At 53.6% G+C, this 57,671-nt stretch carries 56 protein-coding genes and 2 tRNA genes (1 of these 58 cut by a window edge); 26 read left to right on the forward strand and 32 right to left on the reverse strand.

The features are described 5' to 3' along the window. Positions 1 to 5: 5 nt before the first annotated feature. The 5 genes from VB016_06495 to gyrB form a co-directional block, all read right to left on the reverse strand. Positions 6 to 161, reverse strand: coding sequence for a hypothetical protein (locus VB016_06495; GenBank protein ID MEA4978173.1), 156 nt, complete (start codon positions 159 to 161; stop codon positions 6 to 8). A 40-nt stretch (positions 162 to 201) separates the two neighbouring features. Beyond that, positions 202 to 277, reverse strand: a tRNA-Phe gene (locus VB016_06500). A gap of 34 nt (positions 278 to 311) precedes the next feature. After that, entirely contained in the window at positions 312 to 641 is a 330-nt protein-coding gene (locus VB016_06505; protein ID MEA4978174.1) for a hypothetical protein, read from the reverse strand. Between the two features lie 4 nt (positions 642 to 645). Beyond that, the gene (gyrA, locus tag VB016_06510; GenBank protein MEA4978175.1) at positions 646 to 3,204 is read right to left on the reverse strand and encodes a DNA gyrase subunit A; all 2,559 of its coding nucleotides are present in this window, start codon (positions 3,202 to 3,204) and stop codon (positions 646 to 648) included. Between the two features lie 5 nt (positions 3,205 to 3,209). Beyond that, positions 3,210 to 5,105, reverse strand: a complete 1,896-nt coding sequence (gene gyrB / locus VB016_06515; protein MEA4978176.1) for a DNA topoisomerase (ATP-hydrolyzing) subunit B — start codon at positions 5,103 to 5,105, stop codon at positions 3,210 to 3,212. 187 nt (positions 5,106 to 5,292) lie between these two features. On the opposite strand from gyrB, the gene thiC reads away from it, so the two are divergent. Both thiC and VB016_06525 read left to right on the forward strand, forming a co-directional pair. Further along, complete coding sequence (thiC, locus tag VB016_06520; protein ID MEA4978177.1) at positions 5,293 to 6,588, forward strand: phosphomethylpyrimidine synthase ThiC; 1,296 nt, start codon at positions 5,293 to 5,295, stop codon at positions 6,586 to 6,588. Then, entirely contained in the window at positions 6,588 to 7,373 is a 786-nt protein-coding gene (locus tag VB016_06525; protein ID MEA4978178.1) for a class I SAM-dependent methyltransferase, read from the forward strand. The genes thiC and VB016_06525 overlap by 1 nt, the downstream gene beginning before the upstream one ends. Positions 7,374 to 7,377: 4 nt before the next feature. Here VB016_06525 and VB016_06530 read toward each other — a convergent pair. Then, a tRNA-Thr gene (locus VB016_06530) sits at positions 7,378 to 7,452 on the reverse strand. 46 nt (positions 7,453 to 7,498) lie between these two features. Further along, a complete protein-coding gene (locus tag VB016_06535) occupies positions 7,499 to 8,308 on the reverse strand; it encodes a TIM barrel protein (protein ID MEA4978179.1) in 810 nt (269 codons plus the stop codon). A 178-nt stretch (positions 8,309 to 8,486) separates the two neighbouring features. Between VB016_06535 and VB016_06540 the strand changes: the two genes are divergently transcribed. Beyond that, positions 8,487 to 9,284, forward strand: coding sequence for a DNA glycosylase (locus VB016_06540; GenBank protein MEA4978180.1), 798 nt, complete (start codon positions 8,487 to 8,489; stop codon positions 9,282 to 9,284). Here the strand turns inward: VB016_06540 and VB016_06545 are convergent. Further along, the gene (locus VB016_06545; GenBank protein MEA4978181.1) at positions 9,260 to 9,661 is read right to left on the reverse strand and encodes a transcriptional regulator; all 402 of its coding nucleotides are present in this window, start codon (positions 9,659 to 9,661) and stop codon (positions 9,260 to 9,262) included. The genes VB016_06540 and VB016_06545 overlap by 25 nt on opposite strands. Positions 9,662 to 9,689: 28 nt before the next feature. Further along, positions 9,690 to 15,068 (reverse strand): ATP-dependent helicase, encoded by a 5,379-nt coding sequence (locus tag VB016_06550; protein ID MEA4978182.1) that lies wholly within the window; start codon positions 15,066 to 15,068, stop codon positions 9,690 to 9,692. Positions 15,069 to 15,166: 98 nt separating this feature from the next. Here VB016_06550 and VB016_06555 point away from each other — a divergent pair, with 98 nt between their 5' ends. Beyond that, a complete protein-coding gene (locus tag VB016_06555; protein ID MEA4978183.1) occupies positions 15,167 to 15,985 on the forward strand; it encodes a carboxypeptidase-like regulatory domain-containing protein in 819 nt (272 codons plus the stop codon). Here the strand turns inward: VB016_06555 and VB016_06560 are convergent, their stop codons facing one another. From VB016_06560 to VB016_06590, 7 genes are all read right to left on the reverse strand, one after another. After that, positions 15,986 to 16,543, reverse strand: coding sequence for a FumA C-terminus/TtdB family hydratase beta subunit (locus tag VB016_06560; protein ID MEA4978184.1), 558 nt, complete (start codon positions 16,541 to 16,543; stop codon positions 15,986 to 15,988). Continuing rightward, positions 16,540 to 17,409 (reverse strand): fumarate hydratase, encoded by an 870-nt coding sequence (locus tag VB016_06565; protein ID MEA4978185.1) that lies wholly within the window; start codon positions 17,407 to 17,409, stop codon positions 16,540 to 16,542. Before VB016_06565 ends, VB016_06560 begins: the two co-directional genes overlap by 4 nt. A gap of 31 nt (positions 17,410 to 17,440) precedes the next feature. Then, positions 17,441 to 18,469 (reverse strand): NMD3-related protein, encoded by a 1,029-nt coding sequence (locus VB016_06570; protein ID MEA4978186.1) that lies wholly within the window; start codon positions 18,467 to 18,469, stop codon positions 17,441 to 17,443. After that, positions 18,466 to 18,759 carry a DUF424 family protein gene (locus VB016_06575; protein ID MEA4978187.1) on the reverse strand — a complete coding sequence of 98 codons (294 nt, stop codon included), beginning with the start codon at positions 18,757 to 18,759 and terminating at the stop codon, positions 18,466 to 18,468. Before VB016_06575 ends, VB016_06570 begins: the two co-directional genes overlap by 4 nt. Positions 18,760 to 18,761: 2 nt before the next feature. Then, positions 18,762 to 20,864, reverse strand: coding sequence for a minichromosome maintenance protein MCM (locus VB016_06580; protein ID MEA4978188.1), 2,103 nt, complete (start codon positions 20,862 to 20,864; stop codon positions 18,762 to 18,764). Continuing rightward, complete coding sequence (locus VB016_06585; GenBank protein MEA4978189.1) at positions 20,857 to 21,105, reverse strand: hypothetical protein; 249 nt, start codon at positions 21,103 to 21,105, stop codon at positions 20,857 to 20,859. The genes VB016_06580 and VB016_06585 overlap by 8 nt, the downstream gene beginning before the upstream one ends. An 80-nt stretch (positions 21,106 to 21,185) precedes the next feature. Next, positions 21,186 to 21,689 (reverse strand): hypothetical protein, encoded by a 504-nt coding sequence (locus VB016_06590; GenBank protein MEA4978190.1) that lies wholly within the window; start codon positions 21,687 to 21,689, stop codon positions 21,186 to 21,188. Positions 21,690 to 21,864: 175 nt separating this feature from the next. Here VB016_06590 and hxlA point away from each other — a divergent pair, with 175 nt between their 5' ends. Beyond that, positions 21,865 to 23,157: a 3-hexulose-6-phosphate synthase gene (hxlA, locus tag VB016_06595; GenBank protein MEA4978191.1), complete on the forward strand. Its 1,293-nt coding sequence runs from the start codon at positions 21,865 to 21,867 to the stop codon at positions 23,155 to 23,157. Between the two features lies 1 nt (position 23,158). Here hxlA and VB016_06600 read toward each other — a convergent pair whose 3' ends face one another. The 3 genes from VB016_06600 to VB016_06610 are packed head-to-tail and all read right to left on the reverse strand — an operon-like array spanning position 23,159 to position 25,757. After that, positions 23,159 to 24,106 carry a M48 family metalloprotease gene (locus VB016_06600; GenBank protein ID MEA4978192.1) on the reverse strand — a complete coding sequence of 316 codons (948 nt, stop codon included), beginning with the start codon at positions 24,104 to 24,106 and terminating at the stop codon, positions 23,159 to 23,161. 13 nt (positions 24,107 to 24,119) lie between these two features. After that, positions 24,120 to 24,884: an MBL fold metallo-hydrolase gene (locus VB016_06605; protein ID MEA4978193.1), complete on the reverse strand. Its 765-nt coding sequence runs from the start codon at positions 24,882 to 24,884 to the stop codon at positions 24,120 to 24,122. 33 nt (positions 24,885 to 24,917) lie between these two features. Beyond that, complete coding sequence (locus tag VB016_06610) at positions 24,918 to 25,757, reverse strand: TatD family hydrolase (GenBank protein ID MEA4978194.1); 840 nt, start codon at positions 25,755 to 25,757, stop codon at positions 24,918 to 24,920. A 52-nt stretch (positions 25,758 to 25,809) separates the two neighbouring features. Here VB016_06610 and priS point away from each other — a divergent pair, with 52 nt between their 5' ends. Then, entirely contained in the window at positions 25,810 to 27,033 is a 1,224-nt protein-coding gene (gene priS, locus VB016_06615) for a DNA primase catalytic subunit PriS (GenBank protein ID MEA4978195.1), read from the forward strand. Here the strand turns inward: priS and VB016_06620 are convergent. Beyond that, a complete protein-coding gene (locus tag VB016_06620) occupies positions 27,025 to 27,858 on the reverse strand; it encodes a radical SAM protein (protein MEA4978196.1) in 834 nt (277 codons plus the stop codon). The genes priS and VB016_06620 overlap by 9 nt on opposite strands. A 54-nt stretch (positions 27,859 to 27,912) precedes the next feature. Between VB016_06620 and rpl18a the strand changes: the two genes are divergently transcribed. The 3 genes from rpl18a to ftsY are packed head-to-tail and all read left to right on the forward strand — an operon-like array spanning position 27,913 to position 29,674. After that, positions 27,913 to 28,140 carry a 50S ribosomal protein L18Ae gene (gene rpl18a / locus VB016_06625; protein MEA4978197.1) on the forward strand — a complete coding sequence of 76 codons (228 nt, stop codon included), beginning with the start codon at positions 27,913 to 27,915 and terminating at the stop codon, positions 28,138 to 28,140. 1 nt (position 28,141) lies between these two features. Continuing rightward, entirely contained in the window at positions 28,142 to 28,561 is a 420-nt protein-coding gene (pfdA, locus tag VB016_06630; GenBank protein ID MEA4978198.1) for a prefoldin subunit alpha, read from the forward strand. Positions 28,562 to 28,570: 9 nt separating this feature from the next. Next, positions 28,571 to 29,674 carry a signal recognition particle-docking protein FtsY gene (gene ftsY / locus VB016_06635; GenBank protein ID MEA4978199.1) on the forward strand — a complete coding sequence of 368 codons (1,104 nt, stop codon included), beginning with the start codon at positions 28,571 to 28,573 and terminating at the stop codon, positions 29,672 to 29,674. Here ftsY and VB016_06640 read toward each other — a convergent pair. From VB016_06640 to VB016_06650, 3 genes are all read right to left on the reverse strand, one after another. After that, the gene (locus VB016_06640) at positions 29,671 to 30,891 is read right to left on the reverse strand and encodes a M20 family metallo-hydrolase (protein MEA4978200.1); all 1,221 of its coding nucleotides are present in this window, start codon (positions 30,889 to 30,891) and stop codon (positions 29,671 to 29,673) included. The genes ftsY and VB016_06640 overlap by 4 nt on opposite strands. An 89-nt stretch (positions 30,892 to 30,980) precedes the next feature. Next, positions 30,981 to 32,159 (reverse strand): acetyl-CoA C-acetyltransferase, encoded by a 1,179-nt coding sequence (locus VB016_06645; GenBank protein ID MEA4978201.1) that lies wholly within the window; start codon positions 32,157 to 32,159, stop codon positions 30,981 to 30,983. A 60-nt stretch (positions 32,160 to 32,219) separates the two neighbouring features. Further along, positions 32,220 to 33,539 carry a tRNA(Ile)(2)-agmatinylcytidine synthase gene (locus tag VB016_06650; protein ID MEA4978202.1) on the reverse strand — a complete coding sequence of 440 codons (1,320 nt, stop codon included), beginning with the start codon at positions 33,537 to 33,539 and terminating at the stop codon, positions 32,220 to 32,222. 698 nt (positions 33,540 to 34,237) lie between these two features. Between VB016_06650 and VB016_06655 the strand changes: the two genes are divergently transcribed. Then, complete coding sequence (locus tag VB016_06655) at positions 34,238 to 35,473, forward strand: ORC1-type DNA replication protein (protein MEA4978203.1); 1,236 nt, start codon at positions 34,238 to 34,240, stop codon at positions 35,471 to 35,473. A 47-nt stretch (positions 35,474 to 35,520) separates the two neighbouring features. Here the strand turns inward: VB016_06655 and VB016_06660 are convergent, their stop codons facing one another. Further along, complete coding sequence (locus VB016_06660; GenBank protein ID MEA4978204.1) at positions 35,521 to 36,360, reverse strand: hypothetical protein; 840 nt, start codon at positions 36,358 to 36,360, stop codon at positions 35,521 to 35,523. Positions 36,361 to 36,431: 71 nt separating this feature from the next. On the opposite strand from VB016_06660, the gene VB016_06665 reads away from it, so the two are divergent. The 11 genes from VB016_06665 (at position 36,432) to VB016_06715 (ending at position 45,485) form a co-directional block, all read left to right on the forward strand. Beyond that, entirely contained in the window at positions 36,432 to 36,878 is a 447-nt protein-coding gene (locus VB016_06665) for a cytidine/deoxycytidylate deaminase family protein (protein ID MEA4978205.1), read from the forward strand. Positions 36,879 to 36,974: 96 nt separating this feature from the next. After that, positions 36,975 to 37,307: a hypothetical protein gene (locus VB016_06670; GenBank protein ID MEA4978206.1), complete on the forward strand. Its 333-nt coding sequence runs from the start codon at positions 36,975 to 36,977 to the stop codon at positions 37,305 to 37,307. Further along, positions 37,294 to 39,390 carry a V-type ATP synthase subunit I gene (locus VB016_06675; protein MEA4978207.1) on the forward strand — a complete coding sequence of 699 codons (2,097 nt, stop codon included), beginning with the start codon at positions 37,294 to 37,296 and terminating at the stop codon, positions 39,388 to 39,390. Before VB016_06670 ends, VB016_06675 begins: the two co-directional genes overlap by 14 nt. A 2-nt stretch (positions 39,391 to 39,392) precedes the next feature. Then, entirely contained in the window at positions 39,393 to 39,626 is a 234-nt protein-coding gene (locus VB016_06680) for an ATPase (GenBank protein ID MEA4978208.1), read from the forward strand. A gap of 17 nt (positions 39,627 to 39,643) precedes the next feature. Then, complete coding sequence (locus VB016_06685) at positions 39,644 to 40,201, forward strand: V-type ATP synthase subunit E family protein (protein ID MEA4978209.1); 558 nt, start codon at positions 39,644 to 39,646, stop codon at positions 40,199 to 40,201. A gap of 4 nt (positions 40,202 to 40,205) precedes the next feature. Beyond that, the gene (gene ahaC, locus VB016_06690) at positions 40,206 to 41,267 is read left to right on the forward strand and encodes an ATP synthase A1 subunit C (GenBank protein ID MEA4978210.1); all 1,062 of its coding nucleotides are present in this window, start codon (positions 40,206 to 40,208) and stop codon (positions 41,265 to 41,267) included. Beyond that, on the forward strand, positions 41,267 to 41,572 hold the full coding sequence (locus VB016_06695; protein ID MEA4978211.1) for a V-type ATP synthase subunit F: 306 nt from the start codon (positions 41,267 to 41,269) through the stop codon (positions 41,570 to 41,572). Before ahaC ends, VB016_06695 begins: the two co-directional genes overlap by 1 nt. Further along, positions 41,573 to 43,309, forward strand: coding sequence for a V-type ATP synthase subunit A (locus VB016_06700; GenBank protein ID MEA4978212.1), 1,737 nt, complete (start codon positions 41,573 to 41,575; stop codon positions 43,307 to 43,309). Between the two features lie 4 nt (positions 43,310 to 43,313). After that, complete coding sequence (locus VB016_06705) at positions 43,314 to 44,693, forward strand: V-type ATP synthase subunit B (protein ID MEA4978213.1); 1,380 nt, start codon at positions 43,314 to 43,316, stop codon at positions 44,691 to 44,693. A 4-nt stretch (positions 44,694 to 44,697) separates the two neighbouring features. Beyond that, positions 44,698 to 45,336 carry a V-type ATP synthase subunit D gene (locus tag VB016_06710; GenBank protein ID MEA4978214.1) on the forward strand — a complete coding sequence of 213 codons (639 nt, stop codon included), beginning with the start codon at positions 44,698 to 44,700 and terminating at the stop codon, positions 45,334 to 45,336. Further along, entirely contained in the window at positions 45,333 to 45,485 is a 153-nt protein-coding gene (locus tag VB016_06715) for a hypothetical protein (protein ID MEA4978215.1), read from the forward strand. The genes VB016_06710 and VB016_06715 overlap by 4 nt, the downstream gene beginning before the upstream one ends. 38 nt (positions 45,486 to 45,523) lie before the next feature. On the opposite strand, the gene VB016_06720 is transcribed toward VB016_06715, so the two are convergent. From VB016_06720 to VB016_06730, 3 genes are read right to left on the reverse strand one after another with little or no spacing between them, the layout of a single operon-like run. Beyond that, positions 45,524 to 45,898 carry a multidrug efflux SMR transporter gene (locus VB016_06720; GenBank protein MEA4978216.1) on the reverse strand — a complete coding sequence of 125 codons (375 nt, stop codon included), beginning with the start codon at positions 45,896 to 45,898 and terminating at the stop codon, positions 45,524 to 45,526. Continuing rightward, on the reverse strand, positions 45,899 to 46,228 hold the full coding sequence (locus VB016_06725) for a multidrug efflux SMR transporter (GenBank protein MEA4978217.1): 330 nt from the start codon (positions 46,226 to 46,228) through the stop codon (positions 45,899 to 45,901). A gap of 4 nt (positions 46,229 to 46,232) precedes the next feature. Then, positions 46,233 to 47,666: a DNA-directed DNA polymerase II small subunit gene (locus VB016_06730; protein MEA4978218.1), complete on the reverse strand. Its 1,434-nt coding sequence runs from the start codon at positions 47,664 to 47,666 to the stop codon at positions 46,233 to 46,235. 82 nt (positions 47,667 to 47,748) lie between these two features. Here VB016_06730 and VB016_06735 point away from each other — a divergent pair, with 82 nt between their 5' ends. Beyond that, positions 47,749 to 48,141 (forward strand): RNA-binding domain-containing protein, encoded by a 393-nt coding sequence (locus tag VB016_06735; protein MEA4978219.1) that lies wholly within the window; start codon positions 47,749 to 47,751, stop codon positions 48,139 to 48,141. Beyond that, a complete protein-coding gene (locus VB016_06740) occupies positions 48,138 to 48,896 on the forward strand; it encodes a sugar phosphate isomerase/epimerase family protein (protein ID MEA4978220.1) in 759 nt (252 codons plus the stop codon). Before VB016_06735 ends, VB016_06740 begins: the two co-directional genes overlap by 4 nt. On the opposite strand, the gene VB016_06745 is transcribed toward VB016_06740, so the two are convergent. The 5 genes from VB016_06745 to VB016_06765 all read right to left on the reverse strand — a co-directional run bounded on the left by VB016_06745 (position 48,879) and on the right by VB016_06765 (position 54,355). After that, positions 48,879 to 49,979 carry a CPBP family glutamic-type intramembrane protease gene (locus VB016_06745; protein MEA4978221.1) on the reverse strand — a complete coding sequence of 367 codons (1,101 nt, stop codon included), beginning with the start codon at positions 49,977 to 49,979 and terminating at the stop codon, positions 48,879 to 48,881. The two genes, VB016_06740 and VB016_06745, sit on opposite strands and share 18 nt — an antisense overlap. Then, a complete protein-coding gene (locus VB016_06750; protein MEA4978222.1) occupies positions 49,979 to 50,590 on the reverse strand; it encodes a hypothetical protein in 612 nt (203 codons plus the stop codon). The genes VB016_06745 and VB016_06750 overlap by 1 nt, the downstream gene beginning before the upstream one ends. Beyond that, positions 50,587 to 51,534 carry a transcriptional regulator gene (locus VB016_06755; protein ID MEA4978223.1) on the reverse strand — a complete coding sequence of 316 codons (948 nt, stop codon included), beginning with the start codon at positions 51,532 to 51,534 and terminating at the stop codon, positions 50,587 to 50,589. Before VB016_06755 ends, VB016_06750 begins: the two co-directional genes overlap by 4 nt. Before the next feature lie 126 nt (positions 51,535 to 51,660). Beyond that, positions 51,661 to 52,146: an archaeal heat shock protein Hsp20 gene (gene hsp20 / locus VB016_06760; protein MEA4978224.1), complete on the reverse strand. Its 486-nt coding sequence runs from the start codon at positions 52,144 to 52,146 to the stop codon at positions 51,661 to 51,663. A 40-nt stretch (positions 52,147 to 52,186) separates the two neighbouring features. Further along, positions 52,187 to 54,355, reverse strand: coding sequence for a CDC48 family AAA ATPase (locus VB016_06765; protein ID MEA4978225.1), 2,169 nt, complete (start codon positions 54,353 to 54,355; stop codon positions 52,187 to 52,189). 287 nt (positions 54,356 to 54,642) lie between these two features. Between VB016_06765 and VB016_06770 the strand changes: the two genes are divergently transcribed. The 3 genes from VB016_06770 to VB016_06780 all read left to right on the forward strand — a co-directional run. After that, positions 54,643 to 55,908: an ATP-binding protein gene (locus tag VB016_06770; GenBank protein ID MEA4978226.1), complete on the forward strand. Its 1,266-nt coding sequence runs from the start codon at positions 54,643 to 54,645 to the stop codon at positions 55,906 to 55,908. Positions 55,909 to 55,973: 65 nt separating this feature from the next. After that, on the forward strand, positions 55,974 to 56,513 hold the full coding sequence (locus VB016_06775) for an RloB family protein (GenBank protein MEA4978227.1): 540 nt from the start codon (positions 55,974 to 55,976) through the stop codon (positions 56,511 to 56,513). 176 nt (positions 56,514 to 56,689) lie between these two features. Beyond that, positions 56,690 to 57,671, forward strand: partial view of a TrpB-like pyridoxal phosphate-dependent enzyme gene (locus VB016_06780; protein ID MEA4978228.1) — the 5' portion only. 341 nt of this gene lie beyond the right edge of the window; only the first 982 of its 1,323 coding nucleotides appear in the window; its start codon is at positions 56,690 to 56,692; its stop codon lies off the right edge, out of view.

A 57,671-nucleotide genomic window follows, 5' to 3' on the forward strand; every position in this document is an offset into this window, starting at 1 on the left:
ATACCTCATTGCTTCCTACGGCCTACTATCGCATGAGCGTCGCCGTCCAAAAAAATTTCATAATCCGGATATTCCTGTTGGATGCGACGGATCTCAGCCATGGTCTCCGCAACCGTCAGGCGGCTCGTCCTGACGTCGATAAAAACCTTATCATCCTCCAAACAGGTCCCTCCTCGGCCCAATGGTCCGGGTTGATAAATGTGGTGCCGCGAGCCGGGCTCGAACCAGCGACTTCATGATCTTCAGTCATGCACTCTCCCAACTGAGTTACCGCGGCGCAATTCCCCCAATGTGGGGACGTCTTATAAAGTTTACTGGGTCCTGTCCGGGGGATTTTTACCTTCGGGACGACTTTCAGGGCCCCTCTGCGCCCCTTTAGACCCGACCTGGTAGCAATCCACGGCCTCTGAACGGTATATCGACCTGCCGGCCTCCATGATATTGACGAGTGCCGCTGCGAAGCAGACAGACGAAACTACCGCAACGGCGATCCATATCAGAAGTGCCAGATGTTCGGGGCTGTTGAAATCCCCCGGAATTGTCGAAATGGCCTGTATAGACAGCATGGCTGCCGCCAATGACGAGATGTGCGCCGCGGCGGATGTTGCCACGGCGCCGGTCGCAAGCGACCTGTGTCCCAACTTATCACTCGTCCTTCTCCGTCCACTGACTGGGCTCTTCTTCGACTTCGGCATTGTCGAATTCGGGTTGCTCGTACACCCTTTCCGGCGCTTTTTCGACCGCCTCGACGATGTCCTTCTCTTCGACTATCGGCTCTACGGCAGTGACCTTGTCTTCGTCGCGGACGTCCATTATCCTGACGCCCTGGGTATTCCGACTGGTCTCTCTTATTTCATCGACCAGGATACGGATGACCTTGCCGTCGGTGCTGGTAAGCATGAGCTCGTCTCCGTCGGAAACTTTCCTGACGCATACGACCCCGCCGTTCCTCTCGTTGGTCTTGATGGTTATGACGCCTTTTCCGCCCCTCTTGACGAGGCGGTAGTCATCTACGTCCGATATCTTGCCGTAGCCATTCTCTGTAACGGTGAGAAGCTTGTCCCCGGGGCGCACTACGGCCATCGAAACGGCCGTGTCGCCTTCGTTGAGCGTTATCCCCTTGACGCCCATAGTGTCCCTTCCGGCAGGACGAACGTCGTCCTGATAGAACCTCACTGCCTGTCCTTCGCGGGAGGCGATGATTATCTGGTCTCCTTCGGTACATATCGACGTTTCGATCAGCTTTCCGTTGTCCTGGAACTTTATGGCCTTGATACCTTTCTTTCTGACGTTGCCGTAGGCGCTGAGCCTGGTCTTCTTGACCGTTCCGTCGTTGGTGCAGAACGTCAGGTATTTGTCATCGGAGAACTCGCTGACACATATTGTGTTGACCGTGAACTCTCCCTCCTCCAGGTCCGAAAGCAGGTTGACGATCGGCTTGCCTTTGGACTGCCTGCTGCCCTCCGGGATCCTGTACGCTTTAAGCCAGTGAAGCCGTCCGTGGTTTGTGATGAACATCACATAATCATGAGAGCATGTGATGAACATCGTCGCCACGTTGTCCTCTTCCTTGGTCTGCATCCCCATGAGCCCGACTCCGCCCCGGCCCTGCTGCTTGTATGTGGACAGCGGGATACGTTTGATGTAACTGCCCTTGGTTATCGTGATCACGACGTCCTCTCTGGGAATCAGATCCTCCTCATCGGTATCGATTGCGGACATGTTGATCTCGGTGCGGCGCTCGTCCCCGTAATCGGCCTTCATCTGCAGCAGCTCATCTTTGATTATGGCCCTGATGCGCTCGTCCTTTGCGAGTATGTCCCTCAGATCCGCCATCAGCTTGATCAGGTCCTCATACTCTTCTCTGAGCGATTCGATCTCCAGGCCCGTCAGCTTCTGCAGGCGCATATCCAATATGGCCTTGGCCTGCTCCTGGTCGATCTGAAGCAGAGACTGAAGGCCGTTGTTGGCCTCCTCCGCGTCATCCGATGCCCGTATCAGCGCAAGAGTCTCGTCGAGCATCTCGAGTGCTTTGATCAGTCCTTCGATGACATGATATCTCTTCTCGGCGGCGGACAGCTCATACTGTGTCCTGCGTCTGACCACCTCGTCCCTATGATTGACATAATGGAAGATCATGTCGCGTAGAGAGAGGAGGGTCGGCTTGTTATCCACAAGTGCCAGATTGATAACTCCGAAGGTCGTCTGCATGTTCGTCTTCTTGAACAGATTCTCCAGGACCACATTGACAATGGCGTCCCTGTGCAGTTCGATCACTATGCGCATTCCGTTCCTGTCGGACTCGTCGCGCAGATCGGTTATTCCTTCGATATCCTTGTTCTTGACGCGTTCGGCGATGTTCTCCACGAGAACGGCCTTGTTGACCTGGTAAGGAAGCTCGTCGACTATGATGCGGGACTTGCCGTTGGCCATCTCCTCGATATGCGTCTTGGCGCGGACCCTGATCCTTCCGCGGCCTGTCCTGTAGGCGGACTGTATCCCGGAGAGCCCGTAGATTATGCCGCCGGTGGGGAAGTCCGGACCTTTTACGAACTCCATCAGCTCATCGCTCACGGCGTCCGGCCTGTCCAGGTAGTAAATGATCGCATCACATACCTCGTTGAGATTGTGTGGCGGCATCTTGGTCGCCATTCCGACTGCGATACCGTCTGACCCGTTGACCAGCAGATTGGGCATCTTCGATGGCAGCACGGAGGGTTCCTGAAGGGACCCGTCGTAATTGTCTACGAAGTCCACGGTCCCCTTGTCGAGGTCGACCAGCATCTCGTTGGCCGTCTTGGCCAAACGCGCTTCGGTGTAACGCATTGCCGCGGCCGGATCTCCGTCCACGGAACCGAAGTTGCCCTGTCCGTCGACCAGCGGGTATCTGAGCGAGAACGACTGGGCCATCCTTACCATCGAATCGTATGCGGCGGAATCGCCGTGCGGATGGTACTTTGCAAGGACCTCTCCCACGACCTTTGCGGACTTCTTATGGGGCCTGTTGTACGACATTCCCATGTCGAACATTGCGTAGAGTATCTTCCGGTGCACCGGCTTAAGGCCGTCTCTTACGTCCGGAAGCGCGCGTCCCACTATGACGCTCATAGCGTAATCGATATAGGAGCGCTTCATTTCGCGCTCGATCGTCTGGTCCATGACCCTCCCGTCCGCGGTTTCCCTTATTACAGAATTTTCGGCCATGTTTATCACACATCCAGGTTGACGACTTCTTTTGCGTGTTCGATTATGAACTCCTTTCTCGGCTGAACGTCGTCGCCCATAAGAACCGAGAACAGCTGGTCCGCGATAATTCCGTCCGCGACGGATACGCTCTTCATTATGCGGGTCTCGGGATTCATGGTCGTGTCCCACAGCTGCTGCGGATTCATCTCTCCCAGGCCCTTGTACCTGCTGACGTTGGCTCCCTGTCCGAGGTTGGCCACGGCGGCGGCCATCTCTTCCTCGTTATAAGCATAGACTTCTTTCTTACCTTTGTAGACTCTGAAAAGAGGCGGCATCGCGATATACACATAACCATGGTCGATAAGCGGCCTCATCTGCCTGTAGAACAGGGTCAGGAGCAGCGTCCCTATGTGCGCTCCGTCAACGTCGGCATCGGTCATGATGACGATCTTGTGGTACCTTATCTTGGTGATATCGAAATCGATGCCCAGCCCGCCGCCGATCGCGATGGCCAGATTCCTGATCTCCTCATGGTCGAGGAGCTTGCTGGGACTTGTTTTCTCGACATTGAGGATCTTGCCGCGCAATGGCAGTATTGCCTGGAAATTGCGGTCCCTCCCTTGTTTGGCGGAGCCGCCTGCCGAATCGCCCTCCACGATGTACAGCTCGCATTTGGACGGGTCGCGCTCGGAACAATCTGCAAGCTTTCCGGGCAACGTCGATGTTTCCAGTACGCTCTTCCTGCGGGTGGCTTCGCGGGCCTTTCTTGCCGCCTCCCTGCCATCCTTCGCGTTGATTCCTTTTTTTATGATGAGCTGGGCCTGAACAGGGTTCTCCAGTAAGAATTCCGCAAGCTTCTCGTTCATGAACGAAAGGACTGCGGACATTGCCACGCTGCTTCCCAACTTCGCTTTCGTCTGACCTTCGAACTGCGGGTCGGACATCCTTATGCTGATGATCGCCGTAAGCCCTTCACGGACATCGGAGCCTTCCAAAGACTCGTCTTTGAGCATTCCATTGTCCTTGGCGTAATCATTTATGGTTTTGGTCAGAGCGGTCCTGAAACCGGTCATATGTGTTCCGCCCTCGGGTGTGAATATCGTATTGACGAACGAATCGATCTCCTCGTTGTATCCGTCGGTGTACTGCATCGCGATATCGATCTGTACGCCGTTCCTCTCTCCCTCCAAGTGGATCGGGCTGTGGATCGGGGTCTTCGCCCTGTTCAGGTATTGTACGAACTCGGAGACTCCTCCGTCATAGTGGAACTTTTCAGACTTTCCCGTCCTGTGGTCCATTATGGTTATCGTGACCTCTTTGTTCAGGAAGGCATGGTTCCTGAACCTGTTCTGCAGAGTCTCGTAGTCGAAGACCACCGTCTCGAATATGGAATTGTCCGGCCAGAACTGTATGATCGTCCCGGTCGCCTCGGTCTTGCCGATAACTTCCACATCTCTGTCCGGGATGCCTATCTGGTAGCTCTGGCGCCATATCTTGCCCTCCCTATGGACGGTTGCTATAAGCTTTGTGGACAGACCGTTGACAACCGATACGCCTACGCCGTGGAGTCCGCCGGAGACCTTGTAGCTGTTCTGGTTGAATTTTCCTCCTGCATGAAGGTCGGTCAGACATACCTCGAGACCTGACTTGCCTTCTTCTTTGACGATTCCCGTGGGTATGCCTCTTCCGTTGTCCGTAACCGTGATCGAACCGTCCGTGTTTATCTCCACATCGACAGTGGTGGCCCATCCGGCCATCACTTCGTCGATACCGTTGTCCACGACTTCGAACACCAAGTGGTGCAGGCCACGGGCATCGGTGCTTCCGATATACATTCCCGGTCTTTTTCTTACAGCCTCTAGGCCATGCAGAGCAACTATGCTGTCTTCATCATACACTTCTTCATTCTTCCCATCCATAACGAACAGCTCCGCACTGAAATGTCAATGCAATGTCTCTCCCTATGGCCTCTTCCTATATAACGACGCGCGCATCGCGCGCGTGCGCGAGGAACGCGTCCGAAATCGAATTCAAAAAGGTTGCATTCTTCGGGAATGCTGAAATAAACGTAAGCGGATTGGTGGCCGATACCAGATGAGCACCTTAATGGATCAGGCACGTAGGGGCGAAATTACTCCCGCTATGAGGATCATCGCCGAAAAGGAAGGCGTCACAGAAGAATTCATAAGGAACGGGATAGCCTCGGGCCGCATCGTTGTGCCCTGCAATCCGATACACAATCCGGAGCCCGCCGCGATCGGCGAGGGGACGTCCGTCAAAATCAACGTAAACCTCGGAACCTCGAGGGACATCGTGGATCTTGACAGCGAGTTGGAGAAACTGAGGATAGCCATCAAATACGGCGCGGATTCTGTAATGGACCTTAGCACCGGAGGAGATATCGACGCCATAAGAGCCAGACTCCTGAAGGAGTGCCCCGTCATCATGGGCTCCGTCCCAATCTACCAGACGGGACTGACCGCCGCGCGCAACAACGCCGTTGTCGACATGTCCGAGGACGACATATTCAACGGCATCGAGAAACATGCCAAGGACGGGATGGACTTCATGACCGTCCACTGCGGCATAACCAGGGAAACGGTCGGATGGCTGAAGAAGTCAAAAAGAAAAATGGACGTTGTATCCAGGGGAGGCTCGTTCCTCACCGCGTGGATACTCCATAACGAAGAAGAGAATCCTCTGTTCAAGAACTACGACTACCTGTTAGAGATGGCCCGCAAGTACGAATTCACACTATCGCTAGGCGATGGTTTCAGGCCCGGATGCATCTCCGATGCCTCCGACCAGGCTCAGATATCCGAGCTCATGACGTTGGGCCATCTGGTCCGGCGGGCCCGCGAAGCGGGAGTTCAGTCGATGGTCGAAGGTCCCGGACACGTGCCTCTGGACCAGATCCCGATGAACGTAGAGCTGGAGAAAAGGATGTGCGACGGGGCTCCGTTCTACGTCCTGGGTCCTCTGGTGACCGATATAGCGCCGGGCTACGACCATATCGTCGGGGCGATCGGGGGAGCCGTCGCGGCCCAGGCCGGCGCCGATTTCCTTTGCTACCTCACTCCGGCGGAACATCTTTCCCTGCCGGACGTCGACGACGTTAAGGAGGGCGTGATCGCATCGAAGATCGCCGCCCATGCTGGGGACCTTACCAGAGGAAGAGGTTTCGAGATGGACGACACAATGGCCAGAGCCCGCAAGAAGCTCGACTGGGGAACGATCTTCGAGGTCTGTTTGGACCCTGAAAAGGCCCGCAAGTACAGGGAAAGAGGATGCACCAAGCTAGAGGATGGATGCTCCATGTGCGGCGACGTGTGCGCTGTCAAGATCGTGAACCAATACCTGATAAAAGACAAGGACATCCTGGACAGACACGAAGGTTGCTGATGGCCGCCCTGCATCCCCTGGATAGCGAAGATGTCCCGGAAAGCGAGAAGATAAGATTCTGGGACATCTTCGCGGAGACATACTCGTCCGCACAGCAGGGGGACATGCCCGACCGCATAGTAGAATGGCTTTCGGAAGAGGGTTTCCTGAACAGAAACTTCGATGTCCTGGAGATCGGGAGCGGCCCCGGAACGTATTCTCTCATAATGTCCCGTTTTTCAAAAACCGTCTCGTGCCTGGACTCGTCCGGAAAGATGATGGACAGACTTTTCGCCTCGGCGGATGCTGAAGGGATCAATAATCTGGAGAGGATCCAGGCAGACTGGAACAGCTTCGCTTCCGAGAGGAGCTGGGACACCGTCTTATCGGCCCTGTGCTCGGGATCGGGAACCCCTGATTCGATAGACCGTATGGACAGTTTCGCGACCCGCCATTGTGTTATGATTTCATGGATCGAAAACCACGGCGACGACCTTCAGTCGGAGATATGGTCGAAACTGGGAAGGGAATACAGCTACAGGTCCAGGACCACCAACGACATCGTGAAAACCCTCGAGCGCACGGGACGCCTCCCGGAAACGCACACATTTTCTGCCGAAATATCCATCGATATGTCTGTTGAGGAAGCCGTACGAAGTCAGACGAAGACCTTCTCGGTCTTCGGACTGGAGGAGGAGGCTGTGGCCGTGACGAGAGAAATATTGGAAAAACGCTCCGTCGACGGAATATACCGCTTCAGAGCCGTAAACAGGCTGCTCGTGACTGTATGGGAGCCCCTGAAATAAAGAATGGAGCCACTGGAGGGAATCGAACCCCCGGCCTACGGTTTACGAAACCGCCGCTCTACCGCTGAGCCACAGTGGCGTATGAGGCGCGAATGAGCTACTGCTTTTAAAACTTTACACAGAACTCAGCGCCGATATCTGGGGAACATGTCTCTAAAAACCACCGCATCCGCAGCTATCCTCGGCGACTCGCATATGAAATTACAGTCCTTCTTTGAATCTTCCAATACATTGGCCAGAAGCTGCATGTCCGGGTCCCTGGCCTCCAGAGGCAAATGGTTCTTTTCGCCTTTGTCACCATATTCTATGCAACTGATGTGGAAATGGGCGACATCCCCGCAGAGTGGAAAGAACTCGCCGATCAACGCGCGCATGTCTTCCTCCGTCTTGAGGGAACCTCCGTTCCTGGCATGGACGTGGGCGACATCGAGCACTGGACGTGCGCCGTCCACAGAGTCCATCACCTCCTCGATCTCCTTGAGCGTTCCAAACTGACCTTTCTTACCCATGGTCTCAATCCCCAGAATCACATCCTTGATCCCCTCATTGTCCATATTGTTCTTGCATGTGGTGAGGCCTTCGATGACCGAATCGGTCGCCGTCTCGGGATGTTTGCCGTAAGATGCGGCATGTATGACGATGATATATGCGCCCATATTATGCGCCACGCGGGCGGTATCCATGACCCAGCCTACGCTTTTTTCTCTCGTATCGGGAGTCTCCGAATTGAAACTGATATAATATGGCGCATGACAGGACAGCCTGATGTCCAACCGCTCGGCCGCGGAACCTATCTCCCTGGCCCTCTCTTCGGAGACACGGGCGCCGCGTACAAGCTCGACCTCCAGGGCGTCCAGCCCAAGCGACCTGGTGTATTCCAAAGAGCCGATAGGCGTCTTTCCTTCCGAGGGATATCCTGCGGGACCGAATCTCATGCGGGGTACACCGGCTTCGGCATATTTACATTTCCCGCCGGAACATAATTTATCTGATTTATTGTATAAATTAATAGAAATAAAATAAGCTGGCTATTTTATTTTTCATTTTTTCTTGTTGCCATCTTCCTTGATCTCATGAAATAACTAATTATCGACCGAGAGATATCGGCACCCTATGGATATCTCTATGGACGTCTCCCTGGACCCGACCCTCGGATGTGGCCAGGCCCACCGCTGGCGGAAGTATGGCGATACATGGAAGGGAGTTATTGGGAACTATGCGGTCGAGCTTGTACAGAACGACGGCGGGTTCGAATGCATAGGATGCAGCGAGGACCGCATAAAGAGATACTTCCGTTCCGAGGACGACCTTTCGGCGATAATGAAGGAGATATCCGGAAGGGATCCCCATATAGCCAGGCTTGCTGCCGCCTGCCCCGGCCTGAGATTACTGAGACAGGACCTCTGGGAGTGCACGGCCACTTATATCCTGGCCACCAACGCGAACGTCAAACGTATCGCAAAGATGGTGGAGTCCGTATGCGACCTGTATGGGACGGACCTCGGAGGAGTTAGATCGTTTCCGACACCGAAACAGATACTTGACGGCTGCGGAAGCATCGGCGAATGCCGCCTCGGATATCGTGAGGACCGTTTCGTAGAATTTGCCGAGAAGGTGGAAGACGGCACCTACGACCTCGAATCGATGGAATGTCTCGATTACGGAGATTGTGTCAGAGAACTGAAAAAGATCAACGGCGTCGGACCGAAGGTCGCAGATTGCGTCGCTATCTTTGCTTACGGCCACCTTGAGGCTTTCCCCGTCGATGCGAGGATATCAAGATCGATGAGAGATGTCTACGGCGTGGAAGGAAGCTACAAAGACGTTTCGTCGGCCGGGAGGCGTATCTTCGGGAGATATGCCGGATATGCGCAGGAGCTTCTGTATCACTCTCTGAGCATAATTTTCTGAATCTCGGCGTCGGCCATTGCGCAGGCGGGAGGGTTGTATCCCGTGTATTGTTCGTATATCTCGGCCAGCATCCCGCAGTTCTTGACTACGCTGCAGAGTCTACACATCTCCGTCACGAAATCGCTGCCTTCGGCCGCCAGGTAACTAGCGGATTTTTTTATCTCTTCGGAGAAGAGTTCGTACCTCTCGCTGTTCTGGATCGTCTCGTTCTCCCCGCGTTTTTTCTTCAGATACTGGGATATGGCCGCGTCGGTAACCTCGAACTTCCTGGCGACCTGCGCCTGTGACATGCCGTGCTCGAAGACCAGCTCTCTTGCGACCTCCCTGCGTATTGTGGGCAACACATACCAAACAACGATCTCACAAGGGATCTTCATAAGTTAACGATAGTTCAAAGGCTATAAATCACTTGCGCGTGACCGCTCCCGGATTGGATTTCAGGTAAAATTCTACGGCGTCCCAATCGTCTTCCTGTTCTACCGACTTGCCGTCTTCCATAGATATCCCTAGGGACCTTGCCGTGTCGCCAAGGAACTTTTTCGCACGGTCGGACCCTTTGAAATTCTCGACCTTGGAACCGGCGTATGAAAGTTTCCCGTCAAATGACCCAGATATCTTTGTTCCTTCAAATATGACCGCACGGGACTGTCCTATCTCCGCTTTTATATGTTGTCTTATATAAAAATGGAGATTGTCCTGGGTGTTCAGCGCAAAAATTTCCTTGTGGATATTCTGCTTCTTTCCGACATCGGAAGAAAGGATCCATATTAGGGTCGGATCGTCCTTGATGAAGAAACCTTTCTTAAGCAACCCCTCTCTCTCGAGCGCAGCCAACGTAGACCGTACCTCCGACATCCGGGCGGACATGAAGCGAGATAGGTTCTCGGCGGAGAATATCCCGAAATCTGAAAAATGACGTCTGGCTATTTCTTTAATAGCCTCTTCCCTCGATATTTTCGGCATCGGGATGATGCTGTAGTAAGAATCGGAATCCTGATGAATAACGGAAAGCTTGGACAGCGCGCTGAGAGCGTCTACGGTTCGGGACTGGGACAGAGGAGACCCCGACACGATCTCTTTTCTGGATATCGGCGAGTGGTTGGATATCATAGACAGTATCATCTTCTCGTCGCCTTCGATCTCTTCGGACTTCGCAGCCCTGTAAAGCTGTGCTGATTCCTTTGTTGTATAACCTATGAAAGCAGGGTAAAGAGCGGTCTTCACAAGATACCCGCGCTCCAACTGCTTCTTTATGGTTGTCTTGTCCAGCACCCTGGTGTATATCTCCTGGTCCCCTCGGATGTATCCGCGGGAAATGACCGCGTTCATCACTGTAGGGTACCTGTCATTCCCTCCCACACGCTGCTTCTCGAAAACGTAGCTCAGGAACTCGTCGTCGGTCATTGAATACTCGACGAAGTCGCCTTTCGCATAGAAGCCGTTGACCATCAGATAGCCTGCTTCCTCCATCATCTTCTCCACATTCGGAGCTAGGAGAGCGGCGTCCTTGCCCATTACCTCCCTTATACGGACGATGTCCGTGTTCTTCATTTTGAAGAACAGCATTATATCGTCTATCGATGCGAGCGCTGCGGGAATGAGTTCCTCCGAGTCCAGGTCGAAGGACCTTATCTCTATGCATCCGGACATCTCCCACATCTCGACGGCCCCCACTACGGACGACCCCCTGACGAGCGGATATACCCAGCTATCGCCGTAACGCGCCGAAAGTTCGGCCCATTTGGAAGAAATGTCAGGGTCGAACGGAGTGCATAGGCGAATTTTTGCCTCGTGCCCGTGTATTCTCCCGAGAGCCTCTATCTCGTCATCGAAAACAAACATCTGAGTCTGTGAGTCTCCGACTATTATCTGCGAAGCCCCTATTTCGTCCATCAGCCTTTTCGCGTCCTCGGGAGCTATTCCCAGAGTATATCTGAGGGCCTGTGCGGGCAGTGGTCCGTAAGCCCGTACCGTCTGTTTTGCGAGCTCTGTAAGGGGGTCCCCTTCCGCCGTTCCCGGACGGTAGACCAGATATGTGTTCTCGGTCCCCCAGTCCTCTCTTTCTCCGAACGCCCTGACTATTCTGAGAGAGCGGTCCAGGCGGTAGACTGCCTCTTTGATAGCGTCCTTGTCCATCCTCATAGCGCCGACCAGCTGGCGCAGAGTGGCGGTACCCATGCCGTCGATCATGTTGAGTACCTTTTCATCTCCCGGCTGCGTTTCGTCTGACCTCAGGGCCGCGAACCGGTCCGCATCTTCCGAAAGTACGTACCTCACGCGTCCGCGCATGAACCTCCCCAGAAGTATCCTTCCGGATTCCCTCATCTCCTGCCAATCTTTGAGTTTGAAGTCCTTGACGCGACTGAATACATCGATCTCGCTTCCTGCAGAACCGTAGAATTTGAAATAATCGACTATGTTGGAGAATTCGCGCCCTTTCGATGCGCGGTATTCCTCGACCGCCTCGAAACTGTAAATATTCTCCTTTCCGGCACGGAGCCTCATCCTGTCGATCTTCAGCATATACTGGTCGCCCTCGGATATCAGGAATCTGCCCTTGGCCACATCCCCGCTGCTCAGAAGCGACTCCAGCGAGGCATGTGCATCTTCATCCGTCAGGGATAACGCGAACGCGATCTCGGCCGATGTGGCCGGCGCGAAACATTCCAGATGCCTCATTATTATGCGGTCCACGGCCGAGTTCCTGTCCATTGAGGTGTTGTCCGCCTTGGAATAGAGCCACTTCCCGTTGCCGGTGATGGCCGTCCTGGCAACCCTGTACATGGCCTCCAGCTTCCTTATGGAACGATATACGATGTCCTCGCTGATCTCCAGTGATTCGGATATCTGGTTGATCGGCGTGTCCCTGGAGACCTCTTCTAAGACCTTGATGTCCGTGTCCGTCATCTCGCGTTCCTTGACGGTCGCGACCGCGTAGTACTGTACCTCTTCTGCGGCCATCACATAGGGGTCGTCCATGAACACCGAACCTATCTTGCCTTCGGAGAACAGCTCCCTTATCCACTTGTCCACTGTCTTTTTGTCCTCGTCGGAATAAGAATAGATGTTCCTTCCGCGCTCGCGGAGCGCCTGGAGGGGGCCTGTCCGCATCAGCATCGGAACAATATCGTCCTTGGTCTGTATGCGTCCGATCTTCTCCCTGAAGTACGGTATGATATGGTCCTCATCGAATTCGAACTCTTTTACGGCATCCCCGAGCGCGCGATAGAGGACCTTGCGGTGCAGCTCCCTCAGGAGTGCGGACCGGTCCTCCATTAGCACAATGTCCGAGAAGCTCGAGATTATCGCGCTGTGCGCGAAGGGCGACGGCGTTCCCGTGAACAACACCGTCTCGATCTTCACGTTGCCGCCCTCTATCAGCTTCAGGACGTGTTCCGCGTTGCGGATGTCCATGTCGTCCTCCATGATCTCCCTGTAGGTTTCTTCGATGACGGGCATGTTCTCCATGTTCCCGAGCTCTTCGAGAAGATAGGAGGAACGTATCTGCTGCCTGTTGACCGATATCGAACGCCCCATGTAGTTCCTAAGAATCATGAAGCTGCGGGACGCGGTGTGCCTGAATCTTAGCTTGAATATCTCGGAATCCTTGATCGCTTTACGCAATATCTGCTCCAGGTCCCTGGCCTTCAGCATGCCCGGGATCTTGGCTATGTCCACCTTGCGCGATGTACCGATCATGAAATTATCGTCGGAAACAGTGACCGAAACGTTGGTCCCCAAGATATTCGTCAGACGATAGGCGTAGCCGCGGGAAAGAGCATCGTTCACCCTTCTTCCGAACGGGAAATGGAACACGAGCCTCTGGTTGCCCGACGGGTCCATGTACTCCTCGATCGCCAGTTTTTCCGAGTCGGGTATGAAGCCTGCAACGGCCTTCTGCTCCCTGAAGTACGACAGTATGCTTCTGGCCGATCCTTCGTCTATGTCAAGGTCCTCCGACATGCTGCTTATAAGCGAGGCCGTGTCGGAATCCAGGCGTTCCGACATCTCCTTCCTGAACTCGGCGATGTCCATCGAAAGGTCGAAGCTCCTCGGGAGCATCTCGCCCGCCCATGACGGGACGGTGGGCTTTCTGCCTGTGGCCTCTTTCACGAAGGCGGTCATTCCCTTGGACCTTACGAACTCGAAGGAACGACCTCCCAGAACGAAGATGTCCCTGGGGGACAGCCTTTCGACGAACTTTTCTGAAAGTTCGCCTGCCATGGACCCGTGACCCGTTATGACCTTGTAGTTTGCCTCTTCGGGAATTGTTCCCAGATTGAGGTAGTAGATCATCCTGGCGCCCTTCTTCCTGCCGAACTGGTTCTCGCCCTCGTCGTACCATATTTTGGAATAGACTCCTTCGAAGTCGTCGCGACTCCCCAGATACCTTATGTCGCTGAGGAACTCCTCCCTGGTAAGATTCCTGTAACAGTACGAACCCTTGACTAAACGGAATGCCTCGTCTACGTCCCATCTGTTGTCCAGGCTCATACCTACGATGGCCTGGGCCAGAACATCGAGGCAGTTCTCCGGTATGCCCACTCTGTCGATGTCGCCCCGGTGGGCGGCGCGGCACATGACGGCACATTCCACCAGATCGTCGGAATCAAAGACCAGGAGACGTCCCTTCGCCACCTGCCCGAAGCTGTGGCCGCTGCGGCCGATCCTCTGCAATCCCTTGGCCACCGATTTAGGAGAACCGATCTGGCAGACCAGATCTACCGAACCGATATCGATTCCCAGTTCCAGCGACGTGGACGAAACGACGCATTTGATCTCGCCTCTTTTGAGCCTCTCCTCCACATCCAGCCTCGTTTCCCTTCCGAGGGAGCTGTGGTGGACCTCTATGTTCTCGAGCCCTCGCTCTTTTAGTTTGTAGACGACGCTTTCGGCCCCGGAACGGGTATTTGTAAAGACCAGCGTCGTCTCATGAGTGTCGATGAGCTCCTTGAGCTGGTCGTACATCATGGAATTGACCATCTCCGAGGACAACGCGGTCATATCGGTGGCAGGACATATGACCCGAAGGTCCAGCTGCTTCTTTGAATCGGATTCGACTATCGTAACGTCCCTTATGGAACCGTCGGGGTTGTTTCCTACGAGATATCCCGCGATGGCCTCCATGGGGGCGAGGGTAGCGGAGAGTCCGATGCGCGAGAAGTCGGTCTCGCACCAGTTCTTCAGCCGCTCAAGCGTCAGAGAAAGGAAAGCACCCCTCTTCGAGTCGCATATGTCGTGGATTTCGTCCAGTATGACCCATTCGACCTTCTTCAGGCTCTCTCTGAACTTTGGCGCTGATATGATGAGGGCCAGCGATTCGGGGGTTGTGATGAGAATGTGCGGAGGGTGGCGGGCCATCTTCTGCCTCTCGTTCTGGGGCGTGTCGCCCGAACGAACGGCGACCCTTATCCCGGGAGGCTCGAACCCGTGGTCGATGGCGACCTTTGCCATCTGGTTTAGCGGCTCGTTCAGATTTCGGTTTACATCGTTGGCCAGCGCCTTCAGCGGCGAGATATATATGCAGTATATCCTTTCTTCCAGCGTCCCGGCCCTGGCATACTTTGTCAGTTCGTTTATGATGCTGGTAAACGCCGTCAGGGTCTTACCGGAGCCCGTAGGGGATGATACCAGTACATTCTTCTTCTGGTGGATGAGAGGTATGGCCTTGGCCTGCGGCTCGGTAAGGCCGTCGAACCGCTCTTCGAACCATGTGGAGATCAGCGGCTCCATGACGCCCATGACCTCTTCTTTCGTGTACACCTTATCTGATCTTTCTATCATCGCGATGCCTAATCCCTTGTCCTTAGTGTTCTACCGTATTTATCTTTCTTCTTTCTAACTTAAAAAAGGATTATATCTGCACACACGCTGTTCGTGTCATGAAAAGTCGGATCGCAGCTTTGCTCTTGGTCGCAGTTATGATCCTGCCGATGGCGGGCTTGTTGCTGAGCGTAGACGAAGCTTATGCGGCCGACGATACAACTTTCACGGGCATAGCCCAGGACAGCGACGGAACCCCGTTAGGAGATGTCGAAGTACGCTTGGACTGGGCGGTTGGCGGTACCGGCTTCGCTGTTTCGGGAACCGCCCTTTCGGATGCGGACGGCAATTTTTCAATTGTGCTGCCGGGAACATACGATATTTCCAAGACCAACACCGTAACGATATCTTACAGAAACGAACTCCACATCATGATATGCGATGATGTCGCCCTTGAGGATTATACCATATCTGGCACCACGTTCGATCTCGGGGAGGTCAAGGCCCTATACATATTCACCATAGGCAAAAACATGACGGTGACGGGCACCGTGAAATACGGATCGGAACTCATAGGCGGGGCCACAATATCTCTTTTGAAAAGTAACGGAACGGTAGCGGGCACCGATACGACCGGAACCGACGGAAAATACGAGATAAAATGCGAGCCTGGAACATACACGATCACGGTAAAGCGCGGCGGGTTCGAAGACCAGATCATCAACGGAGTGGTAGTAGGTGAAGACAGCAGCTCGATAACCAAGGATATCAGCCTGGTCCTGGCCCCGCAACAGACCTACTGGGGCCTGGACCTTCCGCATCTTTTCACCATTGTAGGCCTGATCGTGGCCGGAATTCTGCTCATGATAATGATGGCCTACGTGGTATACACGAGGAGACATCACGGAAAGCTCAAGATAGTGGACGATGAGGATTGATCAGCGCTTCAGCTTTCCGCGGACGTCTTCGTAAAGGTCGCCGCCGCTCGCATCTATGGCAACGATGAGGGGCCCCAGTCTCTCCGCGTTGAATTTCCACATCGCCTCGGCCATGCCCAGGTCGTTCCATTCGGAACCGGTGCTCTCCCCCAGCCCTTCTGCGAGAGAGACCGCGGTCCCCCCTACGGCCGCCAGGTATACGCAGCCATGTTTCTCCATCGCCTCGGCGACCTTTTTCGACATGCCGCCTTTGCCTATGATCGCTCTGATCCCGAACCTTTCTATCATCTCCGGCTCCAGGTCGTTCATCCTGGCGCTCGTGGTGGGGCCTGCTGCCACAGGTAGCCATTTTTCCCCGCGCTGGACCATGATCGGGCCGCAGTGGTACAGCACCGAGTTGAATATCTCGTCCGGGACGTCTTCGCCTGTCCGGGCTTTTTCCAGCGCCCTTTTGTGCATTTCGTCCCTGCCGGTGATGATCGGGCCTTTGATATACACCGTCTCGCCGAGCTTGAGAGACCTGACGGTCTTCTCGTCCAAAGGAGAATTGAGGATCAACGGAACGCCCCCTGCGTATATTCCACCTTTTCAGAGGTTATCCTTGCTGTCGCCCTGCGGTTCGCCCAGCATCCTATGCTTACGGCCACCGGAAGGCTGGCGGTGTGGCACGCCGCCTTCTTGATTCTTACTCCCAGTGCCGTCGTCCTGCCTCCGAGGCCCATAGGGCCCAGTCCGCTTTCGTTGATTTTCACGAAAATATCTTCTTCTATCTCTCTGAGCACCGGATCGGGATTGTCTTCCCCAACCGGGATCAGGAGGGCCTCTTTGGCCATGGAAATACATTTTTCGGACGTTCCGCCGATCCCGACGCCCACTATACCGGGAGGACATGGACGTCCGCCGGCCTCCAGAACCGCATCTATGATCGTTTTCTTGACTCCCTCTACGCCGTCCGATGGGTTCAGCATCACAAGTCGCGTCATGTTCTCGGAGCCTGCGCCCTTCGGCATGACCGTGATCTCGATAAAATCGTCGTCCGTGGGGTAGAAGTGGACGATGGGCATGCCCTCGCCGAGATTGTTCCCATAGTTTTCGCGTGTAAGCGGGTCCACCGTGTTGGGTCTCAGCGGTATCTCCTTGGTCGCCCTCGCAAGCCCTCTCTCTATTTCTCCGATGATCGATGGATCGAACCTGCCTTTAACGTAAAAAACAGGTATTCCGGTGTCCTGGCACATCGGACGCGAGAGGAACTCGGCCTTTCGGACATTGTCCATTATCGCGCCCAGCTGGGAATACGCGGTCTGGTCGGATTCCCATCCCGCGGCGGCCTCCAGCGCCCATCCCACATCGGACGGCAGTTTCGTATTGGAGGCCTTCAGGAGATTGAACACGACGTCTTCCAAAGGCTCAGGCAGTTTTATCATGCTAGCTCATGGCGGAAGTACTGAAAAACGTTTACGGAACGTAGTACAGAGAACCGTCGATATCGACGGTCTTTACCGTCTCGCCGATGATGGCCCCCTCCGGAATCTTGAGATCGACGGTGGAGTAGTTCGACGGGTCCAATACCTGTATCTCGGTCGGCCCGATGCTAACAACCGCAGCGCTCCCCAGGTCTGACTTTTTGCGATATACTTTCAGAGAAGACATGTCCGATCTGCGGACCGTGATCTCTTTGAAACCCTTGATGGAGAGTATCCTGCCGCCGGTGCCGAAGACCCGGAGGAGCTTGTAGTGTTTGTCGTTCCAGATCACCACATCTCCAGATTTGAACTCGGGAAGGCGTACGAGGTATGTTATGCGGTACATGTCCTGACCGTCGGGCGTGCGGCCGACTAGCTTTGCCGACTCCTTGTTTTCGCCGCTGTATTTATCGGAAACGATCTTTGCTATCGTGTGGCCGAGAGATATGGACGAGACATAGAAGTCCACGCCCCCGTGCATCTTCTCAACTTTCGATATGAAATACTGGCGGTTGATCCTGGACTGCTGGTCCACATAGCCCATGACCATGTTTACAACCTGTTCCATCGTATCTTCGTCCAACGCCCTTTCCTCGGAACGGACCTGAAGTATCGATTCGTAGTAGCTGCCCTGTATCCTCGAACACCTCTTGCATACGGTATTCTTAACCCTGACTATGGTGGACGCCTCCGACTCCAAAACCACCCCCTCGATGGATACTTCGGATATGACGGTGGCCACAAAGGTGCGGGGATCCTGCTCTTCCGAAAAGGATTCCAAACACTTTATGCGATTGCCGTTCAGCACAGTGACGTTTTCGAACGTGAAATCCTCCACTGCGTTCTTTTTGCTGGACGGCGTCCATTTACCGCCCAGATAATACTCTCCGCACACGGCGCAGACCTCCAGGTCCAAGTGATGGGGCAGAGATGTGAACTGCCTGCCGTCGAGATAGCATTCGATGCATAGGCCGTCGAGCGTTTTTTCGACATCCTTGCCGCATTTTACACAGAACCTCATATCAGCACCACCTGTGCGTGTCTGACCCCGGCTATCATCATAACATTCTCGGACACGACATATCCTTTCTCGATGGCTACCGCGATCGTCCTTTCCCCAAAAAGATTCATCATTGTGACCGAACCCATGCGTTCCGCAAGTGTTTCCTCTGTGATGGCATCTCCGCCGTAGAACACCTCTGTGATCGTTACCTTTGCTATTCCATCCTGGAATGTCTTTCCAAGAAGTTCCTCGTCGCACGCTGCTAGCAGGCGCTCATCGCCGTGCCTGTGTATTCTGGCTCTTATCATTTTCAGGCCCTCTTGTAAACTCCGGCCGACGGCGAATAAAAGTCTCCGGCCTCATGTATCTTCCTGGTCACCTTGCGGACCTCGTCCTCTGAAATCCCCTCGGACGTTGCGTGCAGTATTATTTCGTCGATCGACATTCCGGTCTCCGCACCGAACTCATTGACTATGTCACGTATTATCTTGACGCTGTCACGGTCTTTCTTCGAAACACCCGTCGCCACCCTGTCGATGTCCCACTGTCCGCCCTCGGGCGCGGCTATTTTGCCCAGGTAGAATTCGACCATGTCCACCGCGCGATTGGCGTCGGCATCGGTGACGATGTAACTCAATCTCATCCTTGCGGATGCCTCGGACAGGCGCACGTACGCTTCCAGCTGCCTTGCGGTTATGGGGACGGATTTGTTCTCTCCCTCGCCCATCTTCCTGATATTAAGATAGCTGGCACTTATTATGCTCGCCGCTTCGTCGGTCATGACCGGCGTTATCCTCTTCGAGTATGCTACATATTTCCTGAGAGTATCCATGTCGTAATACGGACGGATGTCCTCCGTTTCCGCCAGGATCCTGTCGGCATCCACTCCTTTGAGCGTCACGCCCTCCTTCATCATACGGACCTGCCCGCGGCGGTGGGCCTTGAGGATGTGCTCGGTGATATCCTTGTCCTTCTTCTTGTCCGGCTTATCCGTGAGCACGAATATCATATCGAAACGCGACATCAGCGCCGGTGGCAATTCGATCTGGTTCGTTATTGTGTCTGTGTCCTCGAACCTTCCGTATTTCGGGTTCGCCGCGGCCAACATCGAGCACCTGCATTGCAGAGTCGCGGTTATACCGGCCTTTGCCACAGATATCTTCTGTGATTCCATCGCCTCGTGGAGCGATGAACGGTCCTGGGTCGTCATCTTGTCGAGCTCGTCGATACATGCAAGACCTTTGTCCGCAAGGACGAGCGCTCCTGCCTCGAGCGTCCATCGTCCGTCTCCGAAATCGTCTTTTACGGCAGCGGCCGTCAGGCCGGCCGCGCTTGCAGACTTTCCGGACGCGTATATTCCCCTTGGTGCCAGGTTGCTCATGTATCTAAGCAGCTGGGACTTTGCCACGCCGGGATCTCCTATCAGCAGGACGTGCATGTCTCCCCTTATAGAGGTCCCATCGTCCATGTCTTTATGGCATCCGCCGAAAAGTTGCAGTGCCAGCGCCTCCTTTATTTCATCAAGGCCATAAATCGTCGGGGAGATCGAAGCGACTATTTTGCTGAAAAGCTCGGGATCGTCCGACATCTCTATGATCTTCTTCTCGTCGGCATCGGTTATCTGTATCTCGTCATATTCGTGCTGTTCGAACTCGATCGAGAGGATGTCCATGTAAATATCAAAAACCGTCGATTTGTCACGTTCCGGCTTCTCCACAGAACGGATGATGCCGTTCATGGTCACACGGTTACCTGCCGTCACCGCTCCGGATATGTCATCCTCCAGGAACCCTGCCAGCCTCTCCGGCTGTGCGCCCCCCCTCAATCCCTCGGGGCTCTCCTGGATCTCGATCTTCTGAGTGTCCATGTATTTTGATTCCTTGTCGTTGAGTATGAAACGCGTTGACTGCTTGTTGCAGCTCCCGTCCGGATTGATGCACATCATAGGCTCGTTGAGAAGCATGCCCTTCTGGGGCACCCACTGCTCGGCCGCGCATCTGGCACATGTGAAAAGCGCATGTGTCATCCTAGGCCTTACCGTGGTGACTTTTCTGACAAGCCCTTCGACGGCGACAAGTTTGCCAAGGTTCTTCGCTCTGAGATTACGGATGTCCACCGTTGCATCCCTGGGTAGGCCGACGATCCTCAGGTTTATATGGTCCTTGCTGTCCCAGGAAGGCGGCATGAGGGAATGAACGCACTCGCGTCCTATCCTGAGGCACCGGTCCGGGTTGTCGAGCACGAACATCGCAAAGTCCGTGTCGTACGTGTCGATGTCCGAATAACGGACCTCTAGGCTCCTCATGTCGGGGTACGCTGCGGCGATGCCCGTTATGGAAATGCGATACTGTTCAAAGGTCCCCAGGATCTCGTCCCAGGCCGTCTGGATGTCTCCGTCCTGATAGTTAACCATCGAGCATGCCTCCGTTGAGTCCGGAGCGGCACTCCTCGTCCGCCCACCATATCCATCCGCCCTGCTCCGTAGAAACCTTTCCCTTCAGCAGGCCCTGCTTTCTGAGCTTTGTGAATGTCTTTGCCAGATCGTCCGGGCATTTATCATCGAAAAAACCTTCGAGCCGCCTGTTCGCCTCCGGAGTTGTGACCGTGTCATCTCCCAGGGCCATCCAAATCTGCAGCACTAGTTCTTTCTTCACTTTCTTGTGATAGCCTAATTCATACTAAATAAGTTGTGAACCGCTTGCTTCGCCACAAAAAATGTTGAAACAGACACTGTTCAGGCAGATACGAGCTTCTTCAGTTTCTGGGGTTCGTCCATGTTTTCCTTCACCCAGTCACGTATCCTGTAGGCCATTCTTAGGTAATCTTCGGCAAGTTCCTTGTCGTCTGTTGCGGTGAAGTCTTCGGTCGATCCCATGTCGACCAGGATCTGCTTTCCTTTCCAGACGGTCTTATGTGCGTATTCCTCAAAGACCTGGGCCTGTGTGTATATGACGAAATCGTAACCATGGTCGGCCGGAAGGTATTCGCTGTCGAATCCTTTGGACCTCTGGTGCCTGATATCCTCGGACTCTGTGTACATGGTGATGATCATGTCGCAGTCCATCACATCCGGCTCGGGGCCCGCGCTGAACGCCTGATACATACCGGGATACTGTTTGTTGGTATAGTACTCGGCCAGCTGAGACTGGAGATCGTTCTTCCGGTCCACAAAAAGGACCGAGACCTTGTTCCTGTCCCTCTCCGGCCTGCTCTCTTTGGCCATCTTTCTCTCTGACATGCAATCCGGGTTATTACTTTCGGGACATATACCTTTTGGGAAGTATGTTTAAACCTTCTGGAGGATAGAGGGTCGCCACAGTGATGAACGTTTTCGAGCTGTTTTTGATGATAGACGGGCGAGCTGAGTGGCACCTTCTCAATAAGTGTAAATAAGCCCCTGCAGATGGAAGTTTATGTGTGCAGTACTCCAGGTCGCGCTCGACATCATGCAGGTCGGACGCAGCGTCCCCATCGCCAAAGAGGCGATCGAGGGAGGTGCTGATTGGATTGAAGCGGGAACGCCGCTGATAAAAAGCGGTGGAGCGGAAGCGATACGCGTCCTCAGGAGAGAGTTTCCCGACAGGAAGATAGTCGCCGACACGAAAACGATGGACGTGGGCGCGTTCGAGGTGGAGATCGCAGCCAAGGCCGGTGCAGACATAATAACGGTGCTGGGTCTTGCGGACGACTCGACCATTTCCGAGGCCGTTTCTGCCGGAAGGAAATACGGCGCAGAGATAATGGTCGACATGATCAACGTAGTCGACAAATTGAAAAGGTCCAAAGAGGTCGCCAAGCTGGGCGTCGCATACATATGCCTTCACATGGGCATAGATGCACAGATGAAGGGAGAGGCTCCGCCCAAGGACCTCCTCCGGGAAATAGTCGATGCGACCGCCGTGCCCATCGCCGTCGCCGGTGGGATAACTGCTGAGAACGCAGGGGAATACGTGGATGCGGGCGCCTCCATAATCATTGTCGGCGGAGGCATCCTGAAGGCTGCCGACATCCGTGCTGCCGCCGCAGCCATAAAGTCTTCGATGGCGGGCTCCAAGGTAAACACCGAGCTTGCAAAAAAATACACGGAGGACAATCTGTTCGAGGCGTTCTCGAGGGTTTCCACCTGCAATATTTCTGACGCTCATCACAAAAAAGGAGTGATACTGGGGCTCACTCCCTACATAAAGGACGGGAGCCGCATGGTCGGCCGCGCACTTACGGTTCAGACGACGAACGGCGACTGGGCGAAACCCGTGGAGGCTATCGACAGGGCGAAGCGGGGCGACATCATCGTCATAGACGTGGGCGGTGGCTGGATGGCCGTATGGGGAGAGCTTGCCGCCACCTCTGCAATGGTGGCCGGATGCGCGGGCGTCGTGATAGACGGTAGCATACGCGACATCGACGATATACGCAAAATGGAGTTCCCGGCCTTTGCCAGAATGGCCGTTCCGTGTGCCGGGGAGCCGAAAGGGTACGGAGGGATCGGCATCGAGATAACCGTCGGCGGGCAGAGGGTCCGCACGGGAGACTGGATCATAGGGGACGAGAGCGGACTGATAGTCGTCCCAAAAGAAGAGGCCGTCGAGGTGGCCAACCGCGCGCTGGACGTGCACGAGCACGAGGACCGCACCCGTGAGGAGATCAGAAGAGGCTCGACCCTCTCCAAGGTGAACGAGATCTCCAAATGGGAGCCCGTAAAGTAATTCACCTGTGGAAGAACGGATCGGATGTACCGTCTGCACTGTTGTCGTAGATCAACGGGCGGCTGTAGTCGCCGTACTTCTCAGCCAGCTTCATCAGGCGTTCGACCCTATCCTTTGTCGAGGGGTGGGTGCTGAATATCCTCTCCGTAAACGACCTCCTGGTTCCGGAGGGGTTCGATATCCAGACCGACGAATATGCGGGGTTGTGATAATCGTTGGCAGGGCTGTCGCATCCCTTCTCTATGCGCATCAAGGCATTGGCTAGGGCCGTGGGGTTACCTGTGATCTCGGCCGCGGATTCGTCAGCCAGGTACTCCCTCTTTCTGGAAATGCTCAGCTGAAGGATCAGGGCGGCGATAGGGAGCGTGATATACATCACAAGTCCGACAAGCAGCATTGCGCCCCCGTTCTTGTTGTTGCCCGAGCCTGCCAAAGCGAAGTATATGCCGAAACGCCCGACGAACGCGATTACCGCCGACACGGCGGAGGCTACCGACATGACGAGTATGTCGCGGTTCTTCACGTGGGACATCTCATGCGCGATGACCCCCTCGAGCTCATCGTCAGGAAGCGCGTTGAGCAGCCCTCTCGTGGCTACGACCGCGGCGTCCTTGGGGCTGCGGCCTGTGGCGAACGCGTTGGGCATGTATTCCTCTGTGACGCCTACCTCGGGCATCGGGACCCCCGCCTTATCGGCAACGGACCTGACTATGCGGTAGAGCCTGGGCTCCTCATGCTCGGTCACGATCCTCGCGTTGTTGGATCTGAGGGCCCTTTTTTTGGAGAATATTGCCGAAAAGGAAAGGATCAGCACCGCCACTGCGATAAGCGCTATGAGCCCCATGAGCGGACTGCCGAACAACCATCCTACTATCCATCCTACTGCCGCGAAGATAGACGTCATAAATGCAAACGTCAGTGCGGTCCTGAAATGCCATGCAGCCTTCAAATTAACACCCTCATCATATTAGTCCGAGCTCATATTCCAATTTATCGCCTACATTGTATTCCTTTACACCGTAAAGCGATAGTTTTTCCCTGATGCGCAATGCGCCTTTAGGACCGGTGCAATGATTGAGATATAACTCCTGGCACTCTGTGTCGCGCAGCTTCTCCGCCGTCGCATATGCGATTTCCTTGGGAGCCTTCTCGAGATGCAGCCCGCCGATGAGCGCCCTGGGATAATCGCCGAATTTTTCACGGACCGTCTCAAGTACGGAATCGATCCCGCAGTGGCAGCATCCGCTTATCAGTATGGGGCGGTTACCGCCTGCGAGGACCATGAACGTCTCGGACGTCCCGTCCGCCTCGGTCGGAGGGGTCAGGAACAGATGTTTGCTTATCTGCGTCCATCCCGTTACATCCTTCCTCTCGGCCTTGGACTCCGTTCTTTTTGTGAATGATATGCCGTCCTTCGACAGCGGACCCCTGCCGCCCCATGCCTCGGTCGGCGCGTAGATGGGTACCGGCCCGCTTCTGGCGTCGAGGAGCGCGCTTATCGCCCTCGCATGGTCTGCGTGGCCATGGGACACGACGACCCTGGATATCGAATCGGCCCCTATCCCGAGGTGCTCCATGTTGTGGATCAGATATCTCCCGCGGAGCCCGGTTCCGAACAGCGTGCGCTCGCCGTCGACATCGATCATAACCGAAAAGCCCTTGGCGCCGATGTACGGCGTGTTGGGTTGCGAACCTTCATTGTATATGCATAGCACGCTCGCCTTCATGTCCCCGTAATTAACATTGCGTTGAAAAAGGTTTCAGCGACGGAACATGCGATTCGGTATGTCCTCGCATACCCTGCGGACGTTCTCTTCGGTCATCCCGCCATTAGCCAGCATCGCCTTGATGCGTTTAGGCACAGTATTTACGGACATGCGCGCCCCAGGCTTCTCGGGGTCGTCGTAATAATCGGTCTCCACCATGAAACGGTCCGATCCTTTGGAGAGCGCTTCGCGTATGTTTTCCCTCGATGCGGGAATCGACGGCATCACTCCGAATGTCTCGTCGTCCGTTACGAACGGAGGGGACGAATGCTTTATGACCATCCCGGGATCCAGGCCGGCCTTCCTGGCTATATCCGAGAGCGAGCGGTTCGTTCCGATCGTGCCGGCCTCGCTGTGTATTATTACCGGGCAACTGTTCTCTTTCGCAATCCCCATCCCGGCCTGCAGCACCGTGTTGGACGCATCCCATATCTCTTCCGAGACGGAAAAGTGGGGCCTTCCTATCTCGCCTATGGCCTGTGCTTTTCCTTCCGCCACAGCGCGGCCTGCGATCTCCATGCCTTCTATCATGGCCTCGGTCGCCGTCCTTATCCCGTATTTATCCGCCAATCCGAGCAGAATTATAGGATATGGTCCCACGGCCGTGTTGATCTGGAGACCGGTAGCATCCCTGGCCATCGACGCCATCCTGTATGTTATTTCGAACGATTCGGCGAAGTCTTTTCCATTTTCGATCTGCACCTCTGCATATGGGAGGGTGATCAGCGTCAGTCCCGTACCGCCCGCCGTTTCGAATTCGCGGATCGCCTCCACATTTCGTCCCGAGGGGCTCATATGTATGTGATTATCATAGATTGGGACCTTTTCGGCCATATTTGCAGAGCTACGGACAAATAATTATACGTTCCCCGTGCTAGCAGAGGATATGGACAGGGACTCCCGGTTCCTCCTGAAGTGTTTCAGGAAGTACTACAAGGAAAACACGCCGATGTTGCCCGACCGTTTCACACGCAGGGAGTTCGGCTTCATGTTCTTCGACAGGAACATGATGCAGAGGCACATGGGGTTCGTCAACGCTGAAGACCTGCGCAGGTTTATGGCGTCCAACGTCCCGGCCCATAGCTACTATTCCACCGCTTACTACAGGAAGCCGTCCGCACCCACCATGGAAGAGAAGGAGTGGCTAGGCGCCGAGCTGATCTTCGATCTGGACGCCGACCATCTTGTCGGAGCGGAGAACATGACGTATCCGACCATGATGCGCCAGATCAGAAGCGAGATGATCGGCCTGTGCGACTCTTTCCTCATGGGCGACCTGGGTTTTGACGAAAAGGACGTCCATCTTACGTTTTCCGGAGGAAGAGGATATCATGCCCACGTCATGATGCCCGATGTTCTGACCCTTGGCTCCCATGAGCGCAGGGAGGTCGTAGATTATGTCCTGGGTTCGGGACTGGATATAGATTGGGTTTTTCCATATAATCAGGTCGCCACTTCCCGCATGGCCGTTAACGGCGGCGTCAGGACGAACGTTGCGAGGGACCGCCTTGTCCCATCAGAGAATTCCGGAGGATGGAAGAAGAGGATGAGGAACGGCCTGATGGACGTTGTCAACGACTTCTGCGACCTTGACGCCAAGACTTTGCGTTCGAACTATCCTTCGATTAAGAAGAGCCAGTACAGCACCGTGGAGAAGGTTCAGGAGGATGTGCTGCGCTCAAGGAAGGTCATCTTTGACAAAAACACCATGGCCACCATGGGAAAGACCTCGCAGGAGATGTTGGTAAAGATAATGGACCAGGACATGAGGCCGCGCCTCAGCGGAGAGGTCGACGCTCCGGTCACCTCGGACGTGAAGAGGCTGATACGCCTTCCGGGCTCCATACACGGAAAGGGCGGACTGAGGGTCACCCCGCTGACACGCGAAGAGCTTACGGACTTCGAACCCCTCGACCTGGCCGTCCCGGACGAATATTCCGATGATCCTGTGGACATCACCGTCAAAAAACCGGTGGACCTGACGATCAAGGGGGAACGCTTTTCGCTTGAAGGGGAGACCGAGGTGCCCGAGTTCGCCGCTGTTTTCCTGATCGGAAGAAGGTTCGCCCAGTTCGGGAAGGTTTCCGAACTTCCGGATGTTTTATTCTGATCCGAAACAGCAGCATCTGCGGACCCGTATGACTTCGAATCCGTTCGATGTCAGCCAATCTTCGGTCTCCTGGGACATGTTGGCTATTTTTCTTACTCCCAGTTCGATGCATTTCCTCTCCAGGTTCCTCATCCTGCGGTCCCGCATGCATCCCAGGGTGACAGACAACCCCATGTCCAATAACGTTTCCGCGGCATCGGTCACTTCTTTTTCCGAAACATGATGATTTTCGAATGGCGTTTCCCTGGTCGGCACCAGTGCCAGCAATATGACCTGAGTTATGCCTCTGTTTATTGCCAACTCGGCGCTTTTTATAAGGTCGCGATCGCCGAAACCGGATGTGAGGTGCGGAACCGGGGTTCCGCCCGCAAGCAATATCGCATCTATTGTACGTTCATACACTTCGGGACCTGGCAGATTGAATACGTTTGCGATCAATTCCGGGTCCTGATGCAAATCCACGGAGAACCTGGACACGCCGGAGGATACCAGAAGCTCCGCATCTTCACGACCGATGATGCCCGGGTGTACGTTAACCATAAGACCCAGGTCCGATATATTCCTGATCGTCGAAGCGAAAGGCGCAAGAGGCACCCGGCCGTCCCGGAGGCTTCCTCCGCTTACGAGGATGCCTTCGCCTCCCCTCGCCCTGACTTCGTTAGCAATTTCCAAAAGTCTTCCGGGATCGCCGGCGGGAATCATTCCGCATAGATGTCTGCCCATGCAGTGAGCGCACATAAGCTCGCATCCGACCCCCGTTACGGAGACGGCGGGGAAGCTGGTACCGGGTGAAAAATTAGCAACAACGCCGTCGGGGTTGCCCATGCGCACCACCAAAGCTTTATTAGTTAAATATAGTTCCCGAACCTGGTAATTAAAATGAAGGCATTCCTTATCAAGGGCACGCACGCCGACAAGAGACAGGGAAAACAGATTTTCTCCGTCGAGATGGCCGCAGAAGACGAGGTAGCTGTGAGGGAAAAAGCCCTCTCCACCCTCGGAAGCCAGCACAGGCTCAAAAGATGGCAGATCGATATCTCCGAAATATCCGAGCTATCGGCCGACAAAGTAACAGACCACGTTGTGAAATACCAGATCGGTGAGTGAGATGGAAGAAAAGGACCTACGTCAGGCTCTGCAGGTCCTCGAATCCTACAAAGGACAGATGGAGACCCTGAGCCGCCAGATCAACATCCTCCAGGTTTCCCTCGAGGAGTCGGTCCGGGCCCGCGAGACCCTGAAGGCCTTCGCGAGCGCAAAAGAAGGGGATGACGTACTGGTTCCTATCGGAGCCTCCGTTTTCGTCGCCGCCAAAGTGACCGGGAGCAGGAAGGCCGTCGTCGGTATCGGAAACAGGATATCTGTCGACAAAGACCTGGCCGAGGCCACCGAATACATGGGTTCCGGGGTCGTCGAGATCCAGGAAGCGCTCAAAAAGGCCAGCAACGCATTTTCAGAGATGCAGTCTGCAGCCAACAACCTGGCCGACGCCATAAACGCAGAGTACGAGGCCAGGCAACAGGCCTGAGCACATCATATGTTTGATTCCCTCAAAGGCAAGCTCAAGGGGCTTTTTAAGAAAACGCCCGAGAAGCTGGAGGAAACTGTATACGAGGATACTCCCGCACCCCTGGCGCAGGAGAACGTTCCCGATAATTCCGAGGCCGTGATCGAACCCGTCCGGGTACCGGAAACGGAAACCCTTGTAAAAGACGATCCGCTGAAAATGTCCCGTCGCGACAGGGTCAAAGCAGAAAAGGAACAGCGGAAGACGGCAACCGCGCCCGTGGGGGACTCCGGTAAGAAGATCAGGGACAGGGAGCTTGATTCCGTACTCGATGAACTTGAGGTTATCCTGTTCGAGGCGGACGTGGCCTTCTCCGTCGCCGAGGAAATAAAAGAGGGCGTCCGCGATAACCTGACCGGTAAGAAATACAGTCGCCAGTACAGCCTTGACGAGGTCGTTGAGATGGCCGTACGGGATGCCGTGCACGACGTCCTTAAAGTCAACGAATTCGACTTCGACGCGTGGGTACATGACATACCGAAGCCGGCGGTCATAATGTTCGTCGGGATAAACGGGACCGGAAAGACCACCGCGATAGCCAAGGTCGCAAACCGTCTTCAGAAGAACGAAATGACGGTCGTGCTCGCGGCCTGCGATACATTCAGGGCCGGAGCAATAGAGCAGCTCACCATCCATGCCGACCGTCTCAACACCAAGATCGTCAAACACGCCCAGGACGCAGACCCGGCGGCGGTGGCATACGACGCCATAGAGCATGCCAGGTCCAAGAGGAGGGACGTTGTGTTGATAGATACCGCCGGGAGAATGCAGACCAACAGCAACCTCATCGAGGAGATGAAGAAAGTTGCCAGGATCGCGAAGCCGGACCTCAAGGTGTTCGTCGGCGACTCGCTTGCCGGCAACGATGCCATAGAACAGGCAAAGGTTTTCGATGCCGCCATCGGAATAGACACTATAATTCTAACAAAGATAGACACGGACGCCAAAGGCGGTGCGGCCCTGTCCATTGCACATACCATCGGAAAGCCTATTGCATTCGTTTGCGACGGCCAGGAATACGAAGATATCCAGAAGTTCAGCGCCGAATGGATGCTGAAACGTCTCTTCGATTAAAAGCACAGTTTATAGAACAGCGTCGCGAAGACCTTTGCGTCCGTAATTATGTTCTCTATCTCGACGTATTCGTTCGGAGTGTGCAGAGTTCCGCCTCCGGTCTCCCATACATACGCGTTATATCCCTTGACGCGGAAGAAATTGGCGCAGGTCGCGCCTCCGACACCTACCGGAGTGGGCTCGCGCCCGGTGACGTGTTTTACGGAATCGCGAAGTGCCAGATATGCCGGGTCTTCCGTCGAGGACTGTTTTCCCGACTGGTGGCGCTGTGTCTCCCTGATCGTTATGTCTGTACCGTACTTTTCCGATATGCATGATGCTATGCGTCTTGCTGTTATGACTACATCGTCAAGATCGTATTCGGGAAGAAGACGTATGTCCATCGAAAATTCATGATATCCTGGCACCGTGTTGACGTTCTCCACCGTGGCTATGCTGCGGGTGGGTTCGAAAGTGGATTTGCTGGGAATGAACATAGGGTTCGATTCCGGAAACTCCTTACCGAACGCCTTGTCCAGTTCGACGATGAGATGGGACGATGCCCTTAGAGCGTTGGCTCCTTTGTCAGGAGTGGACCCGTGCGTGGATTTTCCGGTGATCTCGAAATTCAGCCATATCAGGTTTTTCTCGGCGACCTCTATGTGCATCCCTCCGGGGCTCCCCCAGTCCGGGACTATGAACACATCTTTCTCGGAAAAGCACCCGTTATCGAGGAGATATGCGATACCCATCGCGCTGGTTATCTCCTCGTCTGCGACGTATGCTATACCGATCGACCTTTTGGTCAGTTTATTCTTATCCAAAAATTTGGATGCGAACATCGAAGATATCACGGCCTGCCCGTTGTCCTCTGTGCCGCGGCCATATATCCTGCCGTTTTCAATACGCGGTTCGAAGGGCGGGCTGTCCCAATCGTCCAGATCTCCAACGGGGACTGTGTCCATATGGGCGACGATCCAAACGGTGCCCTCCTCCGGTCCGTTCTTCTTAGCAAGAATGTTCGGCCTCATGACGGAAGGGTCCGTATCGTCCGGCACATCTATCCTTACGATGCTGTCATATCCTTCAAGTCTGGAAATAAGGTGGTCTGCGCGTTCTCCCTCTCCGCTTCCGCCGTTGACGGGGGCGAGCGCGGGAATCCTTATCATATCGACCATCTCTCTCACGATGTCGGCACGTGACTCCCCGATCTTCCCGAGAACGGTTTCCAGTTCCATGATACTCGATTGTCCGTAATGTTGATATTACTTTTTATCGGACGAAAACCGATAGTAAAAAAGTTAAGAGGTTTGTGATGATTCCGCGATCATTCGCGTTTTACGATCATTGTGACCGCGTTGCCGCCGCCCAGACAGAGCGTTCCCAGACCGACGCTCTTGTTTCTGTCCTCCAGTGCGTGGAGCAGGGTCGTCATAACCCTTGCGCCCGAGCATCCGATGGGGTGTCCGAGTGCTATCGCTCCTCCGTTCACGTTGAATATCTCGTCAGGTACGTTGAGCTCCTTCTTGACGGCGCAGGACGCGGTGGCGAAGGCCTCGTTGTGCTCGAAGAGGTCTATGTCGTCGATAGTCATCCCGGCCATTTTGAGAACGTGCCTGGTGGTCGGTATGGGCGCCTCCATGATGAGTTCGGGCTTAACTCCGCGCTCCCCGTAGGCCACGATGGATCCTATAGGCCTTATTCCGTGCTCCTCTGCCCATTTCCTTGAAGATACCACCATCGCCGATGCTCCATCGCTCAGCTGGGACGAGTTTCCGGCAGTTACCACGCCGTCCTTCTTGAATGCGGGTTTCAGCTTTCCGAGGGACTCCATGGTAGTATCGGCCCTGATCCCTTCGTCCTCTTTTACGATTGTGTCTTCTTTCCTTCCTTTGACCGTGACGGGTACGATCTCTCTGTCGAACCTACCTTTAGCCTGTGCCTCGGCGGCCTTGCAGTTGCTCTGGTACGCCATGATATCGGCATCCTCCCTGGTCACGTTGAAGCGTTCGGCGACGATCTCTCCGGTGTTTCCCATATGCTGGTCGTTGAATACGTCCCAGAGTCCGTCGTACACCATGGAATCGACGGCTGGCTGGTCGCCCATCTTGAATCCCCATCTTGCTCCTCTGAGCAGGTACGGGGAGGAGCTCATGTTTTCCATCCCGCCGACCGCCAGCACTTCGTATTGCCCTGCTTTTATCGCATCGGCGGCAAGCATCGCGGACTTCATACCGGACCCGCATACTGCATTCACGGTGAACGAACCGATTTCGACCGGGAGGCCGGCGGTAATGGCCGCCTGCCTTGCGGGGTTCTGTCCCTGACCGGCCGAGAGCACTGTTCCCATTATGCATTCCTGAACGTCGTTCGGTGAAATACCTGCTCTGGACACTGCCTCTTTAATGGCAATGGCTCCGAGGTCCTTGGCCTTGACGTCCATCAGTGATTTTCCGTATTTTCCTATAGGGGTCCTTGTTGCGCTTAGTATAACTGCCTCTTGCATTTTAGTGGCCTCCGGTGTTGGTTCGTAGTGTCGATTTTCGCTATATAATATTGTCGGTGATTAGCTACGGCTATTGACGAACTCAACGGGCTGTTCCTCGCCCATCCTCTTGAGGGGTTTGGAAAGGTGCCTGCGTGCCGACGTGGGCGGTTCATACCATCCCGGGACGATCCATCTGATGTTCTCCCTTGTCAACGGTTCTTTGGAGTCGGTCCCGCACCTGCGGCAACGATATCCTTTCCCTTTTCCGATGGACTCCATGGTCCTCCCGCAGGTCGCGCAGAACGGATTGGATACTTTCTCGAACTCTCTGACCGTCCGAATGACCTTCATTTTCTCAACATTGATGGTCCTCGGTTCGGTCCGGAGTTCTCCCATCACACCTATGCGGTCGCCGGGAACCAACCATTCGAACGCCGATCTGAACTCTTTGGAGGGTTCGTATGCGGTACATTCTATGGTCCCGTACATCGTTTCGAGTCCTATGACCACGTGTCCTCCGGGAAGGTGGCGCCTCGAAAGGACGGTTCCTTCGATGTAATACGCACTCATCTGTTCCAAGACCTTTGGGCGGAAGATGATGTGGTCGTCGGTGCCTTGGTTTGTCAAAAATATAAAACTGCGTTCCAAGGGTTCCGTACGAATCAGGCGGGATGCGGGGGGAAGATCTTCGACCGAATCTCCGCGAAGGCCGTACATTACCGGGCACGGTGTCCCGGGAACCATTGCCACCTTCTGGAACCTCTCTTCCCAGCTGTTGAACGTCGATGGGAATGCACGGTCCATCTCGCCGATGGATCCTGTTTCAAGTATCCTGTCCGTACCCCATCTGTCCCTTGGACGATATGTTATGAGTTCATAGGTGCTGTCGCGGGGCCTCCATGACATTCCGCATGTGGAACCGATTATCCCCCGGCCATCGCCAAATCCGCAACGCAGCGCGCCGATCCGATCGAGCTCTTCCTCTATATCGCTTTTTTCCACGATTCTGCGGACTCCCTTCCAATAATAGGACGGTGACGGTTTTTTTTCTGAAACCACAATTCCTGAATCTGACGAATAGTGACGGTTTTTTTTCAGTATTGGTATTATTTTTTGCAAAAGATCGTCCGCGTCCGGCTCCTTCCGAAGCTGTCTTTCGAAACAGAAAATATCGCGTCCGGAAATTTCACCTATTTTTATTTTTCTTCCGGCCCCGCGGCCGAACCTAAGCGATAGGGACCCGTTACCCCTTGTTTTCCAGGGTACTGCAGGATTGAGGCGCACCAACCTGGGATAGCCTATAAGGTCCAATTCTTCAACTTCCTTCATGATCTCTGTGGCCAGAAACGTAGTGCACAGGCCCTGATTCGAGTCCGTGTCGTCGAATGAAACGTACACGCTTCAACCCAACGCGTTCAATTATTTTATTGATGTTCCGCTAGTACCATCTTTTTGATAAACGTCAAGCTCCCATCATCGGAAAAATTTCCCGATACCATATACAAACCGAGTTCTATCGGTCTTACAGAGTAAAAACATCTGAACTTCGAGCCGTCCGAGGTTTCGAGCATAAAAACAAAGCCGTTTTCGGTTTCTTTAATATCAAAAACGATGCAAACGACGTCGTCGTTTTTGTTTTCCCGTTCTGAATTTGTATTCAAAACAGACCATGCCAAAACAAGTGCAAGCAATAAAGATACGGATATGATGAAATATTTGTCCTTCAGAATGCCTGGCATGAACCATAGAAATCGATTTACGATATCAGTGGTACAATTACAGTTAACCTGAGTACCCCCACCCCTTCATTTCCACTGCAACCTGTAGAAAGAAGGTTGGTTGAATAAAATATAAAAAAAATCAGGATAAAATTGCAATCAAATACAGAATTCCTATGAATAGAGAAATTCCGAGAACACATGTACCGATTACGATTATTGCTTTATGTTTCATGATATTCATTCCTGTTTGATTATCATGGAAATACAATTTAATTATAAAATGAGTGCATAGGATGAATAGTAAAAATAATGTTTATCGGTTTTGAAAAACATTATATGCTAGCTGTTAATACATAGGAAAGTGCGGTGTTTCCTTTGAATGACGGAGAATCTATATTCAAACATTATATGGATAAAAGAAACCCGCTTGTAAGGAACAAAAGGATCCTTCAATCATCATATATTCCCGAGCAGCTACCTCATAGAGAAGCACAGATAAAAGAGATCGTCGAGATAGTTGCACCTTCTTTGGTAAAAGATAAGCCCTCGAATATTTTGATCATAGGAAAAACCGGAACAGGAAAAACCGCTGTTGTAAAATATATCGGAAAAGAATTAAAAAAAGCCGATGAAAACGAAGAAAATTGTTCTTTCATTTACATAAATTGTGAAGTCGTCGATACTCCTTATGGAATTCTGTATAATATCGGAAATCAGATAATAAGGGATGAAACGAAAAGCATTCCATTCACCGGATGGAGTCTGGACAGAGTATTCAGTGAACTGACAAAATATGTAGATAAAGAAAATAAAATCTATATTATTGTCTTAGATGAAATCGACAGATCCTTCCAAAAGAATGGAGACGACATCTTTTATTTTTTAACGACGATAAATGAAGTTTTGGAAAAGTCCAAAGTATCCATAATAGGAATAAGCAATAATCCTAAATTTACTGAATTTCTAGATCCAAAAATCAAAAGCAGATTGGGTGAAGAAAAAATTATTTTTCCTCCGTATAATACACTCCAATTGGAAGATATCCTTAAAGACAGATCGAAGGATGCTTTTGAACCCGGAATTCTTTCAGAAGGTGTAGTTTCTTATTGTGCCGCTCTTGCCGCTCAAGATATGGGTGATGCAAGAAGAGCTCTCGATCTTTTAAGAATAGCTTCGGATATCGCAGAAAGAAATAATGATAATGTTATTACCGAAGCACATGTAAAATATGCAAAAAACAAAATCGAACTCGATGCTGTTTCCGAAGTAGTAAGAACGTTGACACCACAATCAAAAACAGTGTTGATGAGTATAGTAATAAACACAGAAAATGACAATCCCACAATGAATACGGGAGACGTTTTCACAACATACAAACACATTTCTGAAATAATCGAATCTTCGATCCTTACACAGAGAAGAGTTGCAGGTCTGATATCCGAATTGGATATGATGGGTATAATCCATGCACGGGTAAAATCGTTCGGACGTGCCGGAAGAACAAGAGAGATTGAATTAGGAAGCAAAGAGATCATAGATCTGATCAAATCAGATGTTCTTTTTAAGAAATTAAAAAATTACAAGAACGTAAAACAAACCACACTCATATGATTTTTTCACTTCCAGTGGAAATGAAGGGGTGGGGGTTTTTTAATGGATTATAATCTTTTTCCTCTTTTTTCTAGAATTATTCCCATGTAAATAATATAGAACGAAGAAAATATCAGCAATATGGTAAGTGTAAATATTGCAAGGTCCGGAATACTGTTCGGAGCATAATTATCCACTGCAACTCCTTTTCCTTCCAAGATAAGTTTTATGCTTCCGATCCACGGTATTTCCAATACGGGTACCGACACGATCATACTGTACGTCACAAGCTCTGATATTATAAACTCGGAATTAGAGGACCGACTTTGATCGACAATCGAATTGTTATCGCCCATCGTCACATACCCAGACACTCCTGTTTCTGTTTCACTTAATATAAATTCGATATCGATATCCACATCGATACCGCGATATCCGACATCATACAGGGTTATGTCTTCCCTCAGCATCTCCGGGTCCAGTTCCGTGTCAGGGAAGTCCGTGCTGCCCCATGAATCATATGTATCAAGATTTGGAATGCTGGCATATTTTCCAGAAGAGTCCTCTTTTACTTCTATGATCAGAAGCGCGCGATGTATTACGCTGGAATCGTTATTTGTTTTGTATATAATGACGCTGCCATAATCTCCGAAGGTCATGAAACCAGTTTCCAGGCCCTGAAGATATGTCTGTATTTCTACTCTGGATCGGTCTCTTACAAAAACCAAATCGCCCGTATCTATAACTCCGATGTCCGAACGATCATCGTCATGCTGCATACTTTGTGAAGTTATAACGGAAAAATGGGGGTCGTGTCCGGAATAAAAATGCGTGCCGGCATACGAACACATGAAGAACAAAAAAATGACCGCGACCGCAATCATTGTGTTTCTGTCCTCTCGGCTCATATATATGTAACACAACTGAGTTATTTTAAGACTCTCAATCGATAAATAGGAAAATACCCATAAGGCGTGTGATGGAAAGGCCCTCTAACGACGAGTACTTTATGAGCATGGCCAAGCTTGTGGCCACCAGGTCCACATGCATACGCAGACAGGTCGGAGCCGTTGTAGTCAAAGAAAAAAGGGTATTGTCCACAGGTTACAACGGAGCTCCAAAGGGGTCCAGGCATTGCGAAGAGCTTGGATGCATCCGCGAGATACTCGACGTGCCCTCCGGGACCAGGCATGAGCTTTGCAGGGGCGTGCATGCGGAGCAGAATGCGGTGGTTCAGGCGGCATATTTCGGTGTCAGCGTAAAAGATGCTTCGATATACACGACCACTTACCCCTGCTCGATGTGCGCCAAAATAATAATCAATGCAGGGATAACCGAAATAGTATACGGCGAGGGATATCCCGACAATCTGTCCAAGGATCTGTTAGAAGAATCGGGCCTGATCGTAAGAAAATACCCTGCGTGACCACGTTTTTATAATTATTATAGGGTATATAAACGGCTACAATTAATATTAAGTATATTCTTTGATATAACAGCCCAAAAGGTCGGGGAGTTTAATTTGAGCCGAACTGAAATACTTACGGAGATTAAGGACGCGGAGAAGGCCGCAGACGCAAAGGTCGAAAAGGCCCGCAGCGAAAGCAGGGAGGCATTATCCAAGGCCCGCAGGGATTCTGTGAAGAAGATTCAGGACGAGGAAGCTAAGATACGAAGCTCCACCGAGTCCAAGATCGCAGCAAAGAACAAGGAGCTTCAGGTCAAACGCGAAGAGCTCCTCAGAGAGGGCAGGGCCCAGGCCGACGCTCTCCAGAAAGTTTCTGAAGCTAAGATGAAGGAAGTCAAAGATTTTCTCAACAAAGAATTCGAGAGGACCCTAGATGTCACTTCCTGAGTCGATGAGTAGGATTGTAATAGCGGGTACCAAAGCCCACATGGACGAGGCCATCGAGGTCTTGTACGGTGCCGAAGCGGTACACCTGATCGATCACACAGTCGACGCGGACGAGGGCTTTTCCATCGGGTCGCCCCGTGAATACTCATCAAAAGCCTCCGAAAGGCTTCTGAAAGTGAGGTCCATGGAGAAGGAGCTAGGTATAAACAAACATACCAAAACTCCAAGCCGATCGGTGGAAGAGATAAAGAGCCAGATCAAATCTGCAAGCGTCGAATCAGCCGAGGACGAAATTATGAAGGTCCTCGACAGAAGGAATGATCTCAACCAGAGAATCGCCGCACTAAACACTAAGAAAAACAACCTTGAAATTTTACAGATGCTCCCGGTGGACCTTGAATTATACAATGGTTTCAAGAGCATCGTCGCCATCGTCGGCACTGTTGCCGACGACCCCTCCGAGGCCATCAAAGCGATGGACGCGGAGTTTTTCGTCGCCACCAGGAAGAAAGGCCCCACCGCGGTGGCCATCTTCGCAAGGAACAGCGACAGGGACAAGGCGATATCGTCGCTCTCCGCTTACGGATTCTCCGAAATCCAGGTGCCGACCGGGTCTTCCGGGACCCCGGCCGATGCACTCAAGGCCGTAGAGGCCGAGATCGCAGAGACGGAAGCGGGCATTGCAAAGGTCGAAGAGGACCTCGCAACCCTGAAGGAAAAGCATCAGGCGTTCCTCAGAGCATCGGACGAGGACCTGTCAATAACAGTCGAAAAGGGAGAGGTCCCCCTTAGGATCGCCACGAGCGAATACTCGTTCGTCATAGACGCGTGGGTGCCCACCAAGAGGGTGGAGCATGTCAAAGAGAAGCTCGAGAAGGACACCGACGGCAGAATGTACGTCGAGTTCCAGGAGACCCGCGGACGCAAGGACGCCGAGGTCGAAGCCGTAGAGAAACGCTTCAAGACGGCGCCCACAAAGATGAACAACGGGGAATACTCCACGGGCTACGAGTACGCCACGAAACTTGTGGACGTACCGAAGTACCAGGAGATCGATCCAACAATTCTTATCGCATTGTTCCTGCCCATGTTCTTCGGATTCATGGTAGGAGATGTCGGATACGCCATCCCGTTCATGGTGCTCGGAGCATACGGGCTTAAAGTTGCCAAGGGCAGAGACTGGCGCATCATCGCACGTGTACTGTTCTTCGGCGGAATATGGGCGTTCGTTTTCGGACTCCTGTTCTACGGGGAATGCCTCGGAATGCATTTCACCGGAACGTATTCGCCAACCGGCATAACCTGGGAACACATATTCGGTATGGAGGAGGGGGCGCTGGGCGCATTCTCGGCCGTACTGCCTGATTTCATCCACGCCGAGGGAGGACACATCATCAATCACGTGGGTGTCGGAAAACTTGTGGAGATCCCGCTTCTTCTGAAGCTCTCGGTCTACATAGGAATAGTGCACCTGATGATCGGGTACATATGTGCGTTCATAAACCTCAAAATGAGGCACGGCTTCAAGCATGCCTTCATGGAGCAGGGCGGATGGATACTGGCATTCATCGGTCTGGTAATGTTCTGTTACGCATTGGCGTCCGCGCTGATAGGTGATATGAGCACACTGATGACGGAATACATGATGCCCTTCGCCATAGGAATAGTGCTTTTGATAGTAGGATGCGCGATCAACATCAAGAGCCATGGCGGAATGAGCATCATGGAGCTGCCGGGAATAGTAGGCAACATACTCTCTTACACACGTTTGGCGGCCATCGGAATGTCCAAAGCGGGCATGGCGCTGGCCTTCAACTATATTGCGTTTATTATGATCTACGACTCGATGGGAGGCATACTGGGTCTTATACTCGGATTTGCCGTGTTCCTGATCGGTCACCTCATGATATTCTTCCTGGCGATCCTTTCGGCGGGACTGCACAGCCTAAGGCTGCAGTACGTCGAACTGATGGCCAAGTTCTTTGTCGGAGGCGGAAAGGAGTACGCTCCTCTCAAGATCACACGCAAGAAAACCCATTACGAACCCCTTAAAACAGAAAATAAAACCAAAACAGAGGTATAAAAATGGTATTGGAAGGAGACGTCGGATCTGGATTGATTGCAATCGGAGCAGGAATAGCAGTTGGATTGGCCGGACTTGGGTCCGGTATGGCCGAGAAAGACATAGGTGCCGCAGCAGTAGGTGCCATCACGGAAGACGCCAGCCTTTTCGGAAAGGCTATGATTTACATGGTTCTTCCTGAGACAATCGTCATCTTCGGACTGGTTATCGCTATCCTTGCTATCTTCGTGATGTGAAGCCAGAGGCTCATCTCATGGCATTGGAAAGCGTCACGAAGGAGATACAGGCGGAAGCGGACGCCAAGGTCAGGTCCATATCGGACTCGGCCAACGCGGAGATCGAAAAGATCAACGCAGAAGCGGACGCCCGTATCTCTGAAATGAAAACAAGCGAGGATAAGAAGCTCGAGAGCGAGATCGAGCGCCTTGGCCGCCAGGAAATCTCAAGCGCAGAGCTTGAGAGCAAGAATATCGTATTGGCCAAGAAGAGGGAGATTCTCGCCCGCACATTTGACGAAGCTCTCGCGGAGCTGGAGTCCTCCAGCAAGGCGGACAAGCTGGCACGCTACAAGGCACTCGTCAATGACGCTAAGGAGCTAATATCTGCGCCCATCGCGGTCATTTCCGACAAGGACAACTTCACAGCCGGGGAGCTCGGCGTGGAATCCGTGGAGAAGGACAGCGGCATCAGCGCAGGACTTATCCTCAGGAGCAAGGACGGAAGCATAGAGGTCGACCTGCAGTACAGAACGTTGCTTAGCGACATCTGGGACAGCAACCTGAAAACCCTATCGGATATCCTGTTCGGGTGAATACATGTTCAGGCGCAACACGAGACGTGGAAACTACGCATACACGGTAACCAGGGTCAAGGCGAAGAAGTCCCAGCTGATCAAGGAAGAGGAATACAACAAGATGTTGCTCATGGCCCTTCCTGAGATATCCCGTTACATGAGCGAGAGCGGATACCAGAAGGAAATGTCCGAGCTCGCAGGCAGGATGTCCGGCATAGACCTGGTGGAGTACGCGTCCTATCTGAACATGTCGAGGGTGTTCACAAGCATCCTCAAGGCATCGGAGGGGGAGCTGTACACCATGGTCTCGGCGTACCTGGAGAAATGGAACATCTGGAACGTTAAGATGATACTCCGCGGCAAATCGTTCGGACTGGACGAGAAGAGCATCAAGGAGGACCTCGTCCCCGCAGGAAGCCTAAAGGAGGCACACCTGGACAAGCTCCTGTCGCTCTCGACCGTGGAAGAGATATTGACCGAATACAGCAGGATGGATTCTGTGAACATCCCGTCGGACCTGATAGCGGCATATATGGGAACATCCGGAGGACTCGCAGTCATAGAGGACTACCTTGACAAATTCAAGTACGCGAGGCTTCTCCAGGCCATTGTGCCGGACAGCAGGCCCACGCTAATGTTCCAGGACTACGTCAGGCGTGAGATCGACCTTGTAAACTTCTCTACAATAATGAAGCTCAAGGCCGAAGGGATCTACGGCGAAGCGAACGTCATGGAATACATCATACCCGGCGGAAAGCAGATCGACAGAAGGACGGCCGCACAGCTGGCCAACATAGAGTCGGTATCTGCGGTCTCAAGCGAGATATCGCAGATGGACTTCTACGAGGCCGTGAAACCGTTGCTCGATGCCCCTGTTGTTTCGATAAGGGCGATAGAGAGCGCCCTTAAGAGATATGAGATGGAGCGCGCGAAGAAGTTCTCTCATATGAACCCGCTGTCCGTCGCTCCGGTGATAGACTACATGATACACAAGGAGACTGAAATCTCCAACATACTTGCTATCGCGAGAGGAATCCAGAGCGGGCTGGACACCGATGTTATCAAAGGGCTGCTGGTGATCTGATGGAAATAGCTGTTATCGGTAACGAGGAGTTCGTGCTCGGGTTCCGCCTTGCGGGGCTCAGGATGGTATTCGTCGCAAACGAAGTGAACTACCAGGAAAAGATGCTGGAAGCAATTGGCGATCCAAACGTGGGGATCCTGGCGGTTGACGCCAAGGACCTCGCATATCTGTCCCACAACGTCAGGAACAGGGTTTTGGATTCGATCCAGCCGGTCATTGTGCCGGTAGGGGGCGACGAAAGCGACCTCCGTGAGAAAGTAAAAAGAGTAATTGGCGTTGATTTATACAAAGCAGAGGATGAATGAATGACCGCTGAACAAGGTGTAATTTACAGGGTTGCCGGACCGGTCGTGACCGCCATCGGGATTTCGCCCAGGATGTACGACGTCGTGCATGTTGGCAACGAGAAGCTGATGGGAGAGGTCATTAAGATCGTAGGTGACAAGACAATCATCCAGGTTTACGAGGAGACGTCCGGTGTCAAACCCGGCGAACCGGTTACAAACACCGGTCTTCCTCTCGTCGTAGAGCTGGGACCAGGACTTCTGACCTCCGTTTATGACGGAATCCAGAGGCCCCTGCCGACCCTAAGGGATATGATGGGAGATTTCATCTTCCGCGGTGCCACCGCACCGGGGCTGAGCAGAGATCTCGAATGGGAGTTCGTTCCCACGGTGAAAGTCGGGGACGAAGTATCGGCCGGGCAGGTTCTCGGTACGGTTCAGGAAGGACCCATGATGCACAAGATCATGGTGCCTCCGGCCATTTCGAAAGGGAAAGTCGAGAAAATCACAGAGAAAGGGAAATACAACGTCGACAAGGTCATCGCCGTAGTCGACGGGCACAAACTCACGATGGTCCAGAAATGGCCGGTACGTGGGCCCCGCCCGGTCGCCGAGAAATACATGCCTGACGTGCCCCTCATTACAGGGCTCAGGGTCCTGGACACGATGTTCCCCCTCGCAAAGGGAGGAGCGGCCGCAATCCCCGGTGCGTTCGGTACCGGAAAGACGGTCACACAGCAGTCCCTGGCCAAATTCTCGGACGCCGAGATCGTGGTGTACATAGGATGCGGAGAGCGCGGGAACGAGATGACGGAAGTTCTTACAGAATTCCCCGAACTGACGGACCCCAAGACGGGAGAGTCGCTCATGAAGAGGACCGTCCTGATCGCCAACACGTCCAACATGCCTGTCGCCGCAAGGGAAGCATCCGTTTACACCGGAATGACCATTGCGGAGTACTTCAGGGACATGGGATACAACGTCGCTCTCATGGCCGACTCCACCTCGAGGTGGGCCGAGGCCATGCGTGAGATCTCGTCCAGATTGGAAGAGATGCCCGGAGAAGAGGGATACCCCGCTTACCTCGCGGGACGTCTGTCCGAGTTCTACGAGCGCGCATGCCGTGCAAAGGTCCTCAACGGAGAGGACGGGTCCATCACCGTTATCGGTGCGGTCTCTCCTCCCGGAGGAGACCTGTCCGAACCCGTTACACAGAACACCCTCCGTATCGTACGTGTGTTCTGGGCACTCGACACCAAGCTGAGGGAGAGGAGACACTTCCCCACCATCAACTGGCTTACCTCCTACACCATGTATGGAAAGGAGCTGTCCGGATGGTTCAAGAAGAACGTCGCAGAGGACTTCATCGATCTGAGGGCATGGGCAATGCAGGTCCTGCAGAAGGAATCCGAGCTTCAGGAAATAGTCCAGATGGTCGGTTCCGATTCACTGCCGGACGAGCAGAAGATGACCCTCGAGACTGCGAAAATGATACGCGAGATATTCCTCCAGCAGAACGCATACCACCCCGTGGACTGCTACTGCCCCATGGAGAGACAGTACGTCATGATGAAGCTCATCAGGAAATTCTCCGAGCTGGCCGAAAAAGCTATAGTCAACGGAATAGCCGTCGACAAGATAGCGTACCTCCCCGTAAGGCAGAGGTTCAACCAGGCCAAATACGAAGAGAAGATCGACGAAGAGCTGAAAGCGGTAGGAGCAGACATGGAAGAACAGTTCAAAGGACTGGGAGTGTGATACTATGGCAAAAGTAACCAAAGAGTACAAGACGGTCTCCCAGATCGCTGGACCCCTCATCTTCGTCAAGAAGACCGAGCCGGTCGGATACCAGGAGATGGTCTCTGTCAGGCTCTCGGACGGAAGCGTCAGGAGAGGGCAGGTCCTCGATACATCCGATGACCTGGTCGTCGTTCAGATATTCGAAGGCACCACCGGTATCGACAGGTCCGCATCGGTGCGGTTCCTCGGAGAGGCAATGAAGATGCCCGTCTCAAGGGACATGCTCGGAAGGGTATTGTCCGGAGCAGGAGAACCCATCGACGGCGGAGCGCCGATCGTTCCCGAGAAAGAGCTCGGAATAGAAGGAGCGGCCATCAACCCGTGGGCAAGGGACAGCCCGTCCGATTTCATCGAGACCGGGATATCCACCATCGACGGTATGAACACCCTGGTCAGGGGACAGAAGCTGCCGATATTCTCGGCATCCGGTCTGCCCCACAATGACATAGCCCTGCAGATCGCAAGGCAGGCGAAGGTCCGCGGCAAGAACGAAGAGTTCGCCGTGGTGTTCATCGCCATGGGCATAACCAACGAAGAAAAGCAGATGTTCATGAAGGAGTTCGAGAGGACCGGGGCGCTCAAGAGCGCAGTGGTCTTCCTGAACCTCGCCGACGACCCCGCAGTCGAGCGTATAGTCACGCCCCGTCTGGGACTCACCACCGCGGAGTACATGGCCTTCGAACTTGACATGCAGGTGCTTGTAATCATGACCGACGTCACCAACTACTGCGAGGCGCTGCGTCAGGTATCGGCGGCCAGGGAAGAAGTGCCCGGAAGGCGCGGATACCCCGGCTACATGTATACCGACCTGGCACAGCTGTACGAGCGCGCCGGGAGGATCAAGGACAAGAAAGGATCGATCACACAGATCCCGATCCTCTCGATGCCCGGTGACGATATCACCCACCCGATCCCCGACCTGTCCGGTTACATCACCGAGGGCCAGATCGTTCTTTCGAGGGAACTGCACCGCAACGGCATATACCCGCCGGTCAACGTTTCGTCTTCTCTCAGCCGTCTGATGAACTCAGGTGTCGGAAAGGGAAAGACCAGGGACGACCACAAGGCCGTTTCTGACCAGCTGTACGCCTCATATGCGGAAGGCAAGGACCTCAGAGGACTGGTTGCGATCGTAGGTAAGGACTCGTTGTCCGAGAAGGACAGGAAGTACCTGGAATTCGCAGACCTCTTCGAAGACCGTATCGTCCGTCAGGGACACGACGAGGACCGCTCTATCGAGAAGACCCTCGACATCGCCTGGGAAATACTGACCGAGCTCGACGTGGACCAGCTGAACAGGATAGACCGCAAGTACATCGAGAAGTACCTCCCGAAGAAGTGATCCGATGGCAGCCCACGAAATAACCCCGAACCGTTCGGTCCTCCTGGACCTGAAGAGGAGGATCAAGCTCACCAACGGCGGGCACAAGATCCTGAAGATGAAGAGGGACGGCCTCATCATCGAGTTCTTCGAGACCCTGGAGAAGGCACGCCAGATGCGCGCCGGGGTTTCGTCGGAATACGCGGCGGCCATCGGCAAGATCGCGATCGCGAGGGCGGTCGAGGGCGATATCTCCGTGAAAAGCGCGGCATACGCCCTCAAGACCGACCATCAGGTCACCGTCGGGAGCAAGAACATAATGGGAATGAAGGTCCCCAAAGTGGAGGCGACAGGATCCATGCACACCGACATAGCTCACAAGGGCTACGGTGTGATCTCCACGTCCGCCTACATAGAGGAGGCCTCCGTGGCTTTCGAGAAACTTCTGGACACCCTGATAAGGGCCGCAGAGGTCGAAACCACCATGAAGAAGCTCCTCGACGAGATCGAGAGGACCAAGAGAAGGGTCAACGCGCTCGAGTTCAAGATCATACCCGATCTGAAGGAAGCCGAGAGGTTCGTCAAGTTCAGTCTCGAAGAGATGGAACGCGAGAACACGACCCGCCTCAAACACCAGAAAAAGAAGAGCGAGGTAGCCGAGTGAGAAGTTTCGGGGAGGTATGGGACGAGATAAGGGAAGACCCGGTAAAGCTAAAGCGGGTCTTCACCGTGATCTGGGTTTCAGCCTACTCGATGCTCATGATCGGCTCCTTCATCATCATCTGGTTTTTGTCGAAGGTCTATCTTTTCTAAACCGTTTAAAGAACCAATTTTTTTCATCATGTCCGGGCTTATATTTTTGTGCACGTCTGGGACTTTTTATCGGCCGCCCTTTTTGAGGACATCTCCAGGCCGCCTATGCCAACGATAACCAACAATACGAACGACAGGCGCAACGGAGTGGCGGGTTCGCCGAACAAAATTATTCCTGCCATTACTGAACCCAGGGCGCCTATGCCTACCCATACGGCATAACCCACGCCGGTGGGGATCCCCCTTTTATAGGCCAGGTCCAGGAACCAGGTGCTGACAAAAAGGAAAGCTATGGTGATGACCGTCCAAGGGACCTTGCTGAATCCCTCTGAAATGAACATGGTGGTGGCCCAGACGGTCTCGAACATGCCACCTACAACAAGATATGTCCAGGCAATGGCGTTGCTCTTCATTCAAGCACCTCCGAAGTACTGGAGGCCCGTAATTCCCACTACAATCACAAAAACAAAGAATATCTGCAGGCGATCGATCTTTTCCTGATACAGTAGGTAACCCGCTATAAGGGTCCCGATGGCGCCTATACCGGTCCATATCGCGTACGCCGTGCCCATGTGCATGTCCAACATAGCCAGCGACAAAAAGAAGGGGCTTGCGATGATCAGTATCACGGCAGCGACCGCCCACTTCCTGTTCCTATAAGAATCCGACTTCTTAAGAGCAATGACCCAGCAAGGCTCGAGGAGCCCACCGATGATCAGCCATGCCGCGGTCAGCAATTCCATAGGATCAGTCCATGAAACTTCTCATATTTATTTCGCCCGTACCCAGATGCACAACGGGCATTATGGCAGGTTCGGGATTGAAGTTATGCATCTTCTGATACTCCGTCTGACTCTGCCAGGTGGAGGCGTTTATTATTTTGACGCCGTTGTATTCTCCTGCGCCGGCACCGTGGATATGTCCGGAAACGAACAGGTCGGGCAGCGTCTCCATGGCCAAATAGTCTTTTTTCTCAGGAGCGAGGGCGGTCCTTTGGCCGTAGATCGGCGCGAGGTGTCTGCGTTTGAGCATCTCCCTCATGACGCCCATTGGGTCGTTGTACGTGAGTTTCTGAACGCCGGCTATCCAGTCGTCGATGCTCTTGCCGTGGTAAGTCTGGATCGTCCGGCCCTCTATATTCAGGGTTACCGGGTTTCCTACCATCATTATGTTCGAATCGAAGGTCTTGGTGAACATCGTCCCCAATGCGGGCTGGGGTTCCGCCAGACGCACGGCGTCATGGTTCCCGGGGTGAACGACCATCTTGATATGGTCAGGTATATCTTTGAGGTATTCGGAGAGTTTCTCGTACTGCTCGTAGATGTCGTTTATCATAAGCTCCTCCTCCTGTCCGGGAAATATGCCTATGCCGTCAACAACGTCACCTGGGAAAACGATGTAGTCCAAGCCGGTCTTGTAGGAGTTCTCCTTAAGCCAAGACACCATGCGTTTCCAGCGGTCCTCCAAAAAGGTGTAGCTGCCAACGTGCACGTCGGAGAGAAACGCTACCGAAGATGTGGAATCGGAGATTTCCCAGCGGTTTGTCCTGGGCACATCGGGCCTGAAGATCTCGTCGGCTATCAGCAGGTCCCTGCGCCCGTTGGGCTTTCCCGCTATGCCGATCACTTCATCGTTGACGAACGTCTCGCCGGCCAACGGCGAATCCTTGGAAATGAAGACCTTGCAGTTGCTTTCGTTGTCCTCGATGGTCAGTATGGTGTGTCCGTTCTTGGTCACGCTTGCATCATAGACCATGCCTATCACGCGCACGTCACGGTCTAGGTTCATGGCCTTGGAGATCGAGATGTTCATTCCGAAATCCCTGCGCCTGGATATTATTCTGCTAAGGATGTCGTACCTGCTGCGGAAGTAGGTCGTGAAGTCCGATATGTCCCCCTCGCAGGTAGAGTTCCCCGTTACGTCGCTCCCGCTTAGGACTTCGATGTCCGTCTGTTTCTTATTGCGGGGAACGTCGGTTCCCGGGGATTTGAAAATCGGCGCATCGCCCGTCAGGCAGTCCTCCAGGTCAGAACGGCCGACAAAAATCTTGTCTGAACAAAGGGATGCAAGCGTGGTGTTTGTGAAAGCGACGGGGTCCGGGTTCGACATAATGTAATCGAGGGCATCGGGGCTGAGGAATATGCCTCTCTTCGCCGCCATGCCGAGCACATCTGTCTTCATGGCCGGGTATGTTGCATCTTAGATACATAATCCTTGCCCGCCGTCCGGGGAGGGTTATATACACACAATCAATCTCCGGAACATGATTTCCGTCAGGATATCCTGCCCCGTTAATCCGAGCGAGTCCGAGGAACTGGTGCTGGACGCTGTGATGAAGATATTTCCGGACGCCGCAATGGAAAGGACGTCCAAGGGATTCGAGGGCACCGCGCCCGGCATCGAACGCTTCGCAATGCTGGTCCGTCGGCAGAAGATATTGGACGCCGCAAGAGCGGTGCTCATAAAAGGACTGAACGGCGACAGCACGTTGTTCCGTCTGAACAAGCAGGTGGCGACCGTCGGCAAAGTATCGTTTGCGACCAAAGGGGCAGTTCTGGGAACCATAGACGTGCGCATCGATGACGATGACGACATCGAGCTGTACATAGATGCGATGCTTCCCCGCACAATCGAAGGACAGGAGGTAAGATTATGATCGGAGTTTCATGCCCGGAGTTCAGTGCCAACCCGTTCGAGAAAATCATGGAGGCCGTCTCCAAAGAGTTCCGCCACTGGGAGATATTCGCGGAGGCGGAACACAGCCTCCCGCTGATATGGGCGAGGCTTAACGCTATCAAATCGAACTACAAGATGACATTTTCGATACACTCTCCGATCAGCGACACGAATCTCGCGGCGCTCACCGAAAGGATGAGGGAATCATCGATCATAGAGATGATATCCACTGCCGAGATGGCCTCGGAGACAGGCATAAAAATCATCACCGTCCATCCCGGACTTTCATCCATGAGTGTGCCAGGCATGGAGAGTAAGGCCATAGAGAAAGCCAAGAAATCCATGAGGACGCTGGACAGGACGGCCTCGGAGTACGGGGTCACTTACGCTATAGAGAACATGCCCAGCTACCGGCCGATGATCGGTAAGACGGCGGCAGAGCTCAACGAGATAATCGAAGGGACAAACCTGAGCGTATGTTTCGACATAGGCCACGCGAATACCATGGGGCAGATCGATGAGATGATATCCGCCTTCAAGGACAGGATCGTGAACGTCCATGTGCACGATAACATGGGGGATGACGATTCCCACCTGACAGTCGGGGACGGCAACGTCGATTTCCCGAAGGTTATGGAAGCAATGTCATGGTACAAGGGACGCTACATCATAGAATCGAAATCGCTCGCTTCGGCCGTGGAGTCGAAGAGAAGGCTCTCAATCCTTCTTGAATGAGTCCGGGAAAAGCTCCCTTTCCATGAACCCCTTGGCGAAGGAGACGCCCTTGACGGCCAGGACCACGGTAGTGACCACGCCCAGCCCCAGCAGGACGATAACCAATATCGAGAAAAGGGAAGCATCGAGCCCCAGCCACAGGAACGACTGCATGTAGTCGTTCACGAAGTGCAGCAGTATCGAAGCGTAGAGGCCATATTTGCAGTAAAGATATCCCGCCGCCAGCCCGAATATGAACGACGGCAGGATCTTTATCACTCCCCAGCCGTCGTAATGCCCATATCCGAATAGCAGCGAGGAGGCTATTATGAGGACCATGGAGGCCTTGTTCACGCCGAAGCCGCCCAGCAGATATCTCAACGGCCGCTCCTTTTTTGTGGCGAGCGCCATTATTCCAAGCGGCAATCCGATTATCAGGAGGCGGGTGATAACCTCCTCCCATACGCTGGCACTTGCAAGCGCGAACATCCAGTACTTGTCATCCGAAGTATCGAAGGACGGCAGGGACGAGCCCCCGCTCATCATGAGCAGAATTATTGCGACCTGTATCGCTATCGTGGAAGGCCAGAGGAGGCCGATCCAGTACGCGCTCGTGTCCTCCAGCCCGCGGGCGCCCCCGTCCGGGCCGCGGTTCACATGCTTGGAGTACATCTCCCACGCCAGTTGGGCGAAGCTAAGCACCACGGCCGCCACAAGGAATATCCAGTACATCTGAGATCCAATTCCGGAGAACCATAGGAAGACGTAGGGGTACGGGACCAGTATCAGCAATCCGTACGTTATGTCCGCGGCGTACGAGAATACGTTAAAAGAATTGATAAGTATCGTTGCAAGGCCCACGACCAGGAACACCGTCACGAAAAGCATGGCCGCGAGGGATATCCAGAAAACCGGGCCGTTGCCTTTTACATCCGAAATATACGCGGGCCCGGGTCTGAGAGGTCTCCCGCAGTTGCCGCAGAACAATGTGCCGACCGAACGGTAACGGCCGCATTCCGGGCAGTCCAACATGTTCCCGCAGTTGCCGCAGAACCGATGTCCGAGTTCTCGGTTGTTTATGCATTCCGGGCATTTATCCTGCATCACGCATCACCCATGAGGCCGATGATGTTCGCGACCCTTTCGTAATCTATCACGGCCAATATCCTGCCTCCCCCTTTAGAGATCTCCGACAGCCTTATCGAGATATATCTCTCGCGGAGGCCGCAAAGCTCTCGGAATCCCCTCACGGTATTGATGTGGTCATCCCATTCTTTCGTGAAGGATTCCGGAGACGACATATCGAATTTCTTCCTCATGCCCTTCTTGGCAAGCCCGTGTTCTTTGACGAATTCCATCGAGCTCACGCTCTGGCAGTAAAGCTCCGTATACTCGGAGTCCGGCATATCCAGCGCCGAAAGCGTTACGGAATCTGCATCGCAGAGGTCGACAAGCTCGCACCATGCGGGCGCCGGGACGGTGACATCTCCGAAATAGGACAGTCTTTTTGCGAAGACGGCCTCGAGCTCTCCCGGTTCGTATTCGTCTATAAGGTCGGCGCGGTTCCTGACGCCCATGATCTCTTCGGCACTGAGGGACACGGCATAGCGGTCATAGTTTCCGAAGGCTTTTCTCACAGCCTCGCCGTATGCAGAAAGCCCCCTGACTATGGGCAGGATGTCGATATCAGCATCCCGGACCTTCAACGATATCATTTTTTCGTGCTCCTTGCAAGAACAAGATCCGTAAGCTCTTCGCTGTCGTCGATCTTCCCGAGCTCGTCCGTGGATATCACCGCTGTCGACTTGATGTTCTCACGGTCGCGGGCACGCTCCACGATCACGACCGACGGCCTCCCTGCAAGACTTGAGACCTCCGACGTGACCAAAGCCCTCTGTATCAGTTTTTCCTCGTCCGTTCCGGTCGCGGTCAGTATTATCACTTCTTCTACCCTTGAGAGGGCATCGAAAGGGCTCTTCATGACCGGAGTGACGCTGAAGCCGATCTCCAGCAGCTTGTTCAGGATGTACGATCCGGTACGGGCGCCGCCGCTGATCTCATACTTGTTGGCCGTGTCCTCTGTCTTGTAGGCGAACGGGTCCAGCGGCATTATCATCGGCGTGTTCAGGAACTCCTCTATGCGAAGGGCCGCATCTATCATGGCTCCCATCCCCGATTCGTACATCTGTACCGTGCGTCTCGATACTCCCGCCATCTCTGCGATGACGCCCAGGCTCAGGCCGTCCCTGTTCCTGATCTGTTTTAGCAGGTCGCCGTCCAGTCTGACGTAAAGCCCTCCGGGCGCTGCGAATATCAGCGGCGGGACCTCCTCGATGGTATGGTCCGCCAGCGTTTCGTTGGAAATGATCGGGATATTGAACCTCGAGTAAACGATGCCCAGTTCCAGCACCCCGGAGCTGGACCTCTCGCCTATGAGGAGAGGGCTGGCTTTCAGAGCCTCGGCTAGGACCTTCATCTCCTCCGCGTTCTCTCTGGAAAAGGCATCGACGTTGCTGAGTATTTTGATTATTAACAGCTTATCGTCTCTTCGGGCGACAATGTCGAAGCAAACACTACGGAGATTCAGGGTGGAAGACACATCGTAACCGGAACTTGTCAATATGGTGCGGGTGGATTCGATAAGCTCCGCTCTGCTCACGATAATAAAGTGGTAGTTCTTCTATAAAAAACAATGCCCATATTATTTATGGGATGTCAGGGATTCCGGCCGGCCCGGAGGACCGGCCTAAATGGTTTAAAGGGAGGATATAAATTTACAGCAGGCTCAGTCGACGTCGATGCGCCTGCCGGACCTCTTCTTGTCCTTGGACCTGAAACTGACCTCCAGTATTCCGTTGTTGTACTCCGCTTTGGCGGATTCGAGGTCTACTTCGCAAGGCAGGGCCACCTCCTTCCTGTATCTCTTGTTGGGCGTGTCCACGGAGATCGATACCGAATCGTAGGTCGCATCGATCGCGATGTCCTCCTTCTTCGCACCCGGGACCTCTGCGACCACTCTCACGATGTCCTCGTCCAGCGCAACATCGGTGAACGGTTCCCTCACAGAATCCGCGGACGGCAGTCCGAGCTCTCCTGCGACGTTCCCGAATTCTTTGACGTGGGCGATCCCGTCGGGGCCGCGGTACATCGTGTACCCGTATGTCTTGACATCGGGGTCGCTCATATCTTCGACACCGGAGAACATTTCATCCATCCTTCTGTTGAAGTTCTCGAATTCCCTGAACAGCATGTTCCAAATGTCTTCGCTCATTTCCATCGCTCCTAATTCCTGTTTTTTAGCTTTTCTTCGATTAACTGTTGTATTCCCTCAGCCTCTTTGCCGCGGCCGGTCCGAATTTATCGACCGCGCCCTCGAAGTCCCCCATCGCCACCTTGCATGCGTCGAGGGCCTCCTGGGTCGGCACCTCGCCGGATGCCACAAGGCGCCTGACGGAGGTCATCACGGCCTCGTTGCATATGGCCGCGATATCCGCGCCGGTGCATCCCTCCGTCATCTCTGCAAGCTTCTTGAGGTCCACGCCGTCCTCGAGGGGTTTGCCCCTGGTGTGTATGCCGAATATCGCTTCCCTCGACGTCTTGTCGGGCGGAGCGACCAGCATGCTCTTGTCAAACCTTCCGGGCCTGAGCAGCGCAGGGTCGATCATGTCGGGGCGGTTCGTGGCCGCAATGACCACGACGTTGTTCAGTGCTTCGAGCCCGTCCATCTCGGTCAGCAGCTGGGACACCACACGTTCGGTCACGTTGCTGTCGCTGCTTCCCGCTCCCCTGTTCGGAGCTATGCTGTCTATCTCGTCCATGAAGATCACGCAAGGCGACGCCTGCCTGGCCTTTCTGAACGTTTCCCTCACGGCCTTTTCGGACTCTCCCACCCACTTGTTCAGGAACTCCGGTCCTTTGACAGATATGAAGTTCGCCTCCGACTCCGTTGCTACGGCCTTGGCGAGCATCGTCTTTCCGGTGCCCGGAGGTCCGTAGAGCAGTATGCCCTTCGGCGGCTTGGCGCCCATATGCTCGAACACTTTGGCGTACTTCAGCGGCCATTCGACCGCTTCCTTGAGCTCCTGCTTGACGGTTTCCAGCGCGCCGATGTCCTCCCACTTGACGTTGGGGCGCTCGATGAGGACCTCTCTCATCGTCGCGGGCTGCATATCTTTGAACGCATCGCGGAAGTCGTCCGCGGTGACGCTGATCTTGTTCAGCACGTCCCCCGGGACCTCTTCGTTCTCGGTGTCTATGTCGGGAAGCACGCGCCTCAGCGACGCCATCGCGGCCTCTTTGGTGAGGGCGGATATGTCCGCACCGGCGTACCCGTGCGTCCTGTCGGCCACAAGCTTCAGGTCGACGCCGTCGTCGATGGGCATTCCGCGCGTGTGTATCTGGAGGATCTCGAACCTGCCGTCCCTGTCCGGGATGCCTATCTCGATCTCCCTGTCGAACCTGCCCGGCCTTCTCAGCGCCTCGTCGATGGAATTGGGCCTGTTGGTCGCCCCTATGACGACCACTTTGCCGCGGGACTTCAGTCCGTCCATCAGTGCCAGAAGCTGTGCTACGATGCGGCGTTCGGTCTCTCCGGTAACCTCGTCCCTCTTGGGTGCGATGCTGTCTATCTCGTCGATGAATATGATGCTGGGAGCGTTCTCCTCCGCGTCTTTGAAGATCTCCCTGAGCTTTTCCTCGGACTCGCCGTAGAACTTGCTCATGATCTCCGGTCCGCCGATGTATACGAAGTTGCTGCTGGTCTCGCCTGCGACGGCCTTGGCGAGCATGGTCTTTCCGGTCCCGGGCGGACCGTGCAGAAGGACCCCCTTGGGCGCTTCGATCCCGAGCCTTTTGAACAGTTCCGGGTGCTTGAGCGGAAGCTCCACCATCTCCCTGATCCTGTTGACCGCGTCGCCCAGTCCGCCGATGTCGTCGTAGGATACCTTCGGTATGTCCCCTGCGGCGGCGTCCGCCGGCTTATCGCTGACCTTGACCTGTGTCGCCGAGGTCATTATGGCCGCTTCGCCCGAGGGAGCAAAAGATGTGACCACGAGCTCCATCTTGTTTCCCATCACGTTTAGCGCGATGGCATCTCCCTTGGAGAACGCTCGCCCCTCGAACACCTGTTTCAGATATTCGTCTCCGCCCTGCAGCCTCAGCTGTTCGGTGGGCGAGAATGTGATCTTCACGGCGTTCTTTGCCGTTACTTTCTTTATGGCGACCTTCTCGTCCATGGATGTGCCGGCGTTCCTTCTCGTGGTGCCGTCCATCCGGACGATCCCGCGGTTGGCGTCCTCGGGCCCTCCCCTGAGGACCTTGGCAACAGTCCTCTTGTCTCCTGTTATCTCTACTATGTCTCCGACCTTGATGTCCATCACGGTCATGAGCTCCGGATCCAGCCTAACTACGCCTCTCCCCGCTTCTCCGGGTTTGAGCTCCGCGACCTTGATCGCCCTGTCGGACCTGTCTTTTATTGCCATTGTCATTACCTCCTGATTTTAATGTCCTAGCCGCCCCGTGTCTTAGAGCACTCGGTCTGAGAATACCGGGCGGCTTCCGCTCGGACTTATACTATTATTAGTTTGTCCTTCTATATAAATGTTACTATAATCTGTCATATTGGAGACAACACATAAGATATTCCACTACAGTTTTCTTATTTAGAAATTAAATCATCAATGTTGGCAGACAGTAAAATAATGACTGTCAAAATCTATAATTTGTGAAAGAGTGTAAAAATTTATATTATGACGGGAATGTATTGCATATGCTGATTGATTTTTCCGTCAAAAATTTCGGTCCTTTCCGTGACAAGACGAGGCTCAGTCTTCAGAGGACATCCGCAGACGAGCATCCGGAAAATCTCATCGATTGTCCGGCGATCGGTGAAGAGGCGCTCAGTTCGGCAGCCATATTCGGTCCGAACTCTTCCGGAAAGTCATACATTCTCCGCGCATTAAATGTCATGATGGAAATGGTAAGGATGCCACGCATCGCCAACACCAGGATCAATCTTTATCAACCGTTCCGTCTGTCGTCGGAGACGGTGAAAGCACCGGTCGAAATGGAGATCAGATTTGTGACCGACGGCATCCTCTATCATTATTCTTTGTCGTTCGACAGTGATAATGTCGTATTCGAGTCCCTTTATTATTACCCCAATGGACGCAGCAGCAAGGTGTTCGAGAGAAAAGGCTCCGAATTCACATTTACCAAGGCCATGAAGAATCAGAAGGAGGTTTCGGAGAAGACCGCCCCCAATTCCACGTATATTTCGGTGGCCGCACAGTTCAATAACGAGATATGCCTCAACGCCCACAGAGGCATCGTCCGGGATATGATATTTGTAACGGGTGACGCAGGAGGTCTGTTCGCCCCGGTCGTACAGATGATAAATGACAATCCGGAAATCAAAAAGCTTATGATACGTGCAATGAAAATCGCCGATTTCGGTATTTCCGACATGGTGAGCAAGATAGAAACCAGAGCGGCCTCCGAGTTTAAGGACGAGATCCCCCCGCAGCTTCTGGACTACGTAGCATCGATCGGTGCTTTAAAAATAACCTCGACCAATCTTACACTGAAACATGATTTCAGCGGCTCTGATGCGGATGAGGGCGCTCTTAACTTCCCCATCGAAATAGAGTCCAATGGCACCAAGCAGATGCTGTGCATCATGGGTCCGATCATAGACTCCCTTCAAAACAGTAAGACGATAATAATCGACGAGTTCGGATCATATCTGCATTCCGATATTTCGCGCTGGATCATATCGCAGTTCAAGTCAGGCTCGAATCCAAACGGCGCCCAGATCATTGTAAGCACCCACGATCAGACGCTGATGGATACGGTCGAACTGTTCAGGAGGGACCAGATATTCTTCACACGGAAGAACGCCTCCGACGGCTCATCCGAGCTTTATTCGCTGTCCGACTTTAAAGGCGTAAGAAAGGATACAGATGCCCAGAAGGGATACTCGATAGGGAGGTACGAGGCCCTGCCGTACATATCGCCAGAGGACCTGATGAGATGAATAAGCAACGAATCTTAAACCCCCGGCCAAGCGGAACCAGAGAAGTCAGCAAAAAGTTTCTGATAATGGTCGAGGGCACAACCGAATATAATTATTTCAGAAGATTCGTAAAGCGCAATTCAAAACTGAAGGTGAAACCTCTCCAATCTAAGCGGCGAGATGCCGTCAGTATCGCAGAGGCATGTGTCAAAAGGTCTGAAGAATACGGCATATCCAAGAAGGATGGCGATAGGTCCGCGGTCGTTTATGACGTCGACCAAAACACGGGCGACAGCATATCGAAATCAGAGGAGATATGTAAGAGAAATGGTGCCGAAATGTATATCTCCAACCCATCTTTCGAATGCTGGCTGCTAATGCATTTCCAGGATGTCGGCGGCGGTTGCACTCAGGATTCACTCGAAGACAGTCTTACCGTTGTTTTGGGGTGCAGGTATGAAAAGTCGAATGAAATAAATGGAAAAATCGACGACACTAAGATCCGAGAGGCGATAAGCCGTTCTTCCAAGAGGATATGCATCCGTGAAAAACGAAATAAGGATTGCCTGAAAACATATCCGAGCAGTACCCTGCATTTTCTGGTCGGAGATATCTTAGATCCGTGATAGGCATACTGCCGTTGAAGTTACGGTTCTCATTATCTTTCCTCCTTTTTCGTTCTGGTTTTTATGTGATTGGCCGTTTAACTTGAAGAAGAAATAGTTATTACCATAAAAAATAATGTATAATAATATGCATCAATGTACATAATGATATATACATTGAACATGATTAAACGACTATGTCAATACCTAAGGACATACGAACCACACTCGATGTCGAAGACATTCCAAAGAAATGGTACAATCTGGCCGCGGACCTGCCGAAGCCTCTGGAACCGCCGATAAACATGAAGACCGGGAAACCAGCAGGCCCCGAGGACCTGGAGTCCCTCTTCTGCAAGGAGATTCTGATGCAGGAGATGTCCACCGAGAGGTACATCGACATACCGGAAGAGGTCAGGGACAACCTGGTGTACCTCAACCGTCCCTCTCCGCTGCAGAGGGCGTACCGCCTTGAGAAATATCTCAAGACCCCGGCCAAGATATACTTCAAAAGAGAGGACCTCAGCCCGCTCGGAAGCCACAAGGGGAACACTGCGCTGGCCCAGGCGTACTACAACGCCGAGGCCGGGATACACACACTCACCACGGAGACGGGGGCGGGGCAGTGGGGAACGGCCCTCGCGGCGGTCTCAAACCTGTTCGACATCAAGACGACAGTGTTCATGGTCCGCGGGAGCTACGACCAGAAGCCCACAAGGAAGGCGCTCATCGAGCTCTACGGAGGCACTATACACCCTTCGCCCTCGGTATATACGGAGTTCGGGCGCAAGTATCTGAAGGAGCACCCGGGCACCGTCGGTTCCCTGGGAGTGGCGATCACCGAAGCCTGCGAGGTCGCGTCCAAGGACCCAGGCACATGCTATTCTCTAGGAAGCGTGCTGAACCACGTCATGCTCCACCAGACCGTGATAGGGCTGGAGACCATGGAACAGATGAAGAAGGCCGAGATCAAGCCCGACATCATGATCGCATGCGCCGGGGGAGGGTCGAACTTCGGAGGTTTCTGCTTCCCGCTGATGGGAGAAAAGATCAAAGGCCGCACGGACTGCGAGTTCATCGCGGCCGAGTCGAAGGCCGCTCCGAGCATAACCGAAGGAGAGTACAAGTACGATCTCGGGGACACCGGCGGATACACGCCGCTGCTGATGATGTACACGA

It is taken from the genome of Methanomassiliicoccaceae archaeon (assembly GCA_034928305.1).
In the GTDB taxonomy this organism is placed as follows: domain Archaea; phylum Thermoplasmatota; class Thermoplasmata; order Methanomassiliicoccales; family Methanomethylophilaceae; genus VadinCA11.

What these genes read in the sequence shown, in the direction of transcription:
- gyrA (MEA4978175.1), bottom strand. Translation starts at nt 3,204, where the DNA reads ATGGCCGAAAATTCTGTAATAAGGGAAACCGCGGACGGGAGGGTCATG.
- gyrB (MEA4978176.1), bottom strand. Translation starts at nt 5,105, where the DNA reads ATGGATGGGAAGAATGAAGAAGTGTATGATGAAGACAGCATAGTTGCT.
- thiC (MEA4978177.1), top strand. Translation starts at nt 5,293, where the DNA reads ATGGATCAGGCACGTAGGGGCGAAATTACTCCCGCTATGAGGATCATC.
- VB016_06525 (MEA4978178.1), top strand. Translation starts at nt 6,588, where the DNA reads ATGGCCGCCCTGCATCCCCTGGATAGCGAAGATGTCCCGGAAAGCGAG.
- VB016_06535 (MEA4978179.1), bottom strand. Translation starts at nt 8,308, where the DNA reads ATGAGATTCGGTCCCGCAGGATATCCCTCGGAAGGAAAGACGCCTATC.
- VB016_06540 (MEA4978180.1), top strand. Translation starts at nt 8,487, where the DNA reads ATGGATATCTCTATGGACGTCTCCCTGGACCCGACCCTCGGATGTGGC.
- VB016_06545 (MEA4978181.1), bottom strand. Translation starts at nt 9,661, where the DNA reads ATGAAGATCCCTTGTGAGATCGTTGTTTGGTATGTGTTGCCCACAATA.
- VB016_06550 (MEA4978182.1), bottom strand. Translation starts at nt 15,068, where the DNA reads ATGATAGAAAGATCAGATAAGGTGTACACGAAAGAAGAGGTCATGGGC.
- VB016_06555 (MEA4978183.1), top strand. Translation starts at nt 15,167, where the DNA reads ATGAAAAGTCGGATCGCAGCTTTGCTCTTGGTCGCAGTTATGATCCTG.
- VB016_06565 (MEA4978185.1), bottom strand. Translation starts at nt 17,409, where the DNA reads ATGATAAAACTGCCTGAGCCTTTGGAAGACGTCGTGTTCAATCTCCTG.
- VB016_06570 (MEA4978186.1), bottom strand. Translation starts at nt 18,469, where the DNA reads ATGAGGTTCTGTGTAAAATGCGGCAAGGATGTCGAAAAAACGCTCGAC.
- VB016_06575 (MEA4978187.1), bottom strand. Translation starts at nt 18,759, where the DNA reads ATGATAAGAGCCAGAATACACAGGCACGGCGATGAGCGCCTGCTAGCA.
- VB016_06580 (MEA4978188.1), bottom strand. Translation starts at nt 20,864, where the DNA reads ATGGTTAACTATCAGGACGGAGACATCCAGACGGCCTGGGACGAGATC.
- VB016_06590 (MEA4978190.1), bottom strand. Translation starts at nt 21,689, where the DNA reads ATGTCAGAGAGAAAGATGGCCAAAGAGAGCAGGCCGGAGAGGGACAGG.
- hxlA (MEA4978191.1), top strand. Translation starts at nt 21,865, where the DNA reads ATGTGTGCAGTACTCCAGGTCGCGCTCGACATCATGCAGGTCGGACGC.
- VB016_06605 (MEA4978193.1), bottom strand. Translation starts at nt 24,884, where the DNA reads ATGAAGGCGAGCGTGCTATGCATATACAATGAAGGTTCGCAACCCAAC.
- VB016_06610 (MEA4978194.1), bottom strand. Translation starts at nt 25,757, where the DNA reads ATGGCCGAAAAGGTCCCAATCTATGATAATCACATACATATGAGCCCC.
- priS (MEA4978195.1), top strand. Translation starts at nt 25,810, where the DNA reads ATGGACAGGGACTCCCGGTTCCTCCTGAAGTGTTTCAGGAAGTACTAC.
- VB016_06620 (MEA4978196.1), bottom strand. Translation starts at nt 27,858, where the DNA reads ATGGGCAACCCCGACGGCGTTGTTGCTAATTTTTCACCCGGTACCAGC.
- rpl18a (MEA4978197.1), top strand. Translation starts at nt 27,913, where the DNA reads ATGAAGGCATTCCTTATCAAGGGCACGCACGCCGACAAGAGACAGGGA.
- pfdA (MEA4978198.1), top strand. Translation starts at nt 28,142, where the DNA reads ATGGAAGAAAAGGACCTACGTCAGGCTCTGCAGGTCCTCGAATCCTAC.
- ftsY (MEA4978199.1), top strand. Translation starts at nt 28,571, where the DNA reads ATGTTTGATTCCCTCAAAGGCAAGCTCAAGGGGCTTTTTAAGAAAACG.
- VB016_06640 (MEA4978200.1), bottom strand. Translation starts at nt 30,891, where the DNA reads ATGGAACTGGAAACCGTTCTCGGGAAGATCGGGGAGTCACGTGCCGAC.
- VB016_06645 (MEA4978201.1), bottom strand. Translation starts at nt 32,159, where the DNA reads ATGCAAGAGGCAGTTATACTAAGCGCAACAAGGACCCCTATAGGAAAA.
- VB016_06660 (MEA4978204.1), bottom strand. Translation starts at nt 36,360, where the DNA reads ATGAGCCGAGAGGACAGAAACACAATGATTGCGGTCGCGGTCATTTTT.
- VB016_06665 (MEA4978205.1), top strand. Translation starts at nt 36,432, where the DNA reads ATGGAAAGGCCCTCTAACGACGAGTACTTTATGAGCATGGCCAAGCTT.
- VB016_06675 (MEA4978207.1), top strand. Translation starts at nt 37,294, where the DNA reads ATGTCACTTCCTGAGTCGATGAGTAGGATTGTAATAGCGGGTACCAAA.
- VB016_06680 (MEA4978208.1), top strand. Translation starts at nt 39,393, where the DNA reads ATGGTATTGGAAGGAGACGTCGGATCTGGATTGATTGCAATCGGAGCA.
- VB016_06685 (MEA4978209.1), top strand. Translation starts at nt 39,644, where the DNA reads ATGGCATTGGAAAGCGTCACGAAGGAGATACAGGCGGAAGCGGACGCC.
- ahaC (MEA4978210.1), top strand. Translation starts at nt 40,206, where the DNA reads ATGTTCAGGCGCAACACGAGACGTGGAAACTACGCATACACGGTAACC.
- VB016_06695 (MEA4978211.1), top strand. Translation starts at nt 41,267, where the DNA reads ATGGAAATAGCTGTTATCGGTAACGAGGAGTTCGTGCTCGGGTTCCGC.
- VB016_06700 (MEA4978212.1), top strand. Translation starts at nt 41,573, where the DNA reads ATGACCGCTGAACAAGGTGTAATTTACAGGGTTGCCGGACCGGTCGTG.
- VB016_06705 (MEA4978213.1), top strand. Translation starts at nt 43,314, where the DNA reads ATGGCAAAAGTAACCAAAGAGTACAAGACGGTCTCCCAGATCGCTGGA.
- VB016_06710 (MEA4978214.1), top strand. Translation starts at nt 44,698, where the DNA reads ATGGCAGCCCACGAAATAACCCCGAACCGTTCGGTCCTCCTGGACCTG.
- VB016_06720 (MEA4978216.1), bottom strand. Translation starts at nt 45,898, where the DNA reads ATGAAGAGCAACGCCATTGCCTGGACATATCTTGTTGTAGGTGGCATG.
- VB016_06725 (MEA4978217.1), bottom strand. Translation starts at nt 46,228, where the DNA reads ATGGAATTGCTGACCGCGGCATGGCTGATCATCGGTGGGCTCCTCGAG.
- VB016_06730 (MEA4978218.1), bottom strand. Translation starts at nt 47,666, where the DNA reads ATGAAGACAGATGTGCTCGGCATGGCGGCGAAGAGAGGCATATTCCTC.
- VB016_06735 (MEA4978219.1), top strand. Translation starts at nt 47,749, where the DNA reads ATGATTTCCGTCAGGATATCCTGCCCCGTTAATCCGAGCGAGTCCGAG.
- VB016_06740 (MEA4978220.1), top strand. Translation starts at nt 48,138, where the DNA reads ATGATCGGAGTTTCATGCCCGGAGTTCAGTGCCAACCCGTTCGAGAAA.
- VB016_06745 (MEA4978221.1), bottom strand. Translation starts at nt 49,979, where the DNA reads ATGCAGGATAAATGCCCGGAATGCATAAACAACCGAGAACTCGGACAT.
- VB016_06750 (MEA4978222.1), bottom strand. Translation starts at nt 50,590, where the DNA reads ATGATATCGTTGAAGGTCCGGGATGCTGATATCGACATCCTGCCCATA.
- hsp20 (MEA4978224.1), bottom strand. Translation starts at nt 52,146, where the DNA reads ATGAGCGAAGACATTTGGAACATGCTGTTCAGGGAATTCGAGAACTTC.
- VB016_06765 (MEA4978225.1), bottom strand. Translation starts at nt 54,355, where the DNA reads ATGGCAATAAAAGACAGGTCCGACAGGGCGATCAAGGTCGCGGAGCTC.
- VB016_06770 (MEA4978226.1), top strand. Translation starts at nt 54,643, where the DNA reads ATGCTGATTGATTTTTCCGTCAAAAATTTCGGTCCTTTCCGTGACAAG.
- VB016_06775 (MEA4978227.1), top strand. Translation starts at nt 55,974, where the DNA reads ATGGTCGAGGGCACAACCGAATATAATTATTTCAGAAGATTCGTAAAG.